This window comes from Streptomyces griseorubiginosus, from assembly GCF_001514195.1.
In the GTDB taxonomy this organism is placed as follows: Bacteria; Actinomycetota; Actinomycetes; order Streptomycetales; family Streptomycetaceae; genus Streptomyces; species Streptomyces griseorubiginosus.
Window position 1 is genome coordinate 1,153,968 of record NZ_KQ948736.1, and the last position, 55,887, is coordinate 1,209,854.

Sequence of the window (55,887 nt, forward strand, 5' to 3'; positions counted from 1 at the left end):
CAGGTGGACTTGTTGGAGCGCAGAGGGCGGCCGCGGAGGGCTTCCTCGAAGATCTTGGCGCAGGTCTCCGTGGACTCCTGGGGCGTGGCTTCGTCGAAGCCGGCGGCCCTCCAGACCTCCTCGCGCATCTCGATGATCACGGTGGAGGCGTCGGACGCGTAGGGGTAGCCGTGCAGTTGCATCACGCCGTGCCCGGTCTCGGCGATCTCGAAGCGGAAGGCGTCGAAGGGGAAGTCGGCGGCGAGCCAGATGTAGCGGCAGTGGTGCGGGGTCACATGGGGGCGGAACACATGGGTGTGGGCCCCACGTGTGGTGCTGTTGACTCCGTCGGCGGCGATGACGAGGTCGTGCGTGCCTTCCAGGCCGGCGGGGGCCGTCGTCCGGAAGCGAAGATCCACGCCCAGGTCGCGGCAGCGGTTGTGCAGTACTTCGAGGAGTCGTCTGCGGCCGAGTGCGGCGAAACCGTGGCCACCGGAGGTGTGGCGGGTCCCTTTGTGGACGATGTCGATGTCGTCCCATCGGGTGAAGTGGTGCTGGAGGGCCTCGTAGACCTGTCGGTCCGCGTGTTCGATGCCGCCGAGGGTTTCGTCGGAGAGGACGACGCCGAAGCCGAAGGTGTCGTCGGGGGCGTTGCGTTCCCAGACGGTTATTTCGCGGCGCGGGTCGAGCCGCTTCAGCAGGGCCGCGGCGTAGAGGCCGCCTGGGCCGCCGCCGATGATCGCTACTCGTAGGGGGTGGCCTCGCTTGTTCGGCGGCTGCGGGTGTCTTGTGGCTGGTCGCGCAGTTCCCCGCGCCCCTTGGGGGGTTGAGCTCACCGTCCGCTCCATTTGGGAGGGCGCTTCTCCTTGAAAGCCGTGTGGAACTCTGTGTAGTCCTCGCCGTTCATCAGGAGGGCCTGGGTCGCAGCGTCCAGTTCCACCGAGGCCGACAGGGGCATGTCCAGCTCGGCCGTGAGCAGGGCCTTCGTCTGGGCGTACGCCAGTGCGGGGCCCTCTGCCAACCTGCGGGCCAGTTGCGCGGCCACCTGGTCTGCGCCGCCCTCCTCCGTCAGTTCGCTGATCAGGCCGATGCGCTCGGCCTCCGGTGCCCGGACGGGCTCACCCAGCATCAGGAGCCGGGTCGCGTGTCCCAGTCCGACCACCCTGGGCAGCAGATAGGCCGCGCCCATGTCTCCGCCGGACAGGCCGACCCTGGTGAACAGGAACGCGAACCGGGCGGTCGGGTCGGCCACCCGGAAGTCGGCGGCCAGCGCCAGGACGGCCCCCGCGCCCGCCGCCACGCCGTGCACCGCCGCGATCACCGGGAACGGGCACTCCCGTACGGCTCGCACCACCTGGCCGGTCATCCGGTTGAAGTCGAGGAGCTGGGCGGCGTCCATGGCGAGGGTGGCGCCGATGATCTCGTCGACATCGCCGCCGGAGCAGAAGCCGCGGCCCTCGCCGGCCAGGACCAGCGCCCTCACGGAACGCTCGCGGGACAGTTCGGCGAGGAGATCGCGCAGGTCGGCGTAGGCGCCGAAGGTGAGCGCGTTGAGTTTCTCGGGGCGGGCGAGGGTGACCGTGGCGACCCCGTCCGCCAGGTCGACGCGCAGGTGCCGCCAGTCGGGGGTGCGGGCGGCGGAGCCGGTGAAGGGACTCATGACGTGCGGCCTCCTCGGACGGTGGCGCGGACACGTGTCGAAGTTATCACTCATTCGTGACTGTCGTCACGAGGGCAATATAGAGATGTCACCGCTCGTGCATAGAGCGGTAACAGTGGGATCGCTCGCGCGAGGCAAGCCGTTGCTACGGGTAAGCCGCCTGCCGACGGGGCCGAAAGGTCCCGTACGGTGCCCGCCGGACGACCCTGCTCGCGGCGCCGTACCATTCATACGGTTGAAAGCAGGACAGCCTGCTCATGAACGGACCCGCCTTGCAAGATCGCCCCTCCGCCTCCGCCTCCTGGCGCATCGCGCTGCCGCATTCCGCCGCGGCCGTGCCCGTGGCGCGCGCCCTGGTCCGCACCGCGCTGACCGAGCTGGAGCACGGGGCGGACTGCGACACCGCGGAGCTGCTGACGGCCGAGCTGGTGGCGAACGCCGTGGAGCACACGGCCGGGGACACGCCCATAGAGCTCGTGGTCGAGCTGCTCCCCACGGGCTGCCAGGTGGAGGTGCACGACCCGGACCCGGCACCGCCGGGCCATCTGACCCAGCCGGACGTCAAGGACCCGGATCCCTGGCAGGAACACGGTCGCGGCCTGCTCCTGATCAGGGCGCTCAGCTCGTCCTGCGGCCACCGCCCGACCGAGACCGGCAAGGCGGTGTGGTTCCGGCTGGCGGTGGTCCCGCATCAGTGGAACCCGTTGTGACGGACCCCGCCCAGGGGTGACCGTGCGACCGGCTGCCGACCGCCGGCCGGCCTAGGCCAGGGTCGCGACCAGTACCGCCTTGATCGTGTGCAGCCTGTTCTCCGCCTCGTCGAAGACCACCGAGTGCGCCGACTCGAAGACCTCGTCCGTGACCTCCAGCGACTCCAGGCCGTGGGTCTCGAAGATCTCCTGGCCCACCTTGGTGCCGAGGTCGTGGAAGGCCGGGAGGCAGTGCAGGAACTTCACGTCCGCGTTCCCCGTGGCCCGCAGCACCTCCATGGTCACCGCGTAGGGCGCGAGCGCGGAGATCCGCTCGTCCCAGACCTCCTTGGGCTCCCCCATGGACACCCAGACGTCGGTGGCCACGAAGTCCGCCCCGCGGACGCCCTCCTCCAGCGACTCGGTGAGGGTGATCCGCGCCCCGCTGTCCACGGCGAGCGCGCGGGCCCGGTCGACGACGTCCTGCGCGGGCCAGTAGGTCTTGGGAGCGACGATCCGCACGTCCATGCCGAGCAGCGCGCCGGTGACCAGGTAGGAGTTCCCCATGTTGAACCGCGCGTCACCGAGGTAGGCGAAGGCGATCTCCCGCACCGGCTTGGCGGTGTGCTCGGTCATGGTCAGCACGTCGGCCAGCATCTGGGTGGGGTGCCAGTCGTCGGTGAGCCCGTTGTACACCGGCACCCCGGCGTACGCGGCGAGCTCCTCGACCTTGAGCTGGCTGTCCCCGCGGTACTCGATACCGTCGTACATACGACCGAGCACGCGCGCGGTGTCCCGCACGGACTCCTTGTGCCCGATCTGCGAGCCGGACGGGTCCAGGTACGTCGTGGACGCGCCCTGGTCCGCCGCGGCGACCTCGAACGCGCACCGCGTCCGCGTGGAGGTCTTCTCGAAGATCAGGGCGATGTTCTTCCCGCTCAGGCGGCGCGTCTCGGTCCCGGCCTTCTTGGCGGCCTTCAGCTCGGCGGCCAGCTCGACCAGGCCGAGGAGCTCCTCGGCCGTGAAGTCGAGCTCCTTGAGGAAGTGGCGCCCGGCGAGGGCGGTGGGGACGGTCGCCATGGGGACGCTCCGGAGGGACGAGAACAGGACTCTGGAAGTCTATACGATATTCAGCATTTCTATACAGTGAGCCTTTCCTTGCAGCCTCCTTGCAGTGAGCCCCCTACACGGCCGCCCTCTCCACGGGGCAGCTCATGCAGCGCGGCCCGCCCCTGCCCCGGCCCAGCTCGCTGCCCGGGATCTCGATCACCTCGATGCCCTGTTTGCGCAGGTGGGTGTTGGTGGTGGCGTTGCGCTCATAGGCGATGACGACGCCCGGCTCGACGGCGAGGACGTTGCAGCCGTCGTCCCACTGCTCGCGCTCGGCGGCATGCACGTCCTGGGTGGCGGTCAGGACCCGGATCGCGTCCAGGCCGAGCGCGGCGGCGATCGCGCGGTGCATGTGCTCCGGCGGGTGGTCGGTGACCTTGAGCTCCTTGTCGCCGGCGCCCGGCTCGATGGTGTATGAGCGCAGCATGCCGAGGCCCGCGTACTGGGTGAAGGTGTCGCCGTCGACCATCGTCATCACGGTGTCGAGGTGCATGAAGGCCCGCCGCTTCGGCATGTCGAGGGCCACGATGCTCTGCGCGGAGCCCTCCGCGAAGAGCTTGTGCGCGAGCATCTCGACGGCCTGGGGCGTGGTCCGCTCACTCATCCCGATGAGGACGGCGCCGTTGCCGATGACGAGGACGTCCCCGCCCTCGATGGTGGACGGGTAGTCGGCCTGCCCCTCGGACCAGAGGTGGAAGGTCTCGTCGCGGAAGAGCGGGTGGTGGCGGTAGATCGCCTCGAAGTGGACCGTCTCGCGCTGGCGGGCGGGCCACTTCATGGCGTTCACGGAGACGCCGTCGTAGATCCAGGCCGAGGTGTCCCGGGTGAACAGGTGGTTGGGGAGCGGGGCGAGGAGGAAGTCGTCGAGGTCCATGACGTGGAAGCGCACGGAGGTCGGCTCCGCGTGGGTCTCCAGGAACTCGCGCTTGGTCATGCCGCCGACCAGCGCCTCCGCCAGTTCCACGGCGGGCAGGGTCTCGAAGGCGGCACGGAGGTGGTCGGTGGCCAGCGGACCGTACTCCTTCTCGTCGAAGACGCGGTCGAGAACGAGGGAGCGGGCCGCCGGGACCTCCAGGGCCTCGGTGAGCAGGTCGCCGAAGAGGTGCACGGCGACCCCGCGGTCGCGCAGCACGTCGGCGAACCCGTCGTGCTCGGCGCGCGCCCGGCGCACCCACAGCACGTCGTCGAAGAGCAGCTGGTCCTTGTTGCTGGGGGTGAGCCTTTTGAGCTCGAGATCCGGCCGGTGCAGGATGACGCGGCTGAGCCGCCCGGCCTCGGAGTCGACATGGAATCCCATGCCTCCATCCTGACCAACGGGAAGCCGGTTGACCCCTCCGTTCGCACGGATTTCCTCTTGTCGTCCTCTTGACGATAAACGGCCGCTGCACTTATCGTCGTACAGACGAAAAGAGGGAGAGACCTGATGGCCGACATCACCCGGCGCTTCGGCTGGCGCCACCTGCGCGGCGCACCCACGGCGCACATCCGGCACCACCGCGGCGGCACACTGCTGCACGACGGTCCCGGACTCAGCTTCTGGTTCCGCGCACTGACCGCCGCGCTCTCCGAAGTGCCGGTGGACGACCGCGAGTTGGCCATGACCTTCCACGCCCGTACGTCCGACTTCCAGGACGTGGCCGTGCAGGCGACCGTGACCTACCGGATCGGCGACCCGGCCCTCGCCGCAGCCCGCCTGGACTTCTCGATCGACCCCGACACGGGGGTGTGGCGGGGCGCGCCCCTGGAGCAGCTGGGCACCCTGCTCACGGAGACGGCCCAGCAGCACGCGCTGGACGTCCTGACGAGGACCTCCCTGTCCGCCGCGCTCGTGGACGGTGTGTCCGCGGTGCGCGAGCGGATCCGGGCGGGCCTGGACGCCGAACCCCGGCTGCCGGCCACCGGCATCGAGGTGGTCGCCGTCCGCGTGATGGCGGTGCGCCCCGAGCCGGAGGTGGAGCGGGCGCTGCGCACCCCGGCCCGTGAGCAGATCCAGCAGGAGGCGGACCGGGCGACCTACGAACGGCGTGCCGTGGCCGTCGAGCGGGAGCGCGCCATCGCCGAGAACGAACTCGCCAGCCAGATCGAACTGGCGCGCAGGGAAGAGCAGTTGGTGGAGCAGCGGGGCACCAACGCACGCCGGGAGGCGGAGGAGCACGCGGCGGCCGACGCGGTACGGGCGGAGGCGGAGGCGGCCCGTTCGGTACGGCTCGCCCGCGCGGAGGCCGAGGGGGTGCGCACGGTCGGTGACGCCAAGGCGCAGGCACAGGCCGCCTGGTTGCAGGTGCACGGAGACGTCGACGTCGCCACCCTGCACGCCCTCACCGGGACCCGGCTCGCGGAGAACCTGCCGCACATCGACAGCGTGACGATCTCGCCGGACGTGCTGACGGGGCTGCTCGCGAGGCTGGGCGCGCGGGAGCCGGAGTGAGTCTCGCCCCGCGGGCCGTGCTGGTCCATCGCACCACGGAGTACGAGGAGTTGGTGGCCCACCACGGCACGCACGGGCAGGCGGCCTTCTTCCTGTCCTCCCGGGGCCGGGACATCCGCGAGGTCGCCGAGCGCCACGAGCGGGTCCGGCAGGCGCTCGCCGACGTGACGTCCGCGATTCCGCTGACGTGGCGTCAGGCCCGGGTCGAGCGCGCCGACCTGGACCGCTTCCTGTTCGCCCCCGAGGACGTCGTCGTCGTGGTCGGGCAGGACGGTCTGGTGGCCAATGTGGCCAAGTACCTCGCGGGGCAACCGGTGCTCGGCATCGACACCGAGCCCGGCCGCAATCCCGGGGTCCTGGTACGGCACCGGCCGCGGGACACGGCCGGACTGCTGGCGGTGGCCGGCCGGAGCGTCGACGAGCTGACGATGGTCGAGGCCGTCGCCGACGACACCCAGCGGCTCGTCGCGCTGAACGAGATCTACCTGGGCGCCGGAGGTCATCAGACCGCCCGATACCGCCTGGGCCTGGAGGGCGACGGGGGTGTCGTCGAGGCCCAGGCTTCCTCCGGGGTGCTGGTGGGGACGGGGACGGGGGCCACGGGCTGGCTCCGGTCGGTGTGGCAGGAGCGGGGCGCCCGCCTGCGGCTGCCGGGGCCGACGGAGGACCGCCTGGTGTGGTTCGTGCGCGAGGCCTGGCCGTCCCCGGCCACCGGCACCTCGCTGACCGCCGGCGAACTCGCCGCCCGCGCCCGTCTCCGCCTCACCGTCGAGTCCGAACGGCTGATCGCCTTCGGGGACGGGATGGAGGGGGACGCGCTGGAGCTGACCTGGGGGCAGACGGTGGAGGTGGGGGTCTGCGCGGAGCGGCTGCGGTTGGTGGGGTGAGGGGGTGCGGGCCGACCCTCAGGTCACCCCGCGCCCCCGGCCCGTCCGGTCCGCGGCTCACAGCCGTGGGTCGACCGGCTCCGACTCCAGGGCCAGCACTCCGAACACCGCCTCGTGCACCCGCCACAGCGGCTCGCCCTCCGCCAGCCGGTCCAGGGCCTCCAGGCCGAGGGCGTACTCGCGGATCGCGAGGGAGCGCTTGTGGTTCAGGAACCTCTTGCGCAGCCGCTCCAGGTTCTCCGGGCGGGTGTACTCGGGGCCGTAGATGATCCGCAGGTACTCCCGGCCCCGGCACTTGATGCCGGGCTGGACCAGGCGGCCCTCGGCGCTGCGGACCACCGCGCCGAGCGGCTTGACGACCATGCCCTCGCCGCCCCGGCCGGTCATCTCCAGCCACCAGTCGACACCCGCCCGCACCGACTCCGGGTCACCGGTGTCGACGTACAGGCGGCGGGTGGTCCGGAGCAGCCCGGTCGGGTCGTGCTCCACCAGCCGGTCCAGCAGGGCCAGTTGCTCGTCGTGCGGGAGTCCGGCGAGGCTGCGGCCCTGGACCGCGAGGACCTGGAACGGTGCCAGGCGGACGCCGTCCAGGCCGTCGGTGGTCCAGCAGTAGCGGCGGTAGGCGTCGGTGAACGCCCCTGCCGCGTCCGCGCGTTCACGCTGACGGGCGAGCAGGTCGGACACCTCCACGCCCCGGTCCGCCGCCCCCTTCAGCGCGGCCAGCACGCCCGGGAACACCGCACCGGACGCGGCACCGACGGCCGCGTACTGCGAGCGCAGCAGCCCCGCGGCCTTCAACGACCACGGCATCAGCTCGGCGTCCAACAGCAGCCAGTCCGTGTCGAGTTCGGACCACAGGCCGGCCTCGCCGATCGCCGTCCGCAGCCGGTCCAGGATCTCCTCCGTCACCGACCCGTCGTCGAAGAACGGCCGTCCGGTCCGGGTGTAGAGCGAGCCGGTCGGGCCGTCCACGCCGAAGCGCCTGCGGGCCGCGTCCGCGTCCCGGCAGACCAGGGCCACCGCCCGCGAGCCCATGTGCTTCTCCTCGCACACGACCCGCGCGACCCCGTCCTCGGCGTACTGCGCGAACGCCTCCACCGGGTGCTCGAGGTAGCCCTCCTCACGACTGGTGGCCGTCGGGGCCATGGTCGGGGGGAGGTACGGCAGCAGCCGCGGGTCCACCGCGAAGCGGCTCATGACCTCCAGGGCGGCCGCCGCGTTCTCCTCCCGGACGGCGACCCGGCCCTGGTGCCGGGTCTCGACGGCCCTGCGGCCGTGCACGTCGGCGAGGTCGAGCGGCCGGCCGTCCTGACCGCCCGGAGCCTCCGACTTCAGCGGCTTGACCGGCTCGTACCAGACCTGCTGCGCCGGTACGTCGACCAGCTCGCGCTCCGGCCAGCGCAGCGCGGTGAGCTTGCCGCCGAAGACGGCACCGGTGTCCAGGCAGATCGTGTTGTTGAGCCAGGTCGCCTCCGGGACCGGGGTGTGGCCGTAGACCACGGCCGCCCGGCCGCGGTAGTCCTCCGCCCACGGGTAGCGCACCGGCAGGCCGAACTCGTCGGTCTCGCCGGTGGTCTCGCCGTACAGCGCGTGCGAGCGGACCCGGCCGGAGGTGCGGCCGTGGTACTTCTCCGGCAGACCGGCGTGGCAGACCACCAGTCGGCCGCCGTCGAGGACGTAGTGGCTGACGAGCCCGTCGATGAACTCCCGTACCTCGGCCCGGAACTCGTCGGAGACGGTCTCCATCTGCTCGATGGTCTCCGCGAGGCCGTGGGTGTGCTGGACCTTGCGGCCCTTGAGGTAGCGGCCGTACTTGTTCTCGTGGTTGCCCGGCACGCACAGCGCGTTGCCCGACTTGACCATCGACATCACGCGGCGCAGCACACCGGGGCTGTCCGGGCCGCGGTCGACGAGGTCGCCGACGAAGACCGCGGTACGGCCCTCGGGGTGGATGCCGTCGGTGTAGCCCAACTTGCCCAGCAGGGTCTCCAGTTCGGTGGCGCAGCCGTGGATGTCGCCGACGATGTCGAAGGGGCCGGTGAGGTGGGTCAGGTCGTTGAAGCGCTTCTCGGTGACGACGGTGGCGTTCTCGATGTCCGCCACCCCGCGCAGGACGTGCACCTTGCGGAAGCCCTCGCGCTCCAAGTGGCGGACGGAGCGCCGCAGTTCGCGGATGTGCCGCTTGATGACCCGGACCGGCATGTCGGCCCGGTCGGTGCGGCCCGCGTTGCGCTCGGCGCACACCTCCTCGGGGACGTCCAGGACGATGGCGATGGGCAGCACGTCGTACTGCTTGGCCAGGTCGATCAGCTGGCGTCGGGAGTCCGACTGCACGCTGGTCGCGTCGACGACCGTGCGGCGGCCGGCGGCCAGGCGCTTGCCGGCGATGTAGTGGAGGACGTCGAAGGCGTCCTTGGTGGCGCCCTGGTCGTTCTCGTCGTCGGAGACCAGGCCCCGGCAGAAGTCGGAGGAGATCACCTCGGTCGGCTTGAAGTGCCGCCGGGCGAAGGTGGACTTGCCGGAGCCGGAGGCGCCGACGAGGACGACGAGGGAGAGGTCGGTGACGGGGAGGGTGCGCCCCGTGCGCTGGTTCTCGGTCATGCCGCCTTCGCCTCCTTCTCGTTCCTGTTCTCGTTCCTGACAGTGGTGCTCGGCGTAGCTGTGCTCAGTTCGAAGACGGCCATCTGCGTGGGCGGTCCGACCTCCGGGTCGTCCGGGCCCACGGGCCGGAACTCCACCTCGTAGCCGTGCCGTTCGGCCACCGAGTTCGCCCAGGCGCGGAACTCCTCGCGGGTCCACTCGAAGCGGTGGTCGCCGTGCCGGACATGGCCGGCCGGGAGCGACTCCCAGCGGACGTTGTACTCGACGTTCGGGGTCGTCACCAGGACGGTCCGGGGACGGGCCGCGCCGAAGACCGCGTACTCCAGAGCGGGCAGCCTCGGCAGGTCGAGGTGTTCGACGACCTCGCTGAGCACGGCGGCGTCGTACCCCACGAGCCGCTTGTCGGTGTAGGCGAGCGAGCCCTGGAGGAGCTGGACGCGGGAGGCCATCCGCTCGCCCATGCGGTCCAGCTTGAGCCGCCGGGAGGCGATGGTCAGGGCCCGCACGGACACGTCGACGCCGACGATCTCGGTGAACCTCGGGTCCTTGAGCAGCGCCTGCACCAACTGGCCCTGTCCGCAGCCGAGATCGAGCACCCGGGCCGCACCCGCGGCGCGCAGCGCGTCGAGGATGGCCTCACGGCGCTGCACGGCGAGCGGGGTCGGCTTCTCCTCGGTCTCGGTGTCCGCCTCGACGGCGTTGTCGATGTCCTCGACCTCGCTGTCGTCGGTCTCGGCGAGCCGGACCAGCTCCAGGCGCTCCATCGCCTCGCGCGTCAGCGACCAGCGGCGGGACAGGTAACGGCTGGTGATCAGCTTCTGCTCGGGGTGTGCGGGCAGCCAGCCCTCACCGGCGCGGAGCAGCTTGTCGACCTCGTCGGGGGCCACCCAGTAGTGCTTGGCGTCGTCGAGGACCGGGAGCAGGACGTACAGGTGGCGCAGCGCCTCGGCGAGGGTGAGCTCTGCGGACTCCAGTTCGAGCCGGACGTAGCGCGAGTCGCCCCACTCGGGGAACTCGGCGTCCAGTGCGACCGGTTCGACGGTCACGGTCCAGCCGAGCGGCTCGAACAGCCGCCGGACGAGTGCCGGGCCGCCGCGCGCCGGGAGTGCGGGGACCTCGATGCGCAACGGCCTTGCCTGCGCGGGCAGTTCGGGCCGGGCGGCGCACACCCCGCGCATCGCGCTGGAGAACACCGCGCTCAGGGCCACCGCGAGCAGCGAGGAGGCGGCGTACGGGCGGTCGTTGACGTACTGGGCGAGGGCCGCGTCGGGGGCGCCGCCGCGTCCCTTGCCCTTGCCGCGCCTGACCAGTGCCACCGTGTCGACCTCCAGGAGCAGCGCGGCCGTGCAGCGCTGATCGTCCGCCTCGGGGTAGAGGACGTGCGCCCTGCCGTAGGAGGTGGAGAACGCCTGCGCCTTCTCGGGATGCTTGTGCAGCAGGTAGCCGAGGTCGGTGGCGGGGCGCTCGGGAGTGCCGGTGGTGGTGATGGTCAGGAACATGGTGAGGGCCTTTCCGGCCGGTGGACGGTACAGGGTGCCGTGCGCGCGAGAGCCCCCAGGAAGGGTGATCCTGGGGGCTCGGCAGGACGACGTCCTCAGCTTCGCACAGGGGCTGTGACCAGCGCCTTCGATTTACGACAGCTGCGACTGAACCTGTCTGGACCTGTTACGGCAGCTGCGACTGGACCTGGGCGGAGATCAGCTCCAGGTGGTCCAGGTCGTCGAGGTCGAGGACCTGGAGGTAGACGCGGCGGGAGCCGACGGCGGCGTAGCGGCCGATCTTGTCGACGACCTCGGCCGGGGTGCCGGCCAGGCCGTTCTCCTTGAGCTCGTCGACCTCGCGGCCGATCGCCGCGGCACGGCGGGCGACCTCCTGGTCGTCCTTGCCGACGCAGACGACGAGGGCGTTGGAGAAGGTGATCGCGTCGGCCGCGCGGCCCGCCTCCTCGGCGGCGGCGCGGACCCGGCCGAACTGCTTCTCGCTGTCCTCGACCGAGCCGAACGGCAGGTTGAACTCGTCGGCGTAGCGGGCGGCGAGCCGCGGGGTCCGCTTGGCGCCGTGGCCGCCGATCAGCACGGGGATCCTGTCCTGGGCGGGCTTGGGCAGCGCGGGCGACTTCGTGAGGTCGTAGTGCTCGCCGTGGAAGTCGAAGGTGTCGCCGGGCCCGGTGCCCCACAGGCCGGTGACGATCTCCAGCTGCTCCTCCAGGCGCGCGAACTTCTCCTTCGGGAACGGGATGCCGTACGCCTGGTGCTCCTCCTCGAACCAGCCCGCGCCCAGGCCGAGTTCGACACGGCCGCCGGACATCTGGTCGACCTGGGCGACCTGGATGGCGAGGACGCCGGGCAGCCGGAAGGTGGCGGCGGTCATCAGGGTGCCGAGGCGGATGCGCCTGGTCTCGCGGGCGAGGCCGGCGAGGGTGATCCAGGCGTCGGTGGGGCCGGGGAGGCCGTCCCCGTCGCCCATCTTGAGGTAGTGGTCAGAGCGGAAGAAGGCGTCGAAGCCCAGATCCTCGGTGGCCTTCGCGACGGTGAGGAGGGTGTCGTAGCTCGCACCCTGCTGGGGCTCGGTGAAGATGCGCAGATCCATGTCTCCATCCTGCACGCAGGGGTGCGCTGTGGCCTCACCGGTCCCTTTGACCTCCGTCGTGCCGCCGTGCCGCCGTCCCCGGGCGGGTGAAAATCCGTCCACGGGGTGCGTGGGGGGTGACCGTGCCAGTGACCGGGCCCTTTGGTGATCGTTGGCTGGGGCGGAACCGGCTTGTCGTCGCCGGTGCGCCGTCCGTTACCCGCGTGGGTTTTTGGGCCGAGGAGGCCGTCATGTCCGAAGGAACCGTGCCGCTGACTGCGGGGGCTGGGCAGCCGAAGGGGTTGTTGCAGCAGATGGAGGAGTTGATGGCGGCACTGAACGCGGATCTGTCGGCGTTGGATGCGGATCTTCAGGGGGCCGGGGGTTCTGGGCGGGGGGTCGGGGAGGAGGAGGCGGGCTGAGGTCTGTCCTCGGGTGCGGGTGGGTGGGGGCTGGTCGCGCAGTTCCCCGCGCCCCTGAGTGGGTGCAGTCGAACCCTGCCCAGCTGTACCCACACCGCGGCCGAAGAGCTCACCCCGCCTCCCGTTCGGTCAGCCCCTCCCCCCGGTCCGCCAGTCTTCGCAGCATCTGGAGGACTCGGTCCCGGGACTCGTCCGCCGCGTCGATCGCCTCCATGCACTGCCAGTACGTCGTCTCGTCGTCCGCCGCGCACGCTAGGCCGACCAGGGCGATGCCGACCTCGCCGAGGAGGCCGCCGAGGTACTGGAGGGCCTGGCGGGCGTCGCCGAGGTCGGTGAGCTGCGCGGCCCGGAGCTCCGCGAGGGCGACGTCGGGGCGGTCGAGGACCCCGCAGCCACGCCCCGCGAGCTCGGTCAACCCGATTGCCTCGCCCCGGAGTTCGGGCGGTCCGGCGACCGCGAGGCGACTCCCTATGGCCTGGGCCAGGGCCTGCGCCTGCCACACCTCGGCCATGACCTGAGGCGGCTCACCGCCACCGGCCAGGGCACGCCTGCTCGTCACGATGAGCCGCACCGCGTCCATCGGCTGCCCCCGTCTGTCGCGACGTACCCCCGGCACGTCCGCCCGAACTCCCTTGTTCACTACCCAGAGTGAGGTCGCTCGGAACGAAAAGCCAGAGGTGGGCGGAAATCTGTGGACAACAAATCGATTTCGGAACAGCTTTTCATCACGGAGAGTGAAAGAGGAGCGGGCCGCTCCTCGGGGGCGGGCGGATTCCCCAGGGCCGCGCTCCTCAGGGCCGCGCTCCTCAGGGCGCGGGAAACCGCCGTTCGTTCCGGTCGATCTTCGCGGAGAGCGCGGTCAACGGGTCGACGCCGAGCACCTCGCACAGCTGGAGCAGATACGCGAGCACGTCGGCGATCTCGTCCGTGACGCGGTGTGCGGTGTCGGGGTCGTCCATGACCCGGGCGGACTCCTCCGGCGTCAACCACTGGAAGATCTCGACCAGTTCGGAGGCCTCCACGCTGAGCGCGGCCACGAGGTTCTTGGGCGTGTGGTACGGCTGCCAGTCGCGGGCGGCCGCGAACTCGGCCAGTCTGCGCTGGAGCTTCGCCACGTCGAGAGGTTCGGTCACGGCTCCAGGTGTACCACTGTGACGCCGTCCGTCCCGCCGGCCCACGAGGCGTCGCTCACCGCGCCGACCAGCCGGATGTGCCCGCGCTCGCACATCCGCAGGGCCAGTCGCAGCAGTTCGGCCCGCTGCCGTGGATCCAGTCCGCGGTCGAGGTTGTCGGCGAGCACGGTGAGGGTCTGCATGGCCGCCGGCACCTCGCCGGCCGGGTCGACCTCCAGCACGCCGGGTCCGGTGAGCAGGACGAGCGCAAGGGCGAGGTACCTCAACTCGCCGTCACCCAGCCGCCCGAGCTCCGTACGGCCGCCGTCCCCGCGGTCGATCAGCGCCCGCACCGCCCCGGTGAGCAGGGGCTCGGCGAGGACGTCGGCGACGGGTCCCGCGCATCCGGCGCCCGCCGCGGCGACGAGTTGGGCGTGCCGCCGGGAGCATTCCGAACGCGTGCGCCACAGGACGTCGGCGAGGTTGTCGCAGCCGCCGAGCAGCCGTCCGGAGCCGGTCGGCACGGGCAGGCGCATGCGTCCGGGGCGTGGGTCGCAGCCGAAGACGGAGCGCAGGGCGACGACCATCTGCTCGGCGGCCGCGAGGACGTGCCGCTGCCCGTCCGTCTTGCCGGCCACCCGCAGCGGCAGCAGGGCGGTGCCGAGCCGGTCGTCCGGGAGCGGGGCGCGGGTGACCGGGGCGGTCCCGGCGGTGTGCCAGGCGGCCTGGACGGCACGGCGGGTGGGGTCGCGCAGGGCGGTCTCCAGGAGGACGAGGCCGCCGGAGGTCAACCGTTCGCCCACGATGCGCAGTTGGGGCTCGGCCTGGACGGCGACGTCGAGGCGGACCGGTCCCTCGGGGCCGTCCGCGGTGCAGCCGATCCGGAAGCCGCGGCGGTGCTGGGCGTCGGGCCGGGCCCGGTCGGGGACACAGGCGCCGGGGTCGGGGAAGACCTCGACGAGGCTCGCGCCGCCACCGAGCCGCGCGAGTGCCTCGTAGGCCCGGAGCGCACCGGTCTTGCCGCTTCCGCTGGGGCCGGCGAACAGGGTCAACGGCCCGATCGGCAGGACGGCGCGGCGGTGCACGGCGTACGCGGAGAGCCGGAGTTCGGTGAGACACGGCCGGTCGGGACGGTGCTCACCGCTGCACGACGGCTCCGCGAGCGGGGAGGGCGACTCACCGCCGTGCGACGACTCCGCGAGCGGGGAGGCCGACTGGGCCGGGACGACGGAGGAGGTGGGGGACACACGCATATCCGGACCGTAGGACTCCGCCCCTGGGCGAACCGTTACTCCCTGACGCCCTTCCTACGATCGAGCGAACGTCCCCGCCCCCTTCACACCCCGGGCACCCCCAACCCCCCAGGGGCGCGGGGCTGTATCGATGTGCGGCTCCGCCGCGTGGGCGCGACCAGCCACAACGCACCCGCAGCCGCACTCCCAGCCGCACCCGCCAGGGAACCGGCCCCGGCCTAAACCCCCGGCACCCCCGCCTGCTCCATCAACCCCGTCACCTCGGTCCCCGCCGGCGTCAGCAGGAACACGTTGCGGTCCACCCGGTGCATCCCGCTGGCCAGGCCGAAGACGACCCCGGTGCTGAAGTCGAGGACCCGTTTGGCGACCTCCGTCTCCGCGCCGGTGAGGTCGAGGAGGACGGGGATGCCCGCCATGAGCGTCTCGGCGACCTCGCGGGCGTCCGCGAAGACGTTGATCCGCAGGACGACGAACCGGCGCCGGGCCTCGGTAGGGGCCTCCGGCACCGTCCGGTGGTCGATCGCGGACGGCCACGCGTCCCGCCCTCGCAACGGAACGACCTGGGCGAGCCCCTCCCACTGTTCATCGGTGACGTCGTACCTGTTCACCGGCTGCCCCCGCTCCGACTCGCCTTCATTGCCTGCACCAGCCAATTCTTACGCCAAGTCACCCGTTCGGCCCAACAACGACACGGTCCGCGACCGCCTCGGCGGCCCCACGCGCCCCCCGCTCATCGTGACGAAAGGGTCTTACCCGCCTCACACCGGACTCTTGGCCTCCTGCCCCACCCCCCTCACCGCCCCCGATTAGCGTCCGATGCCGTGTTCCTGGCAGATACTCAGATGTCGGCACCCGACCGCGCCACCCGGCCCGCGGTGTCCGCCGAGCCTGAACCCCCCACGCAGTGGCATCGCGTCCTGACCCTGCTCGCGGACGTCAGCCTCCTCATCGGCACCCGCGAGGTGTGGACCCAGGCGGCCACCCACCGGATCGCCCTGGCCGCCGTCATCTCGCTCTGCTACGCCTCGATCCTCGTGTGCGGCGCGCTGGCCCTGGTGGTGCGCGGCCGGCGGTCCCTGGCCCGCGTGGACCTGTGCGTCCTGGTGACCGGCCTGACGCTGGCCCTGTGCACGTTCGCGCTGTTCCACCGCGGCTCGGACGAGTCCGTCCTCACCACCCAGGCCGCGCACGACCTGGCGGCCGGGCACGGGATCTACGGCCGCCCCTGGCCCTGGCTCTTCGGCGGCAAGGGCATCGCGCTCACCCCGACGGTCACGGGCGGCTACGACTACACGTACGGCTATCCCCCGCTCGCCCCGCTGCTCACCGCGCCGCTGCTCTGGCTCGGGCACGGCAGTCTGCCGGCCATCGCGATGAGCACGGGCGCGCTGCTCGTCGGCACGGTCGTGCTGTGGTGGCTGCTGCCGACGCCCTGGCGCTCGGCGGCGACGATGGCGTGCCTCGGGTTCTCGATGATCGAGATGTACGGCAGGCTCGGCTATCCCGCGATCCTGGCGCTGGCCCTGATGATCCCGGTGGTGGTGCGCTGGCCCCGGATCGGGCGGGGCGGGGGGCTGGGCCCGGCCGGGGTGGCGCAGGCGGCCTGTCTGGGAGCGGCGTGCGCGGCGCAGCAGCTGCCGTGGTTCCTCGCGCCGTTCCTGCTGGCCGGGATCTACGCCGTGCGGCGCGGGGAGCTCGGGGCGCGGGCGGCGGGCCTGGTGGTGCTGCGGCTCGCCGGGGTCGCCGCCGCCGTATGGCTGGCGCTGAACGCGTACTTCGTGGTGACCCAGCCGGTCGCGTGGCTGAAGGGGATCGCGCTGCCGCTGATCCAGGGAGCGGTGCTGCACGGCCAGGGACTGGTGGGCGTCTCGCTGTATCTCACGAACGGCAGCGACCGGCTGGACTGGTACGGGTACGCCAGTGTGCTGCTGCTCGCCGGTCTGCTGGCGCTGTCGGTGCTGTTCGTGCGCCGGCTCGGTCCGGCGGCGACCGTGCTGCCGTGGCTGGCGTTCTGGCTGGCGACGCGTTCGCAGGACGGCTACTACCTGATGATGACGCCGTTGTGGCTGGCGGCGGCGGTGACCGCGCCCGCGACGGAGTTCGCTGGGGCCTGGCAGCCGTTCGCACGGCGGCTCGGCGGGGCGAACCGGCGTCCCGCCCGGATCGCCGCGACCGTGCTGCTGCTGAGTCCGGCGCTGGCGAGCGCGGCGCTGGCGGCCACCGGCTCCCCGCCCCTGCGCCTGGAGCTCGCCGGGGTCCGGCACGACGCCCGGGCGCTCTCCCGGCTGACCGTGCGAGTGACCAACGCGGACGACGAGGCGCTCACGCCCCACTTCACCCTCACCCGGGGCCAGGGCATGTACCCGTACTTCACGGTGCTGCGGGGGCCGGCCACGCTGGCCGCCCACGCCACGGCCGTCTACGAACTGCGGCCGCCGGACGGGACGTACGCGCTGCCGCACAAGCACCAGCAGGTCCGGCTGCGCGTGTTCACCTCGTCGCCGCAGACGCTGTCGAGCGCCTACCTCACGCTGCCGACCGCTTGAAGCGGAGCGTGGCGTTGACCGTGGTCAGGCCGCGGATCATGCCCAGCTGGTTCCAGCCGAGACCGAACTGGTCGCGGTCGACGGTGAACTCGGCGTCGACCGTGACCGCGTCCGCGCTCGCCTCGCTGATCCGGCCGGTGAAGGACTGCGGGCGGCTGATGCCCCGCACGGTCAGCTGGCCCACCACGTGCACCTGGTCGCCGTCGCGCAGTTCGGCGCTGCGCACCGCGAAGGTGATCTCGGGGTGGTTCGCGGCGTCGAAGAAGTCGGCGCCGCGCAGGTGCTCGTCGCGCTTGGCGTTCTTGGTGTCGAGGGAGGCCGCGTCGAGGGTCACGGTGCCGACGGCGGATCCGTCGGCCCGCACCTCGCCCTGACCGTCCACGGTGGCGAAGGCGCCTTTGACCGTGACCAGGCCCCACATCGTCTTGTGCTTCAGGGCGACGGTGGTGGCGGTCCGGTCGAGCTGCCAGGTTCCGGTTTCGACGGCGACGGACATGGTTCCTCACTCAGGTAGTCCAAATTTGGATGACGACAGCACGCTAGCCGATTCTTCAAATTTGGACAACGGGTAGAATCGAAGCCATGGCCGACCACTCCGACTGTCCCTCCGCCGCGGGTGACGGACTCCTGCCCGCCGAGCTGCACGCCTGGATGCTGATGCTGGCCGCGACCGGCGCCGTGGAGCAGGAGCTGCGGGGCGTGGTCAAGGAACGGCTGGACGTCTCGCACGACGAGTTCCTGGTCCTGTGCCTGCTCGCCACGGGCCCCCGGGAGGGCCTGCGCATGACCCGGATCGCCGAGTTGCTGGGCCGCCCCAAGACCCGGCTCACCTACCAGATCGCCTGTCTCCAGCACGCCGGACTCGTCGCCCGCAAGTCGGTCTGCGGCGACAAGCGGGGCGTCGAGGTGGCGCTCACCGAGAAGGCGCGGAACCTCCTCGAGGAGGCGTCCGGCACCCTCGCCGAGACGGTCAAGGCGGCCCTGGCCCGGTTCATGGGCCCCGACCAGCGCGGGGCGCTGTGCGCCCTGATGCCGGAACTCGCCGAGGAGTCCAAGGCGGAGTAGTCAGCGGTGCGGTTGCGGGTACCCGGCCGGTGCCCGCGCCCGACCGAAGGAGGGGTTCATGGCGACCTCCGACCTGCCCGTTCCTGTCGTACGACGGCCCGACGCGCCCCCTCCGGACACCACGGATCTGGAGCGCGCGCTGCGCGAGCGGGTCGACGGCGAGGTCCGCTTCGACGCCGGGAGCCGGGCCGCGTACTCGACCGACGCCTCGAACTTCCGCCAGACCCCGATCGGCGTGGTCGTGCCGCGTACCCCGGAGGCGGCGGCGGAGGCGCTGGCCGTGGCCCGCGAGCACGACGCGCCGGTGCTGTCCCGGGGCGGCGGGACCAGCCTGGCCGGGCAGTGCACCAACACCGCCGTGGTGATCGACTGGTCGAAGTACTGCGACCGCGTGGAGTCCGTGGACGAGGACACCCGCACCTGTGTCGTCCAGCCGGGCATCGTCCTCGACCAACTCAACCGGCAACTCGCCCCGACCGGGCTGCGGTTCGGCCCCGAGCCGGCCACCCACGCCAACTGCACCATCGGCGGCATGATCGGCAACAACTCCTGCGGGGCCACCGCGCAGGCGTACGGCAAGGTCGTCGACAACATCGCCCGCCTGGAAGTGCAGTTGTACGACGGCACCCGGTTCTGGTGCGGACGGACCAGCGACGAGGAGTACGCCGAGATCGAACGGCAGGGAGATCTACGGGCCACCGTGTACCGGCGGTTGCGGGCCCTGCGCGACACCTACGGCGACGAGATCCGCGCCCGCTTCCCGGACATCCCGCGCCGGGTCTCCGGCTACAACCTCGACTCCCTGCTCCCGGAACACGGCTTCGACGTCGCCGGGTTGCTGGTGGGCAGCGAGTCCACCCTCGTCACGGTGCTGCGCGCGGAGCTGGAACTGGTGCCGGTCGTCAGGGAACGCACCCTGGTGGTCCTCGGGTTCCCCGACATCGAGACGGCCGCCGACGCCGTCCCCGCCATCCTGCCGTACGAGCCGATCGCACTGGAGGGCCTGGACGCGCGGCTGATCGAGGACGAGCGGATCAAGCGCCTCAACCCCAAGGCCCGCGCCGAACTCCCCGACGGCAATGCCTTCTTGATGGCGCAGTTCGGCGGACGGACCCACCAGGAAGCCGACGAGAACGCCCACCGCATGCTCGACGGCCTTCACGAGTCCGAGCACGATCCCGACGTCGCCTTCCTCGACGACCCGGCCCACGAACAGGAGTTGTGGCAGGTCCGCGAGGCCGGACTCGGCGCCACCGCGCACATCCCGGGCCGGCCCGACACCTTCGAGGGCTGGGAGGACTCCGCGGTCCCGCCCGCACGGCTCGGCGACTATCTGCGCCGACTGCGGTCCCTGTACGACGAGTTCGGCTACCTCAGCGACACCGGACCCAGTCTCTACGGCCACTTCGGCCACGGCTGTGTGCACACCCGGATCCCCTTCGACCTGTACACCGCCGAGGGAGTCGCCACCTACCGGCGGTTCATGGAGCGGGCCGCCGACCTGGTCGTCGAGTTCGGCGGCTCCCTGTCCGGTGAGCACGGCGACGGACAGAGCCGGGGCGAGCTGCTGCCCCGCATGTTCGGGGACCGGCTCGTCACCGCCTTCGGCGAGTTGAAGGCCGTCTTCGACCCGCTGGACCGGATGAACCCCGGCAAGGTGGTGGCGCCGTACCAGCTGGACGAGAACCTGCGGCTCGGCGGCGACTGGGCCCCCTACGACCCCCGCGAGCTGCACTTCCGCTTCCCGCACGACGGCGGGTCCTTCGCCGAGGCCGCCAACCGCTGTGTGGGGGTGGGGAAATGCCGTCAGCACACCACCGACGGCGGCGCGGTGATGTGCCCGTCCTACCAGGTCACCCACGAGGAGGAGCACTCCACGCGCGGACGGGCCCGGCTGCTGTTCGAGATGCTCGACGGACACGGCGACAGCCCGATCCGGGACGGCTGGCGCTCCGAGGCCGTCCGGGACGCCCTCGACCTGTGTCTCGCCTGCAAGGGCTGCAAGAAGGACTGCCCGGCCGACGTCGACATGGCCACCTACAAGGCGGAGTTCCTCTCCCACCACTACGAGGGCCGCTGGTGGCGCAGGCCCCGCGCGCACCTGTCGATGGGCTGGCTGCCCGCCGTCGCACAGCTGGTCGGACGCGCCCGGCTCGGGCCGCTCGTCAACGCGTTGACCCACACCCCGCCGCTGTCGAGGGCGGCCGTGGCGCTCGCCGGTGTGGAGAACCGCGAGGTGCCGCTGTTCGCCGGGGAGACCCTCCAGCAGTGGTTCGCCCGGCACGAGCCCTACGGGGACGGGGCGCGCGGCAGCGTCCTGCTGTGGCCGGACACCTTCACCAACCACTTCCACCCGCACATCGGCCGGGCGGCCGTGACCCTCATGGAGCACGCGGGCTGGCGGGTGGTCCTCCCCGAGGAGCCGCTGTGCTGCGGCCTGACCTGGATCTCGACCGGCCAACTGGCGACCGCGGAGAAGGTGTTGAGCCGGACCGTGCGCACGCTCGCCGAACATGTGCGGGCGGGCGGCCTGGTGGTCGGCCTGGAGCCCAGCTGCACGGCGGTGTTCCGCTCGGACGCCCCCGAGATGTTCCCCGGCGACCACGACGTACGGCGGCTGCGCGACCGGACGGTGACGCTCGCCGAACTGCTCACCGAGCACTCCCCCGGCTACGAGCCCCCGCACGTCCCCGACCGCTCCGCGAAGGCCCTCGCCCAGGTCCACTGCCACCAGCACGCGGTCCTGGACTGGCAGGCCGACCGGGAGCTCCTGCGCCGCGCCGGCGTCGACGCCGAGCAGCTGGACTCCGGCTGCTGCGGCCTCGCCGGCAACTTCGGCTTCGAACCGGGCCACCTGGAGGTCAGCGAGGCCTGCGCGGAGCGGGTCCTCCTCCCCCGCCTGCGGGAGGAGCCCCCGGAGACGGTGGTCCTGGCGGACGGCTTCAGCTGCCGCACCCAGATCCACGAGTTCGACAGCGGCGGCCACGAGGCGGTCCACCTCGCGGAACTCCTGGCAAGCGCGATCCCGGGAGCCCCGGGCAGCGCGTACGGCGTGACCCCGGGGGCGAGGCCGACGCCACCGAGCCGTAGAGCGAGGGCGCTGACTCTGACTGGAGCGGCTCTGGCGACCCTGGCCGTGGCTGGAACGACGGTACGGTTCCTTCGAAACAGGCGGTGACTGCATCTTCCTAAGGGGCGCGGGGAACTGCGCGACCAGCCACGGCGTACCCGCAGCCGCCCTCAGACCTCAGACCTCAGACCACCAGTTCCATCAGCGCCGTCCTGGCCCGCGCCACGCGAGACCGCACCGTCCCCACCGGACACCCACTCACCACCGCGGCCTCCGCGTACGACAACCCCAGCATCTGCGTGAGCACGAACGCCTCCCGCCGCTCGTCGGACAACGCCCCCAACAGATCGACCAGCTCTATCCCGTCCTCGAAGCCCGGCACACCGCGAGGCTGCGCCCGCTCCACCGCGGCCTGCCAGTCGGCACCGTCGTACCGGCGGGGCCGCACCGCCGCGTGCCGGAAGCCGTCGACCACCGCGCGGCGGGCGATGGACAGCACCCAGGCCCGCGCCGAGGACCGCCCCTCGAACCGGTGCAGACTGCCGAGCGCCCGCAGGAACGTGTCCTGGGCCAGGTCGTCCACGGCCTGGGGGTCGCCGCACAGGTGGGAGACATAGCGCAGCACGTCCCGGTGCAGGGCGCGCACGAAGTGGTCGACGGCGTCGGCGTCACCCGCGCGGGCTGCGAGCGCCCAGGCGGTCGCGGAGGCGTCGGCGGACTCACGCCGGGCGCGGAGGTCGTCGGGGGCGGGGTCAGGGGTAGGCGCAGGCGCAGGCAGGGTGGAAGTGATCACCAGGTGTCCTTCTCGGGTCAGCCGTGATCCGGAGCGCTCGGGCGCACAGGGGTGCGCGGCCCTCCGGTGAGGAAGCGGTCGTACGACGCCGCAGGGGCGGACGACCGAGGCCCGGGGCGCACAGGGGCGGCCCCGGGTCACCAGCTGTCGTCAGGCGACAGTCGTCCCCGGAGGCGGACCGCGATGGGTGATCGCGTGGACGAGAAGGACGAGCCGCGGCGCCCGCTCCGACCGGGCCCGGCGCGTCCGCACGCGCGGCCGGTGCGGGGTCGCGGGCAGGGCGAGCAGCAGCCGCAGCGGGGCGACCAGCCGTCCGGCCACGGCCCGCAGAATGCGGAACACGGCGCGTTCGCCGTACGCCAGCCAGAGGCCCGTGACCAGCGCGGCGATCAGGTGGGCCGCGTACATGCCGAAAGGCAGCCAGTACGCGAGGGCGTCGACGCCGGACGAGGCCCCCAGCTGGGCCGAGTCCATGGAGTCCATGCCGCTCGTGTGCATGGACTCCATGTGCATCGCGCCCATGTCCGGCGCTGCCGAAGTGGGCTGTGCGAGGGAGAAGGCCGTGTGGAGGGCCGTCTGGGCCGAGACGGCGACGGCGACGATCAGGGGCAGTCCGCGCTCACGGCCGGCCAGACACCAGCCCGCGCACCCGGTCACGACCAGGCCCGCGGCCAGCGTCCAGCCCGGCACGTGGGCGCCGGACATGAGGACGTGGCCCAGGGCGGCGAGCAGCACGCAGACGGCCGCGAACACCGCGGCCCGTAGCGTGCGGGAACACCACCCTGCTGTCATGGCGCCTCATCCTCCCATTCGGGCACCGAGAACCACCTGTGGGTACGGAAATCCACAGGTGACTGCTCACTTGGCGGCGCGGCTCCGTACGACGGCGAAGGCCCCGGCCGCGAGGCCGAGCACGCCCACGACCAGTCCGGCGGCACCGAGACCGCGGGCCGTGGAGTCGCTCGCCGAGGCCTTCGTGGTGGCTGGGGTGGCGGCCGAACCCTTCGTCGCCGTGCCGGAGGCGGTGGCCGACGTGAGCTTGAGGACGGGCGCCGGGTTCTCCGGTTCCTCGTCGCCCTTGGCGGCCTCCTCGATCCAGCGGACGACCTTGCCGTCGGAGTACGTCTGGAGGGTCTTGAAGGTCAACTCGGCGGTGTCGTCGGGGAGCTGGCCGAAGGCGACGTCGAAGTCCTCGTAGTGGCCCGGCGCGACCTTCCCGCCGGTCCAGGTGATCTCGGAGACCGCGTCGGTGATCGTGCCGTCGTCCGTCTTGACCGGCGTCTTGAGCTTGGTGTCGGTGACCGTGGCGGTCCAGCCGTCGTGCGGGGAGACCAGCACGCCGAGCAGCGGGTGGTCGGTGGGCAGGAACAGCTGGACCTTCGTGGTGCTCGCGGTGTCGCTCTCGTCGGGGACGCGGAAGCTGAGGACGCCGTCGGTGGCGCCCTTGGCGTAGCTGTCGGGGTGGACGGTGACGTGCGCGGAGGCGACTCCGGCGGCGGTCAGGAGCGCGGCGGCGGCGAGGGCGGTGCCGAGGCCGGCGCGGCGCAGGGCGGTGTGTGCTCGGGACATGGGTGAGGGATCTCCGTACCAGAGGAAGAGAGGTGTCAGATCGCGTACGGGATCGTCTTGGGCGGTCCGCGCCGGTGGACCGTGTGGCGGAGCAGGAGGGGGCGGGGCGTGCGGGTGCCGTGGTCGGGCGCCGGGGACGCGGGGTCCGGGGCGGCCGGCTCGCCGTAGCCCTGCCACCAGGCGGCGAGACCGGGCACCAGCGCGACGGAACGGCGCAGGAGCGACCACAGGGCGGCCTCGCCGCGCCGCAGCCACCAGGTCAGCAGGAGGGCGGCGGAGAGGTGGGCGGCGGTGGCGTGCGGGGTGACGGCGTGCGGCGGCGGGGGGGTGGTGTGGATCATCCGCATGCCGTGCATGGCCATGTGGACCTTGACCGTGTGCGGCATGGCCATGTGGGGCATCGCCATGCCCTGCCGGGTCGCCCTGGAGTGCGAGCCGGCCGCGCCGAAGGCCAGGTGCAGTCCGGCCTGGGAGGTGAGGGTCGCCGCGCCGATGGCTCCGAGCGAGCGTTCCCGGCCGCCGAGCAGCCAGCCGGCCACGAACACCGGCAGGAACCCGACCGCCTGGGCCCACACCGGCGGTGTCATGCCGGTGGCCAGGGTGTGTCCCCCGGCGGCCAGCAGCACGCACAACGCGGCGAACACCGCCGCGCGCAGGCTGCGGACCGCAGGGGATGCCCTCATGGCGACCGATACTCCCATGGGTGGTTCACCGCCCGTCCGGCGGTCCGGTCAGTAGATGTCCCGCACATAGCGCTTGTCGGTGGCGAGTTGCTTCACATAGGCCGCCGCGCCCGCCTCGTCCAGGCCGCCGTGCAGTGCCGCGATGTCCCTCAGCGCCCGGTCGACGTCCTTCGCCATGCGGGAGGCGTCGCCGCACACGTAGAAGTGGGCGCCGTCCTGGAGCCAGGACCACAGCAGCGGGCCGTGCTCACGCATCCGGTCCTGGACGTAGACCTTGGCGCGCTGGTCGCGGGAGAAGGCCGTGTCCAGGCGGGTGAGGGTGCCGTCGGCGAGGAAGGCGGCCAGCTCGTCCTCGTAGTAGAAGTCGGTCGCCCGGTGCTGTTCGCCGAAGAACAGCCAGGCGGGGCCCCGTCCGCCGAGGGCGCGGCGTTGTTCCAGGAAGCCGATGAAAGGGGCGACGCCGGTGCCGGGGCCGACCATGACCATCGGTGTGGCGGGATCGGCGGGCGGGCGGAAGTGCGGGGAGCGCTGGACATGCACCGGCACCGGGGTGCCCGCGGCGGCGTCGGCCAGGAAGGGTGAGCAGACGCCCTGGCGGGGCTTGCCGCGCAGGTTCTCGTAGCGCACGACGGAGACGGTGAGCGAAACGAGGTGCGGGTCGGTGAGGGGGCTGGACGAGATGGAGTACAGCCGCGGCTGGAGGCGTCCGAGGGTGCGCGCCCAGTCCTGCGGGGCGGCCTTGACGCCGTACTCGGTGATCACGTCCACGGCCTGCCGCCCCCAGCCCCACTTGGCCAGTTCGTCCTTGTTGTCGGGGCGCAGGAGCTTCTTCAACTCCCGTGGATCACGGGTGCGTTCGGCGACGAAGCGGAGCAGGGCGGGGGTGATCCTGGTGATGTCCAGGTGCCGTAGGAATGCCTCGCCGAGCGGGACCTCGCCCACGCCGTTCACGTCCACGGCGGCCGTCGCGTCGAGGCCGGTCACCGTCAGCCACTCCTCGACCAGCTCCGCCGAGTTGAGCGGCCGGATGCCGAGGGCGTCGCCGGCGTCGTACAGGAACGGGGTCTCGCCGGCCCCGGTGTCGAAGGTGAACCGCCGGACCTCCTTGCCGGCGCCGGGCAGGCTCAGGAGGCGGTTGCCGGTGAGGCGGGCGAGGACGGGGGCGGGCTTGCGCGGACGCGGGGCGACGGGGGCCGGAGCGGTCACGGCGGAGGGCACCGGGGGAAGGCCGCTGCGTATGAGGCCGGCCGGGACAGCCGACAGACCGGCCCCGGCACCCGGCATACGGACCTCGCCACCTGGCAGACCGGCCCCGGCACCTGGCAGACCGAGCTCAGCACCCGGCATACGTACCCCACCACCCGGAGGACTGGCCCCGGCACCCGGCACACGGACTCCGGCACTCGGGAGACCGACCCCGCCACCCGGCAGACCGGTCCCACCACCCGGCAGACCGACCCCACCCCCCGGCAGGCCGACATCGGCGCCCAGCAGACCGACCCCGCCCCCCGTGAGCCCGGTGGTGTCGGGCCCGGCCTCCGGAGCCGCACTCCCCTCCTCCCCCGCGAGTGCCGTCAGGACCTCGTCCAGCCAGCCGTGGGCCGCGTCCTCGAAGTCCGGTTCGCAGTCCGTGCGGGGCGCGAGCCGCAGTGCGCCCAGTTCACCGAGGCGTTGGTCGAGCCGGCGGCCGTGCCCGCAGAAGTCGTCGTACGACGAGTCGCCGAAGGCCAGGACGGCGTACCGCCGGCCCTCCAGGCGGGGGGTGCCGGGGTCGGCCAGGGTCTCCCAGAAGCCGCTGCCGTTGTCGGGGGCGTCGCCGTCGCCGAAGGTGCTGGTGATCAGCAACAGATCGGCGGAGGGCGGCAGTTGACCCAGGTCGGCCTGGTCCATGCCGACCAGGGAGGCGCTGTGCCCGACGGTGCTGAGGCGTTCGGCGGTGGCGGCCGCGAACTCCTCGGCCGTCCCCGTCTGCGAGGCCCACAGGATGACGACCTCACGGCGCGGGACCGTGCCCGACGAGAGGGTGGCCGAGGTCCGTGTGTCCGGCGCCTGTGTGGCGGCCGCCCGCGAGTACATCCCGGCGAGTGTGCCGTTGACCCACAAGGCGTGCTCGGGACGGAAGGGCGCGTCGGGAGGCAGGACCGGCACCCCGGGCGATCCCGCCGGGATCCCGGCGAGGAATCCGACCAGGTACTGGCGCTCCTGCGCGCTGAGAACGGGCGGCGGCGCGGGGTCGAGACCGAAGACCGACGCGGCCGCGGCCTCGACGGAAGCAGGCCCAGCCACCCCGACCGAGGCACCCCCAGCCACCCCAGCCACCCCGACCGAGGCACCCCCAGCCACGCCAGCCACCCCGACCGAGGCACCCCCAGCCACCGCAGCCACTTCGACGGAGGCACCCCCAGCCACCCCAGCCACCTCGGCAGAGACACCCTCAGCCGCCTCGACCGGAGCACCCCCGACCCCCGGAGGCCGCAGAGCAACCGGCACCGCCACCTTCGTCAGCGACACCGCGCACACCTTGAACTCCGGCTGGAACGACAGCGGATCGACCGCGTCGCTGGTCACCGCGTTGACGCTGAGGTACTCCCCGAAGAGGTCGTTCCAGTGGAAGGGCGCGAAGCAGCACCCCGGCCGTACCCGGTCCGTCACGACGGCGGGCAGCACGGCCCGCCCGCGCCGGGAGGCCACCTCGACGGAGTCGCCGTCGGCCACGCCCAGCGCCGCGGCGTCCTCGGGATGCAGCTCCACGAAGGGCCCGGGGTTCAGCTTGTTCAGCTTCGCCACCCTGGCCGTCTTGGTCAGCGTGTGCCACTGGTGCTGGAGCCGCCCGGTGTTCAGCACGAAGGGGTAGTCGTCGTCCGGCATCTCGGCCGGCGGGAGGTGCGGCCGGGCGAAGAAGACGCCCCGCCCGCTCGCCGTGGGGAAGCGGAGGGCGCCGTCCTCGTCCACGTAGCGGATGGGGTTCCGGTCGGGCCCGTCCTCGCTCGCCGCCGGCCACTGCACCGGCGTCGCGCGGAGCCGGTCGTAGGAGATGCCGCGCAGGTCCCAGCCGGTCTTCGGGTTCCAGGCCCGCTTGATCTCCTCGAAGACCTGCTCGGCGCTGTCGTAGGAGAAGCCCTTCTCGTAGCCCATCTCGCGGGCGACGGCGGCGATGATCCGCCAGTCCGCCATGGCCTCGCCGGGCGGGTCCACGACGGCCGGGGTCAGGGTGAGGTTGCGCTCGCTGTTGACGAAGACGCCGTCGCCCTCGGTCCACATCGCGCCGGGCAGCACGACGTCGGCGTACGCGTTGGTCTCGGTGTCGGCGAAGACGTCCTGCGTGACGACGAACTCGGCGGCCTCCAGGCCCTCGATGACGGTGCGGCGGCCCGCGACGGAGGCGACCGGGTTGGTGCAGATGATCCAGCAGGCCTTGATCTCGCCGTCGGCCATCTTCCGGAACATCTCGACGGTGCCCTTGCCGACGCCGTCGGCGCGCAGGGTGTCCGGGGGCAGCTCCCAGAGGTCCTCGACGAAGGCCCGCTCCTCGTCGACGAGGACGGACCGCTGGCCGGGCAGGCCCGGTCCCATGTAGCCCATCTCGCGGCCGCCCATGGCGTTGGGCTGACCGGTGAGGGAGAAGGGGCCGCTGCCGGGGCGGCAGATCGCGCCGGTCGCCAGGTGGAGGTTGACCAGGGCGTTGGTGTTCCAGGTGCCGTGCGTGGACTGGTTGAGGCCCATGGTCCACAGGCTCATCCACTCACCGGCCGCGCCGATGAGCCGCGCGGCCTCCCGGATGTCCTCCTCGGCGAGGCCGGTCGTCTCGGCCACCGCGGCGGGCGGGTAGTCGGCGAGGAACTCCGGCATCGCCTCCCAGCCCTCGGTGTGGGCGGCGATGAAGTCGGGGTCGGTGTCGCCGTTCGCGTGCAGGAGGTGCAGCAGCCCGTTGAGGAGGGCGAGGTCGGTGCCCGGCCTGATCTGGAGGAACAGGTCGGCCTTGGCCGCGGTGGCGGTGCGTCGCGGGTCGACGACGATCACCTTGGCGCCCGAGGCCTTGACCCGCTCCATCATGCGCAGGAAGAGGATGGGGTGGCAGTCGGCCGTGTTGGAGCCGATGACGAGGAAGAGGTCGGCCCTGTCGAAGTCCTGGTACGAGCCGGGTGGGCCGTCCGCGCCGAGGGAGAGCTTGTAGCCGGTGCCGGCGCTGGCCATGCACAGCCGGGAGTTCGACTCGATCTGGTTGGTGCGCAGGAAGCCCTTGGCGAGCTTGTTGGCCAGGTACTGCGCCTCCAGGCTCAGCTGCCCGGACACGTAGAGGGCGACCGCGTCGGGGCCGTGCTCGTCGACGATCTCCCGCAGCCGCCGGGCCGTCTCGGTGATCGCCGTGCCGACGGACTCGGCCACCGGCTCCTCGCCGCGCTCGGGCCGTACCAGGGCCGTGGTCAGGCGGCCGGGCGCGGCGAGCATGTCGGCGGTGGTCGCGCCCTTGGTGCAGAGCTTGCCGAAGTTGGCGGGGTGCTCCTTGTCGCCGGAGGCCTTCAGGACCGTACGGCGGCCGTCCGGGCCCCGCCCGATGTCGAGCACCAGGCCGCAGCCGACGCCGCAGTACGAGCAGACCGTCCGCACCACGGGCACGCCTCCTGAGCTCGACGACTCGATCTCCGTCGACCGTACGAAACGGCCATTACGCAGATGTCTCCCGAGCCGTTCACCAGGAGTTACACCGCCCGCACACCCGACAGGGGACCCTTGTGAGCGCCTTGGGGGCCGCAGTGCGACGCGACACAGAATTGGAACAGTTCCATTTCTTGAACCATTCAGGTTTATGAGGGTAGGTTGGTCCCCATGACCGCCCCCCAGCCTCCGAACACCGCCGACGAGCTGCGCGGTGCCGGCCTGCGGGTGACGGCCGCGCGCGTCGCACTGCTCGAGACCGTCCGGGCCGGTGACCACCTCCCCGTCGACGCGATCGCCACGAAAGTGCGCGACCGTCTCGGCCACATATCGCTCCAGGCCGTCTACGAGGCCCTGCACTCGCTCACCGCGGCGGGTCTCGTGCGCCGCATCGAGCCGCCGGGCAGCCCGGCCCGGTTCGAGGGGCGGGTCGGGGACAACCACCACCACCTGGTCTGCCGGTCGTGCGGGGCCGTCGTCGACGTCGACTGTGCCGTCGGTCACGCGCCCTGCCTGACAGCCTCCGACGACCGCGGCTTCTCGATCGACGAGGCCGAGGTCATCTACTGGGGCCTGTGCCCCGCCTGTTCCCCCCGAGCCGTTACTTCAGCTTCAGCTCTGTGATCCACCCCGTTCGGAAGGACCTCCATGTCTGAGAACCACGACGCAATCGTCACCGACTCCAAGCCCGAGGGCACCGGTGGCTGCCCGGTCGCGCACGGGCGCGCCGCGCACCCCACCCAGGGCGGCGGCAACCGCCAGTGGTGGCCGGAGCGACTGAACCTGAAGATCCTCGCCAAGGACCCGGTCGTCGCGAACCCGCTCGGCGCGGACTTCGACTACGCCCAGGCCTTCCAGGCCCTCGACCTGGACGCCGTGAAGCGGGACATCGCCGAGGTGCTCACCACCTCGCAGGACTGGTGGCCCGCCGACTTCGGCAACTACGGCCCGCTGATGATCCGCATGGCCTGGCACAGCGCCGGCACCTACCGCATCAGCGACGGCCGCGGCGGTGGCGGTCGTGGCCAGCAGCGCTTCGCGCCGCTGAACAGCTGGCCGGACAACGGCAACCTGGACAAGGCCCGCCGTCTGCTGTGGCCGGTGAAGAAGAAGTACGGCCAGTCCATCTCCTGGGCCGACCTCATGATCCTCACCGGCAACGTCGCCCTGGAGACCATGGGCTTCGAGACCTTCGGCTTCGGCGGCGGCCGCGCCGACGTCTGGGAGGCCGACGAGGACGTCTACTGGGGCCCCGAGACCACCTGGCTGGACGACCAGCGCTACACAGGCGACCGTGAGCTGGAGAACCCGCTCGGCGCCGTCCAGATGGGCCTCATCTACGTCAACCCCGAGGGCCCCAACGGCAACCCGGACCCGCTGGCCGCGGCCCGCGACATCCGTGAGACCTTCCGCCGCATGGCGATGAACGACGAGGAGACCGTCGCCCTCATCGCCGGTGGCCACACCTTCGGCAAGACCCACGGCGCCGGCCCCGCCGACCACGTCGGCAACGACCCCGAGGCCGCCTCCCTGGAGGAGCAGGGCCTGGGCTGGAAGTCCACCTACGGCACCGGCAAGGGCGGCGACGCCATCACCTCCGGTCTCGAGGTCACCTGGACCACCAAGCCGACCCAGTGGAGCAACGACTTCTTCGACATCCTCTTCGGCTACGAGTGGGAGCTCACCGAGTCCCCCGCCGGCGCCAAGCAGTGGGTGGCCAAGGACTCCGAGGAGATCATCCCGGACGCCCACGACGCCTCGAAGAAGCGCCGGCCCACGATGCTCACCACGGACCTCTCGCTGCGCTTCGACCCGATCTACGGCGAGATCTCCAAGCGCTTCCACGAGAACCCGGACCAGTTCGCGGACGCCTTCGCCCGCGCCTGGTACAAGCTGACCCACCGTGACCTGGGCCCGAAGTCCCTGTACCTCGGCCCGGAGGTCCCGTCGGAGACCCTGCTGTGGCAGGACCCGCTGCCGCAGGCCGAGGGCGAGGTCATCGACGCCGCCGACATCGCGGCCCTGAAGGCCAAGGTCCTGGAGACCGGCCTCACGGTCTCGCAGCTCGTGTCGACCGCGTGGGCCTCGGCGTCCACCTTCCGCGGCAGCGACAAGCGCGGCGGCGCCAACGGCGCCCGCATCCGCCTGGAGCCGCAGCGCGGCTGGGAGGTCAACGACCCCGAGCAGCTCGCCCAGGTCCTGCGGGTCCTGGAGGGCGTCCAGGCCGAGTTCAACACCGGTGCCAAGAAGGTCTCCCTGGCCGACCTGATCGTCCTCGCGGGTGCCGCGGCGGTCGAGAAGGCCGCCAAGGACGCCGGCGTCGCGGTGGAGGTCCCCTTCACCCCGGGCCGTGTGGACGCGACCGAGGAGCACACCGACGTCGAGTCCTTCGCCGCGCTGGAGCCGGTCGCGGACGGCTTCCGCAACTACCTCGGCAAGGGCAACCGCCTCCCCGCCGAGTACCTGCTGCTGGACCGCGCCAACCTGCTCACCCTGAGCGCCCCCGAGATGACCGTCCTCGTCGGCGGTCTGCGCGTCCTCGGCGCCAACCAGGGCGGCACCGCCCACGGCGTCTTCACCGACCGCCCGGGCGTCCTGAGCAACGACTTCTTCGTCAACCTGCTCGACCTGGGCACGACGTGGAAGTCCACCTCGGAGGACCAGACGGCGTTCGAGGGCCGGGACGCGGAGACCGGCAAGCTGAAGTGGACCGGCACCCGTGCCGACCTGGTCTTCGGCTCCAACTCCGAGCTGCGCGCCCTCGCCGAGGTCTACGCGAGCGACGACGCCAAGGAGAAGTTCGTGAAGGACTTCGTCGACGCGTGGGTCAAGGTCTCGAACCTGGACCGCTTCGACCTGGTCTGAGCGTCCGCGTGAAACAGGGGCCGGTCCTGGTGGACCGGCCCCTGTGCCATGTCTAAGTCAGCGTGGCCAGGAACTTCCCCAGCCGCGCGATGCCTTCGCTCAACTCCTCGGCCGAGGCCGCGTAGGACAGCCGTACATGCGTGTCCGCGGTGCCCACCCCGAAGTCCCGCCCCGGGGTGAGCGCGACCTGGGCCTCCTCCAGCGCCTGTCCGCAGAACTCCCACGAGGTGAGCCCGGTGCCGCTGACGTCGAAGTAGACGTAGAACGCCCCGTCGGGCGGCACCGGCACCGGCAGCCCGATCTGCGCGAGCCCGTCCAGCACCAGCGTCCGCCGCCGCCCGAACTCGGCCCGCCGCTCCTCGCACACGGCGAGCGACTCGGGCGTGAAGCACGCGAGCGCGGCGTACTGGGCGGGGGTGGAGGCGCAGATCATGTAGTTCTGGGCCAGCCGCTCCAGGGCCGGCACCAGCGCCTCGGGCACCACGCACCAGCCCAGCCGCCAGCCGGTCATGCCGAAGTACTTCGAGAAGCTGTTGATCACGACCGCTTCCTGGTCGTACGACAGCACACTGCGCGGCGGCCGCCCGTGCTCGTCGTGGTCGCCGAGGTCGAGGTAGATCTCGTCGACGATCCGCCACGCGTCCCGCTCCCGGGCGAGCGCGCAGATCGCGGCCAGCTCGTCGGCCGGTACGGAGGTGCCGGTCGGGTTGGAGGGGCTGGCGACCATGATCCCGCGGGTGCGGTCGGTCCAGTACGACCCGACGGTGGCCGCATCCAGCTGGTACCGCGACTCCGCGCTGGTGGGCACGAGACCGACCCGTGCGCCGAAGCTCTCGGCGATCTGCCGGTTGCAGGGGTAGGAGGGGTCGGCGATGAGCACCTCGTCCCCGGGATCGACGAGCGCGGCGGCACCCAGCACCAGCGCGGCCGACGCCCCGGCGGTGACGACGACCCGGGCCGGATCGACGTCGACGCCGTGCCGCTCACCGTAGAACCGCGCGATGGCCAGCCGCAGTTCGGGCAGCCCGAGCGCCCCGGTGTAGCTCATGGGCCGGCTGCCCACGACGTCCCGCATCGCCTCGACCACGGCCGGCGGCGCCCCGAAGTCCGGTTCCCCCAGGCTGAGTTTGACGACGTGCCGCCCCGCGGCCTCCAGCGCCGCGGCATGCTTGCCGAACTCCATGGCGTAGAACGGCGCGACGGACCGAGCCCGCTGCGAGATCCTCATACGGTCGGCCTCCCGGGGTCATCGAAGCACGTCGAACTATACGAGGCCGGGCAAAGGAGCAGGTCAGACATGTCCTGGCCGGACGGGCCCGGCGTGGGTCTCAAGCCCCCGCGTTCAGCAGGCCGGCCAGTACGTCGGGGCGCTCCAGGGCGATGAAGTGGCCGGCCCGGGGGATCTGGGTGAAGTCGGCGCCGGGAAGCAGCCGCCGGTCGGCGTCCCGGTCCGAGGGGCGGGACCAGTCCTTCTCGCCGTAGACGAGGTGGACGGGCGCCTGGACCTCGGGGTAGCGGGAGCGGGCCTCGATGAGGCTCGGCAGGGCCTGGTAGACGGCCCGGGCGACGGTCGGGTAGCCGGGGCGGGCGCCCACCTGGAGGAGTTCGTCCACGTAGTCCTCCCGCAGCGCGCTCCTGTCGCCGAGGCCGCCGCGAAGGATCGCGCGCAGGGCGGGCCTGGGTTCCACGGCGGCGATCACGGGGCCCACCCCGGGCGCGAGAACCCCGCTGACCACGACCCGGGCGAGGAGGCCGGAGCGGGCGATGCCGCCGCGGAAGTCGTAGGCGTTGACCGCGACCACGCGACGGACCCGCTCGGGGAGACCGGCCGCGGTGGTCAGGGCGAGCACCGCGCCCATGGACTCCCCGGCCAACGTCACGTCGTGGAGGTCGAGTTCGGTGAGAAGCCGTTCGACACCGGCACGCATCGCCGGCTCGTCGTACGACGCACCGGGCACGATCTCGGAGTAGCCCATCCCCGGCAGGTCGAGGGCGTACACGGTGTAGCGGTCGGAGATCAACGGGATGAGCGAGCGGAAGTGCTCGGCCTGAGTGCGCACGGTGTGCAGCAGGACCAAGGGGGCGCCGGTGCCCGCCTTGAGGTAGCGCAGCGTTCCCTCGTGGGCGCCGCGCGGGGGGACAGTGTGCTCGGTGGTCCCCGGAATGTGGATCGTGGGGCGTGGTTCCCGGCTGGGCATCTCGCCGTCTCCTTCTGCGTAGGGGGTCAGCAACACGCCCTCTTCGGAGCATGCGAAACCGATCGGTTTCCCGCATTGTAAACCGATCGGTTTCCTGCGGCGGGATTTCGCGTTAACCTCGCCTCATGACCACCGAGACGACGCCCGGCTCCCGAGAGCGCCTGCTGGAGGCAGCGGCCGCGCTGACCTACCGCGAGGGCGTCAGCGTGGGCGTCGACGCCCTGTGCAGGGCGGCGGGAGTGTCCAAGCGCTCCCTGTACAAACTGTTCGAGAGCAAGGGCGAATTGCTGGCGGCGAGCCTGGAGGAACACGCCTCCGCCCAGGTGACGGCACTCTTTCCCGAGGCAGACGACACCCGCCCGCCCCGCGAACGGATCCTGCGCGTCTTCGAACAGACGGAGGCGCAGGCGAGCGACCACGGCTTCCAGGGCTGCCGCTACCTCGCCGTGCAGATCGAGCTCAAGGACCCGAACCACCCCGCGAGCCGGGCGGCCCACCGGATCAAGGAGAACCTGACGGCCTTCTTCCGCACCGAGGCCGAACGGGGCGGAGCGAACGACCCGGACCTGCTGGCCCGCCAACTGATGCTGGTCTTCGACGGCGCCGGCGCCCGCGCGGGCATCGACGCCGACACACGCGGCGGACTGGTCATCCCCACGGTGACGACCCTGCTCGACGCGGCGAACATGCGCTGACGCGCGAGCCTGCGCCCTGGCTCGGAAGCCGAGCGGGAAACCGATCGGTCTTCACCCCGTCCGCTCCGGGTAACCTCGCCGTATGACCACCGAAGTGAAGAGCCCCAGGGAGCGGCTGCTGGAGGCGGCGGCCACACTCACCTACCGGAACGGCGTCAGCATCGGTGTCGAGGCGCTGTGCAAGGCGGCCGGCGTGTCGAAGCGCTCCATGTACCAGCTGTTCGGCAGCAAGGACGAACTCCTGGCAGTGAGCCTGAAGGAGCGGGCCTCCGCCTACGTGGCCACGTACCTGCCCCCGGCGGACGACGGCCGCTCACCGCGCGAGCGCATCCTGCACGTCTTCGCACAGGTGGAGACGCAGGCGGCGACGCCCGACTTCTACGGCTGTCCGTTCCTGGCCGTGCAGGTCGAACTCAAGGACCAGGACCACCCGGCGAGCCAGGTGGCCCACCAGGTCAAGGCGAACCTGACGTCCTTCTTCCGCACCGAGGCCGAACAGGGCGGCGCGAGCGACCCCGATCTGCTGGCCCGGCAGCTCAGCCTGGTCTTCGACGGCGCGAGCGCTCGCGCGGGCATCCAGGCGGACACCCTGCCGGGGCTCGTCGCCCCCACCGTGACCACGTTGCTCGACGCGGCGGGCGTGCGCTGAACCATCCAGCACACCCATCCATCCCGACATCCAGCCGTCCCGCCATCCCGACATCCAGCCATCCCCGCGGACCGTCGGGATGCGCCGCGCCCCTACTTGCCGAGCTGCTCGTACAGCCCCGCCAGGTCGCCCGCCAGCCCCGCCTTGACGTGACGTGAGATGTCGTCGGCGAGCACCTCGTACGCCCCGGTCTCGACACCGTCGAGGGCGAGCGCGGCCACGTCACGGGGGTCGGACTTGGGGGCGTCGACGCCGGACGCGAGGTCGGTGTCGACGTAACCGACGTGCAGACCGGTGACGTCGATGCCGCGCGGCTGGAGCTCCAGGCGCAGGGAGTTGGTCTGCGACCAGAGCGCGGCCTTGGAGGCGCTGTAGGAACCGCCGAGCGCGATCCAGGAGAGCACGGAGTGCACGTTGAGCAGGTGACCGCCGCCGTTGCGCTCGATGATCGGCACGAAGGCCCGGGTGAGCAGGAGCGGGCCGTAGAAGTTGGTCTCGAACTCCCGGCGTACGTCGTCGACCGGGGAGTCGAGGAAGGACGCGCCGACGACGGCACCGGCATTGTTGATGAGGACGGTGACATCGCCGGCCTGCGCGGCGGCCGCGGCCACCGAGGCCGGGTCGGTGACCTCCAGCGCCACCGGGACCGCGTCCGGGTGCGTGACGGTGCGCGGATCGCGGGCCGTGGCGTAGACCTTGCCGGCCCCGCGCGCGTACAACTCCTCCACCAGCGCCTTGCCGATACCGCGGCTGCCGCCGGTGACGAAGACGTTGGCGCCCTTGAGAGCGGTCATGACTGAACCTCCACAGACAGGAAACCGATCGGTTTCCAGTAGCGTAAACCGATCGGTTTCCCCAGGCAAGCCCGGCCGTGCATGGATCTCCCACCCCGACGACCACTCAGCCACCACAAACGAAAAGGACGCGCCCGTCGGTGACGGACGCGCCCTCGGCACGGATCTACGGCAGCTCAGGAACCCTTCCCCACCGGCTCCAGAACCGCCACGCACTCCACGTGATGCGTCATCGGAAACAGATCGAACACCCGAAGCGTCCGCACCCGGTACCCGCCGTCACGGAAGTACGCCAGGTCCCGCGCCAGCGCGGCCGGGTCGCACGCGACGTACGCGATGCGCCGCGCCCCCAGGGACGACAGGTGCTGCACCGTCTTGCGGCCCGCCCCCGCCCGCGGCGGGTCCAGGACGATCAGGTCGACCTCGGTGATACCCGTCCGCGGCAGGACGCTCTCGACCTTGCCCTGCTCGATGCGGACCCGGTCGAAGTCGGCGAGGTTGTGCCGGGCGTCCTCGACCGCGCGCTTGCCCGACTCGATGCCGAGCACCGCGCCCTGGTCGCCGAGCCGGTCGGCCAGCGCGCCCGCGAACAGGCCGACACCGCAGTACAGGTCGAGCGCCATCTCGCCCTTGCGCGGCAGCAGGCCCTGCATGACGGCCTTCACCAGGGTGTCGGCCGCCTGCGGGTGCACCTGCCAGAAGCCGCCGCTGCCCACCCGGTGGGTGCGCCCGTCGGCACGCTCGCGCACGAACGCACGGCCGTGGACGCGGTGGACGCCGCCGTCCTTCTCCTCGACCCGCATGACGGAGACCGGCTTGTCGAGTTCCACGAGGGGCAGCCGGGCGCCCGGCCGGGGCTCCAGGATGACCATGCGGTCCTGCGACCCTGTCGCCGCGATCGCCTCCACCGACGCCATCCCCGACCAGTCGCGCTCCTCGATGCCCAGCTCGCTCACGCCCGGCGCGGCGATCATGCAGTGCTCGATCGGCTCGACCTCGTGCGAACGGTGGCGGCGCAGGCCCGCGTTGCCGTCGGCGTCCACCGCGTACTGCACGCGTGTGCGCCACGCGGGTACCTCGCCCGCCGGCAGCTTGTCGCCCTCGGCCGGCATCACGGTGCCGTCCCAGCCGGCCTCCTCGGGGGTGAGGCCCGCGAGCCGCTTCAACTGCTCGGCGACCACCTCGCCCTTGAGGCGTCGCTGCGCTCCCGGCTTGGCGTGCTGCCAGTCGCAGCCGCCGCAGCGGCCGGGACCGGCGTAGGGACAGGGCGCCTCGATGCGGTCCTTGGACGCCTCAAGGACCGTCACGGCGTCGGCGCGCAGGAACCGCGCGCCCTCCTCACCCTCGGTCACCCGGGCCACCACCCGCTCACCGGGCAGGGTGTGCCGCACGAACAGCACCTGGCCGTCGGTCGTCCGGGCGATGCAGTGCCCGCCGTGGGCGACCGGGCCGACCTCGACCTCGAACTCCGTCCCCACCAGCGATTTCTTCGGTTCTGCCTGCATGGCGGGGTGACTCCAAAATGGTGAGGGACACGCGTCCGCGACAGTGGGCGACCCGCGTGGGGACAACAGCCGTCCAGTCTACTTCGGCTGCGACGGCTCCTTCGCCCGGTCCACGGCGGCGGGCCCGCGCCGCACCGCCCCCGGCGCGTTCCACTCCTGCCGCCGCTTCGCCCGGATCTTGGCCGCCTCCGAGGACTGCAACTGATAAGGCACCGAGGTCACCATGACCCCCGGCGTGAACAGCAGCCGGCCCTTCAGCCTGAGCGCGCTCTGGTTGTGCAGCAGATGCTCGTACCAGTGCCCGACCACGTACTCGGGGATGATCACGGACACCGCGTCCCGCGGCGACTCCTTCCGGAGCCCCTTGACGTAGTCGATGATCGGCCGGGTGATCTCGCGGTACGGCGAGTCCAGCACCTTGAGGGGTACGTCGATCCCGCGCCGTTCCCACTCGGCGCGCAGTGCCTTGGTCTCGGCCGGGTCCACGTTGACGCAGAGGGCCTCCAGCGAGTCCGAGCGCATCAGCTTGGCGTAGGCGAGGGCGCGCAGTGCCGGGCGGTGGATCTTGGAGATCAGGACGACGGAGTGGACGCGGGAGGGCCGCAGGCTGTCGTCGCTCGGGCCCTCGGGCGCGGCGATCTCCTCGGCGACCCGGTCGTAGTGCTTACGGATCGCCGTCATCGTGGCGTAGAAGATGCACATGCCGAGCAGGGCCACCCAGGCGCCGTGCGTGAACTTGGTGACCAGGACGACGACCAGGACGAGCCCGGTGAAGAAGGCGCCGAAGGCGTTGATCGCGCGGGAGCGGATCATGTGGGTGCGCTTGGCGGGGTCCTTCTCCACGGCCAGGTGCCGGTTCCAGTGCCGGACCATGCCGGTCTGGCTGAGCGTGAAGGACACGAACACGCCGACGATGTAGAGCTGGATGAGCCGGGTCGAGTCGGCGCCGTAGATCCACACCAGCAGCCCGGCCGCACCGGCCAGCAGCACGATGCCGTTGGAGAAGGCGAGGCGGTCGCCGCGGGTGTGCAGCTGACGCGGGAGGTAGCGGTCCTGGGCGAGGATCGAGCCGAGCAGCGGGAAGCCGTTGTAGGCCGTGTTGGCGGCCAGGAACAGCACCAGCGCGGTGGCCGCGGCCAGCACGACGAACAGGAAGCTGCCCTTGCCGAAGACGGCCTCGGCGACCTGGGAGATCACCGGGTTCTGGACGTAGTCGGAGCCGAGGGGGACGCCGTTGTGGATCAGGTCGACGGCCGGGTTCTCGGCCATGCGGACGTTGGTGGTCATGGCCAGCGCGATGATCCCGCAGAACATGGTGACGGCCAGCAGGCCCATCATCGCGAGGGTCGTCGCCGCGTTCTTCGACTTGGGCTTGCGGAAGGCCGGCACGCCGTTGGAGATCGCCTCGACGCCGGTGAGCGCGGCACAGCCGGAGGAGAAGGCGCGCAGCATCAGGAAGACCAGGGCGAAGCCGGCCAGGCCCTGGTGCTCGGCCTTGATGTGGTAGTCCGCCGTGGGTGCCCGCATGGTGTCGCCGAGGACCAGCCCGCGGAACGCGCCCCACGCGATCATGACGAAGACGCCCGCGACGAAGACGTAGGTCGGGATCGCGAAGAGCGAGCCGGACTCCTTGACCCCGCGCAGGTTCATCAGCGTCAGCAGCACGATCACCGCGATCGCGCAGAGCACCTTGTGCTCGACGACGAACGGCACCGCGGAGCCGAGGTTCTCGATGCCGGAGGCGATGGAGACGGCGACGGTGAGGACGTAGTCGACGAGCAGGGCACTGGCGACGGTGAGGCCGGCCTTGGGGCCGAGGTTGGTCGTGGCCACCTCGTAGTCGCCGCCGCCGCTCGGGTAGGCGTGCACGTTCTGCCGGTAGGAGGCGACCACGGTGAACATCAGCACGACGACCGCGACGGCGATCCACGGGCTGTAGTGGTACGCCGACACACCCGCGATGGACAGGACCAGCAGCACCTCGCCGGGCGCGTACGCCACGGAGGACAGCGGGTCGGAGGCGAACACGGGAAGGGCGATGCGCTTCGGCAGGAGCGTTTCCCCGAGCCGATCACTGCGCAGTGCGCGCCCGATCAGGATCCGTTTGGGCACGTCGGTCAGTTTGGACACAACAGAGAAGCGTAAGCGTTCGAACGTGCGCTCAACCACCCGGCACCCCGCATCTGCTCTCCGGGTGAAAACCGGACGCTCCCCGGCTACGGATTCCACGGCCGCACGGATCCGCATGCCTATATGACAAGACCCCCGTCCGACCCCGCTATGACAGGACCCCGTCCGACCCCGCCCCCGGAGGCCTCATGTACACGACCGCCGAGCTCATCGGTGCCGCCGCCGCCCTCGTCGGCCTCGGAATCCTGACCCTCGCGAGCGTCCGCAGCATCAGCCGCCGCTGACAGCACGAAGTTGGGGGCAACCGTGCACAGGGGTGCCCTCGTCCTACCGCGCGTGTGTAGCTTGGGCCTCTGTCTGAGACCCTGATGTGGCTGAGCAGTAGTTATTGACACCGGAAGGACGGTCGTGCACATCGTCATCATGGGCTGCGGGAGAGTGGGTTCCGCTCTCGCCCAGACCCTGGAGCAACAGGGGCACACGGTCGCCGTGATCGACCAGGACCCCACCGCCTTCCGACGACTGGGCTCCGGTTTCGGCGGCCGTCGTGTCACCGGAGTCGGCTTCGACCAGGACACCCTGCGCGAGGCGGGCATCGAGGAGGCCGGCGCCTTCGCCGCGGTCTCCAGCGGCGACAACTCCAACATCATCGCCGCGCGGGTCGCCCGCGAGATGTTCGGCATCGAGAACGTCGCGGCCCGTATCTACGACCCGCGGCGTGCCGAGGTCTACCAGCGCCTCGGCATCCCGACGGTGGCCACGGTCCGCTGGACGGCGGACCAGATGCTGCGCCGGCTGCTGCCGTCCGGCGCGGAGCCGCTGTGGCGCGACCCCACGGGTGGCGTCCAACTGGCCGAGGTGCACGCCTCGTCCGCCTGGGTCGGCCACAAGATCAGCAGGTTGCAGGAGGAGACGGGCGTCCGGGTGGCGTTCCTGACCCGCCTCGGGGAGGCGATCCTGCCCACCTCGCAGACCGTGCTCCAGGAGGGTGACCTGGTCCACGTGATGATGCGTACGGACGACATCGAGAAGGTCGAGGCGTCCTTCGCCGAGGGCCCCGAAGAGGAGGGCGGTCACTGATGAGGGTCGCCATTGCCGGTGCCGGCGCGGTCGGCCGCTCGATCGCGGGCGAGCTGCTGGAGAACGGCCACGAGGTCCTCCTCGTCGACAAGGCGCCGACCGCCATCTCGGTCGAGCGCGTCCCGCAGGCGGAGTGGCTGCTCGCCGACGCCTGCGAGATCACCTCCCTGGACGAGGCCGCGCTCCAGCGCTGCAACGTCGTGATCGCCGCGACCGGCGACGACAAGGTCAACCTGGTCGTCTCCCTGCTGGCGAAGACCGAGTACGGCGTCCCGCGGGTCGTCGCCCGGGTGAACAACCCCAAGAACGAGTGGCTGTTCAACGAGTCCTGGGGCGTGGACGTCGCCGTGTCCACCCCGCGCCTGATGTCGGCGCTGGTCGAGGAGGCGGTGAGCGTCGGCGACCTGGTCCGCCTGCTCCGCTTCAGCCACGGCGACGCGAACCTCGTCGAGCTGACCCTCCCGGAGGAGTCGGCCCTGGCCGGCACCACGGTCGGCGACGTGGAGTGGCCCGAGGACACCTCCCTGGTGACCATCATCCGCGGCACCCGCGTCCTCACCCCGTCCCAGGACGACTCCCTGGAGGCGGGCGACGAACTCCTGTTCGTGGCGGCCCAGGCCCGCGAGGAGCAGCTGGAGGACCTGCTGTCGGTCCGCAAGGAAGAAGCGTCCTAGCGGTTACGACGACGGAAGGGCGCCCTGGAAATCTCAGGGCGCCCTTTCTCACTTCAGCCCGTCCGGCGTTTGAGGACGAGGCTCTTTCGGGGCCGAAGCGGGGGCCTGGGGGCGGCAGCCCCCAGCACGGCCCGCACCCGGCACCGAGCGCTATGCCTCCCGCCGGTGCCGCCCGCCCGCGGTCTCCTCGCGCTCCGCGCGCTTCCGCTCCTCCTCGGCCTTCTCCTCCGCCTCCATCTCCGCGAACACGTCGATCGGAGCGGGCGCCTTCGCGAGGAAGACCCAGGTCAGCCATACGGCCAGCAGGAAGGGCGGGATCTTCAGGGCGACCAGGACCCAGCCGAGCTGCGCGGTGTCGGCCCACCAGTACAGCGGGAAGAGGATCGCGCACTTGGCGAGCAGGATGCCGCCCCAGGCGTAACTGGCCTTGGCGTAGGCCTTCTTGCGGCCGGGGTTGCGGGTCCGCCAGGAGAGGTTCTCCTTGAAGACCGGGCCGAGGATGAGCCCCATCAGCGGTACACCGGCGAGGGTGCTGATGACGTACGCCAGGCCCAGGCCCAGGGTGTACAGCATGCCGGGCAGGTAGAAGTTCTTGGCGTTGCCGGTCATCATCGCGAAGACGACACCGAAGGCGACGCCGAAGACCCCGCTGAAGGCGTGCTTGACGGTGTCGCGCATGACCAGGCGGACCACGACCAGCAGCAGGGACACCGCGAGCGCGGCGATCGCCGACAGGTGCAGGTCCTTGTTGATCGTGAAGATCGTGACGAAGAGCAGCCCTGGCAGGACCGTCTCGACCATGCCCCGGACGCCGCCGAACGCCTCGAACAGGGCTGCCTCGGTCACCGCCCGCGCGTCGTCGGTCTCAGTGTCTTCGGTCGGCTTGTCGAGAGACGTCACCGGCTACTCCCGTCCCACGGGTCGGAGTTCGTATTTCGGATTGAACAGCACCCGGCGGCCCCGGCTCATGGAGATCCGGCCCGACGCGATCAGCTTGCGCCCCGGCTCTATGCCCACGATGGAGCGCCTGCCGAGCCACACCACGTCCAGGGCGGCGGAGCCGTCGAACAGCTCGGCCTCCAGGGCGGGGACGCCCGCGCGCGGTCGCAGGGTGACCGTGCGCAAGGTACCAGTAACGGTCACGATCTGGCGGTCGTGGCAGTCGCCGATCCGGGTGCAGCCCGCGGTCTCGGTGTCCTCGCGCAGCTCCTCGGACTCCAGGTCCTCCTGCGAGGAGGAGAGCCGGTCGAGCATGCGCCGGAACCGGCCCACCGGCTTCTCGGAACGCGGAACAGCACTCATATCCAAAAGCGTACCGGGGCCCGCCGACAGCGTTGTACCCACGGCACTGGCGTTCGAACCGGCCCTGCGTCCCCGGGCCCTCACTTCTCGAACCGGTACCCCATTCCCGGCTCCGTGACGAAGTGCTTGGGGTGCGAGGGATCCGCCTCCAGCTTGCGGCGCAGCTGGGCCATGTAGACCCGCAGGTAGTTGCTCTCCGTGCCGTACGACGGCCCCCAGACCTCCTGGAGGAGCTGCTTCTGGCTGACCAGCCGCCCGGTGTTGCGGACCAGCACCTCCAGCAGGTGCCACTCGGTGGGCGTGAGCCGTACGTCCCTGCCGTGCCTCTGGACCTTCTTGGCGGCCAGGTCGACCGTGAACTCGTCGGTCTCCACCAGGACGTCGTCCTCGTCGCCCCCGGTGGGCTCGGCGCGGCGCACGGCGGCCCGGAGGCGGGCCAGCAGCTCGTCCATGCCGAACGGCTTGGTCACGTAGTCGTCGGCGCCCGCGTCCAGCGCCTCGACCTTCTCGTCGGAGGAGTGCCGGGCGGACAGCACGAGGATCGGCACCCGGGTCCAGCCGCGCAGCCCTCTGATCACCTCGACGCCGTCCATGTCGGGCAGGCCGAGGTCCAGGACGACCACGTCGGGGTGGCGGGCGGCGGCGAGCCGCAGCGCGGTGGCGCCGTCGTGCGCCGCGTCGACCTCGTACTTGCGCGCCTTGAGGTTGATCACGAGGGCGCGCACGATCTGCGGCTCGTCGTCGATGACCAACACCCTCGTCATGTGGCCTGCCTTTCGGGTTCCGCTTCCGTGCTTCCGGCTTCGGCTTCGGTGCTTCCGGGTTCCGCTTCCGTGCTTCCGGGTTCCGCTTCCGTGCTTTCGGCTTCCGCTTCCGCGCTTCCGGCTTCCGCTTCCGCTTCCGCGAAGGGTTCGTCGGGGAGTTCCCCGCGCATGTGCGCGGCCCGGAGCGTCAGCACCATGGTGAGGCCTCCCCCGGGCGTGTCCTCGGCGTCGAGGGTGCCGTGCATGGCCTCCGCGAAACCCCGGGCCACCGCGAGGCCGAGCCCCACCCCGGCACCGCGCGGGGCGTCGCCGTAGCGCTGGAAGGGCTCGAAGATGCGTTCCTTGGCCTCGTCGGGGACGCCGGGGCCGCGGTCGACGACCCGCACCTCGACCCGGTCGGCGATGGCGCTGGCGGAGACCCTGACGGGCCGCCCGGACGGGCTGTACTTGACGGCGTTCTCGACCAGGTTGGCCACCGAGCGCTCCAGGAGCCCCGGGTCCACGGCGACCATCGGCAGGGTCTCCGGGACGTCCAGCTCGACACTCCCGTCGGGCACCCCGCCGAGCGCCATCGGCACCACCTCGTCCACGTCGATCTCCCGGATGAGCGGGGTGACCGTGCCGGTCTGGAGGCGGGACATGTCGAGCAGGTTGCCCACGAGGTGGTCGAGCCGGTCGGCGCCCTCCTCGATGCCCTCCAGGAGCTCCGCCTGGTCCTCCTCGGACCAGGCCACGTCGTCGGACCTGAGCGAGGAGACGGCCGCCTTGATGCCGGCGAGCGGGGTCCGCAGATCGTGCGACACGGCCGCCAGGAGCGCCGTGCGGATCCGGTTGCCCTCGGCCAGGGCGCGGGCCCGGTCGGCCTCCTCCTGGAGGCGGCTGCGGTCCAGGACGACGGCGGCCTGGGCGGCGAACGCGGCGAGCACCCGGCGGTCCTCGGCGGGCAGCACCCGGCCGGTGAGCGCCAGTGCCATGTGGTCCCCCACCGGTACGTCGACGTCGGCGTCCTCCGGCCGGTCCACGGCCGGCCCGAGCCCGGAGCGGCCCGCGCAGGTCCAGGGCTCGGTGTCACCGGCCCGTTCCAGCAGGGCCGCCGACTCCATCCCGAAGGTCTCCCGGACCCGCTCCAGGAGTTCCTCCAGGCCGGTCTCGCCGCGCAGCACGTTCCCGGCGAGGAACGACAGGATCTCCGACTCGGCGCGCAGCCGGGCGGCCTGGTGGGTCCTGCGGGCCGCCAGGTCGACGACGGAGGCGACCGAGATGCCGACGCCCACGAAGATCACGATGGCGACGATGTTCTTCGGGTCGGCGATGGTCCAGCGGTGCAGGGGCGGTGTGTAGAAGTAGTTCAGGAGCAGCGAGCCGACGGCGGCCGAGGCGAGCGCCGGGAACAGGCCGCCGAGCAGGGCCGCCGCGACCACGACCGCGAGGAACAGCAGCATGTCGTTGGCGAGGCCGAGGTCGACGGCGCTGAGCAGGACGGTCAGCAGCACCGGCGCCGCGAGGCCGACGACCCATCCCCACAGGATGCGGGCCCGGCCGAGCCGGGCGCCCCGGGCGACGGGCAGTCCGCGCCCCTTGGCGACCTCGTCGTGGGTGACGATGTGCACGTCCAGGTCGGGCCCCGACTCCCTCGCGACGGTCGCGCCCACGCCCGGTCCGAAGACGTACTGCCAGGTCTTGCGGCGGGAGGAGCCGAGGACGATCTGGGTGGCGTTGACCCCGCGCGCGAAGTCGAGCAGCGCGGCCGGAATGTCGTCGCCGACGACATGGTGAAAGGTTCCGCCGAGGTCCTCCACCAGGGTCCTCTGCACGGCGAGTTCCTTGGGCGAGGCGGAGGTGAGTCCGTCGCTGCGCGCGATGTAGACGGCGATGACCTCGCCACCGGCGCCCTTCTCGGCAAGGCGGGCGGCCCGCCGGATCAGGGTCCGCCCCTCCGGCCCGCCGGTCAGCCCGACCACGATCCGCTCCCGCGAACCCCAGATCCGAGAGACGCGGTGCTCGTTGCGGTACTGCTTGAGGTACTCGTCGACGCGGTCGGCCACCCACAGCAGGGCGAGTTCGCGCAGGGCGGTGAGGTTGCCGGGCCGGAAGTAGTTGGACAGGGCCGCGTCGACCTTGTCGGGCTGGTAGATGTTGCCGTGCGCCATCCGCCGCCGCAGCGCCTCCGGCGACATGTCGACCAGCTCGATCTGGTCCGCCCGCCGCACGATCTCGTCCGGCACGGTCTCGCGCTGCCGTACCCCGGTGATCGACTCGACGACGTCACCGAGCGACTCCAGATGCTGGATGTTCACCGTCGAGACCACGTCGATCCCGGCCGCCAGCAGCTCCTCCACGTCCTGCCAGCGCTTGGCGTTGCGGGAGCCCGGGATGTTGGTGTGGGCGAGTTCGTCCACCAGGGCGACGGCGGGGCCCCGCCGCAGCACGGCGTCGACGTCCATCTCGGTGAAGACGGCGTCCCGGTACTCCAGCTCGCGGCGCGGGACCTCCTCGAGGCCGTGCAGCATCACCTCGGTGCGGGGCCGCCCGTGGTGCTCCACGAAGCCCACGACGCAGTCGGTCCCCCGCTCCACCCTGCGGTGCGCCTCGGAGAGCATCGCGTACGTCTTGCCGACGCCCGGTGCCGCACCGAGGTAGATCCGAAGCCTGCCGCGTCCCATGAGCTCATTGTCTTCCGGTCGAGACTGCCTGCGCAGCGCCGACCCTACGTCCGCCGATCCCGGCAAAGCGGCCATGCACCGGCCTCGGGGAGCCTCTTTGACGCAACTCTGACGCGGGGGGGCGCTGCGACGACCGTCCTGCCGACTCCGCGCATCACGGCGGGGCGTCACCGTGGTCCCGGACCACACCTCGTGGCGCCCCGGCCGAACCCGGAACCGCCCTCAGCCCGCCACGATCTCCCCGTCCCCCACCTCCAGCACCCGGTCCGCCAGATCCAGCAGCGTCGCGTCGTGCGTGGCCACCAGTGCCGTCACGTTCTCACTGCGTACGACCGCCCGCAGCAGCTCCATCACCGAGTGACCGGTCTCCGCGTCCAGCTGGCCGGTCGGCTCGTCGGCGACCAGGAGGGAGGGGTTGTTGGCGAGGGCTCGGGCGATGGCGACCCGCTGCTGCTGGCCGCCCGAGAGTTCACCGGGCCGCTGCCTGGCGTGGTCCGAGAGGCCGACCAGGGACAGCAGCAGTTCGACCCGCTCCTCACGCGCGCGTGCGTCCATCCGCCGCAGCCGCATCGGCACGCCGACGTTCTCCGCTGCCGTGAGGATCGGGATGAGCCCGAAGGACTGGAAGACGAAGCCGATGCGGTCCCGGCGCAGCGCCAGCAGCCCGTCCTCGTCCAGCCCGGCGAGATCGACCCCGTCGATCTCCACCCGCCCCCGGTCGGGCCGGTCGAGCCCGCCGACGATGTTGAGGAGCGTGGTCTTCCCGGAGCCCGAACGCCCCTTGAGGGCCACCAGCTCGCCGCGCGGCACCTCGAAGGACACCCCGCGCAGTGCGTGCACCGCGCCGGCCCCCTCACCGAACGACCTGTGGATGTCCTCGACCCGCACCATGGTCTCGGTGACCGTCTGCGTCATACGTTCCTCCCCCGTCGAACCGCGGACCGCGAGACCGCGAACCGCGCAGCCGGGCGCCAGTATCAACCGCCCGGCGCCCGGCCTACAACGCTTTCAGTTCGGGTTGTCCCCGTGGGTGAGCGTCTCCCACGCGACGAAGAGATTGTTGCTGCCCGCCGGCCGGTTCCGCTCGGTCAGCGCCTGCGTGTTGGTCATGCCTATGCCAAGCCGATGGTGCAGGGCGTTGTACCCGACCTCGGTGACCGGCCCGAGCCCCGTCTTCAGCGACCCGCCGCACAGCCAGCTCGGCACGGCCGCACCCAGCTCGTACTTCGACTGGAACCCCAGCGCCTGCCGCAGCCGCTCGCCCACATCGGTGCCGTACAGATCCTGCCCCTGGATGCGACTGGTCTCGGCGACGTGCGAGATCGCGGAGATGCCGTACCCGGTGTGCGTGAAATCCCGGCAGGTCTCCTGGGTGAGCCCGGTGACGAAGGTGGACTGCCCCTGCCAGTAGTTGACGACCTTGGCCCGGGTGTCGAGGTTCTGGCTCGGCACCGTCTTGGGCAGCGCGCCGTCGGACTCCAGGTAGACGTAGGCGGCGGTACGGGTGCGGAACTTCCCCATCGCCTTGTCGTACGACACCTTGTCCTCCAGGAAGACGGAGATGCCGACGGCCGCCTCCATCATCGACAGTTCCCAGTTCCCGTTGGAGTTCGAGCCGTTGATGATCTCGGGCAGGTAGACGTTGCGCAACATGGTCGCGAAGCGCCCGGAGTTCGCCCAGCTCCCGGTGTACGTGTACTTGATGATCTCGGCGGCCCTGGGCCACGTCGAACCGGCCCAGCCGGTCTGGAGCGGCGCGTTGCTGTTGGTGTGGTCCGTGATCACCGCCGACCAGGCGTCCATGAGCTGGATGGCCTTCCTGGCGTACCGGTCGTCCCGGGTGAGGTACCAGGCGAGTGCGTCGGTGTACGCGGCGATCGCGTCCTCGCGCTCGTCGGTGCAGCCGTAGTTGGGGTTCGAGTACGACCCGCACTCGACGACCGCGCGCGGCTTGGGCGTGCGGTTCAGGTCGGCGTACTTGCTCGCCAGCATCTGGTCGAGGGCACCCTTCCAGGGCTGGGCGCCGGCCTCGACCTTGCCGCGGACGAAGTCCAACTGGCCCCGGGAGACGGTGACTCCGGGATGGGCGAAGGTGGTGGGAGCGGCGTCGGCGGGCACCGCGAGGGCTCCGGCGGCGAGGGCCGCGACGGTGAGGAGGAGAGCGGTTCTGCGCATGCGTGGGGGGCCTTTCGTTCTTGTACGTGAACGGAAAGCGCCTTTATGAACAGAGGCGTTGAGCGGAGACCGTAGGTACAGACCAATCCGCCGTCAAGGGTCCGCGCATGCGAAAGGGCCGCACCCCTGACGGGGTACGGCCCTCAGGGCCTGGGCGCTGTACGCCTACCGGACCTCGGTGATCTCCGGTCCGCGCTGGAGCTGACCCATGCCACCGGAGAAGCGGGAGCCCTCGTCCTGCTGCTGGACACCCTCGGGGACCATCTGGGCGTCGTTCGGCAGCTTGAGGACGATCGGGTCGCGGGGCGCCATCGGGCCCTCGCCGCGGACCACGACCGTGTCCCGGAAGATCTGCTCCAGAAGCCCGGCCGCCTGCGGCTGCACCGCGCCCTGGCCCGAGATCACACCGCGCAGGAACCAGCGCGGGCCGTCCACACCCACGAACCGCACGACCTGGAAGCCGCCCGTGCCGTCCGGCAGCTGTACCGGCACCTGAGCGCGCAGCTCCCAGCCCAGCGGACCCTCGACCTCGTCGATGATGCCGCCCTGCTGGGTGATGCCCGAGCCGATCTCCTCGCGCACCTCGCCCCAGATGCCCTCACGCTTGGGAGCGGCGAAGGCCTGGAGCTGGATGGCGCTGTCGCGCAGCACGACGGTGGCCGCGACGATCGCGTCGCCCGCGACCTCGACCCGCAGCTCCATGCCGTCGACACCCGGGACGAACAGACCGCCCAGGTCGACCCGGCCCTCGGCGGGGTCGCGCACCTCGGTGCTGTCCCAGGGCCCGTCGGGCCGCGGCTCCGGCTCCAGCCGTACGCGCTCGCGCTCCACGTCGTCCGCCTCAGTGTCGACACTGTCGACGACCTGCTCGGCCTCGCCGGCCGCGCCCTCGGCGGCACCCTTCTTGTTGCGACGTCCGAACACGTCACTGTCCTTCCCGGTCGGATACGACCGATGCGTATCGATTCCCACCCGTTGTGCCGCCCAGGGCGGCCTCACCGCTTGTATCGCCCCCGTCGCCCACGGCGGCGTGACCGCCGGTGGACCCGAAGCCCCCCTCGGCCCGCGCCGACTCGGGAAGCTCCGCGACCTCCTGGAAGCGGACCCTCTCGACCTGCTGGACGACGAGTTGGGCGATCCGGTCGAAGCGCTCGAACCGCACCGACTCGTGCGGGTCGAGATTCACCACGATCACCTTGATCTCCCCACGGTACCCGGCATCAACCGTCCCCGGGGCATTCACGAGAGCGACACCGCAGCGGGCGGCGAGGCCGGACCGGGGGTGCACGAAGGCCGCGTACCCCTCCGGCAGCGCCACAGACACCCCCGTGGGCAGCACGGCCCGCTCCCCCGGCTTGAGTTCACGGGCCTCGGTGGTCCGCAGATCGGCCCCCGCGTCACCGGGGTGCGCGTACGCCGGAAGCGGTACGTCGGGATCGACGCGCCGGATCAGCACGGCGAGCTCTTGACGGGGTTCACGGCTCACGGGTTCACCTCGAAGGCACGGGCACGCCGGACCTGGTCCGGGTCGTTCATGGCGGCCCGGATCTCCTCCGGACGGCCGTTGTCGATGAAGTGGTCCACCTTGACCTCGACGAACATCGCGTCGGCACGGACCGCGACGGGCCCCTCGGGGCCGCCGATCCGGCCGGTCGCGGTCGAGAAGATCTTCCGCCCGGCCACCGCCGTCACCTCGGCCTCCAGGTACAGCACCGTGCCGACCGGCACCGGCCGCACGAAGTCCGTCTCCAGGCGTCCGGTCACGGCGATCGTGCGCAGCAGCCAGTTGAGCGAGCCCAGGGTCTCGTCGAGGGCGCTCGCGAGCACCCCGCCGTGCGCGAGTCCGGGGGCGCCCTGGTGGGCGGGGCGCACGGTGAACTCGGCGGTGACCGAGACGCCCTCGCCGGCCCGTGCCTCCAGGTGCAGCCCGTGGGGCTGCTCGCCGCCACAGCCGAAACACTGGCCGTAGTGCGCACCGAGGAGCTCACCGGGCGCGGGGGCGTCCGGGTGTCGCACGGGTCGCACCGCGTCGGCGGGAGGCTGAAGAGCCGGGGAAGTACCACTCACAGCCGCAGACCTTACCCGCGCGTCGGGCCTGTCAGGACACCGTGCCAAGCTTGGTTTCATGCAGCCCTCCGCCGTCCCGTACGACGAACGCCTCACCGCCCCCCGCTCCTGGTGGCTGATCTCCTTCCTGGTCGGGGTCGCCTTCGCGCTGATCCTGCTGCCGTTCGGCCCGCTTCCGCTGCTCGGCGGCCTGGTCGGCGGCACCGCCGTCGCCGCGGTGATGGCGAGTTCCTACGGCTCGCTGCGCATCCGGGTCGTGGGTGACTCGCTGATCGCCGGCGAGGCGAAGATCCCGGTGTCGGCGCTGGGCGAGGCGGAGGTCCTGGACCCGGAGGAGGCCCGGGCCTGGCGGACGTACAAGGCCGACACCCGCGCCTTCCTGCTGCTGCGGGCCTACATCCCGAGGGCGCTGAAGGTGGAGGTCACCGATCCGCAGGACCCGACGCCCTACCTGTACCTGTCGACGCGGGAGCCGGAGCGGCTGGCCGAGGCGCTGAAGGCAGCCCGCACAGCCGCCGCATAGAACGTTCGTGCAGGGCTTCACCCGGCGGGTGGGGCCCTGTCTTCTCACTGAAGTCTTACGAGTTGGTGCGTGATAGCGGGTGAGGCGTCGTTCCTGGCCGGTGGCATGATCCGGGTGTGGCGATCATGGTCAATCGGGCGGTGTTGGCGCATCCGCTGTTCACGGGGATCTCTCGACGGCATCTTGCGCTCCTCGTCCAGGAGTTGGCGGTGCCGTGGCAGGCCGGGGTCGAGGGTCGTCGCCATGCTGCACGAGGTGGGGCCAGGAAGCGGGCCGCAGGGGCTGGCGCCCGTCACCAGCTGGTCTTCGTCGACCGGCTGGTGGCCACGCTGATCCATCTGCGGCACGACCTGCCGCACTCGGTGCTGGGGCTGCTGTTCGGTGTCGACCGTTCCACCGTCACCCGTGCGATCGCCGAGATACGTACGCTCCTGGCCGAGCGGGGATGCGCGGTCCCCGACCGCCCCGGCCTGCGATTACGGACTCTGGCCGACGTGTTCGCCTACGCCCAGGCCGAAGGCGTCGAGCTGCGGCTGGACGCCACTGAAGTCCAGGTCCGCCGGCCACCTGCTGGCCGCGGCGGACGGCGCGCTTTCGTTTCCGGGAAGAAGAGACAGAACACCATGAAGGCCACCGTCATCGCCGACTGGCGCGGCCGCACCTTATGGACCGACAACCTGCGGCCTGGTCGTATGCACGATGCCACGGCCGCCCGCAACGAAGGCATCGACGTCTGCTTCCAACACTTCCCCGACGTTGAGGTCCTCCTGGACGACGGCTACCTCGGCCTGAGCCGCGACCACCGCGGGCAAGCGATCACACCGCCGAGAAAACCACGGCCCGGAGCACTGCCCAGCAGGGTCGAACAGTGGGAACGCGACCGCCACGGACACTCATCCGACCGCATCACCGTCGAACATGCCCTCGCCGACCACAAACGCTGGAAGCAACTGACGCGCTGGACCCACCGCCGCGACCGCCTTCCCGACACCTACCGCGCCATCGCCAGCCTCGTATCCGACCGCACCGCCACGACCTGAGAACGGCCGCGAGCAGGACAAACACGCCTCACCCGCTATCACGCACCAACTCGTTACTCCTCCAGCTCCAGCGGGTTCGCCGGGGCCTCCAGGGCCGGCAGCGCGGGGAGCTGATCCCAGGGGACCTGGACCTTGCGCAGGTCCTTGCGGATGCGTTCGGCGAGCTTCCTGGTGTCCCGGCGGTTCATGACCGCTCCCACGGCCGCGCCGACCAGGAACGGCATGAGGTTCGGCAGGTCGCGGATCATCCGCTTCATGATCTGCTGCCGCAGCTGATGCTTCATCTGGGTGTTGAGGGAGCCGCTCACGGTCGACGGCTTCTTCACGTCGATCCCGCGCTCTCCCGACCAGGAGTTCAGATACGCGGTGCTGCGCTCCCTGAGGTTGCCCGGGGGTCGTACCCCGTAGACCTCGTGCAGTTCCGCGATGAGCTTCAGCTCGATCGCGGCGACTCCGGTGATCTCGGCGGCCAGTTCGGTCGGCATCGCCGGCGGCACGGGAAGCATCGCCGCCGCACCGACGCCCGCGCCGACCGTCGCGGTGGCGCTCGCCGCGCCCGTGACGAGCTTGTCGGCGAGTTGCTCGGGGCCGAGGCCGGGGAACTGACGGCGGAGGGTCGCGAGGTCCCGTACGGGGATACGCGGGGCTATCTCGATGATCCGGTCGGTGAGGTACGCCAGGCCCGCCCTGGCCCGGCTGCCGCCCTTGCGGACCCCTTCCCGGGTCTTGTCCCGGATCGCCGCCACCCGCCGTTTGGCGACGGGCGCGGGCGTCCCGGTCCGATCGGTGGGTGCCGGGAGGTCGGCCCGGGCAACCACCGGTTCGAGCGAGGCTCCCGGATCGAAAGAGCCCCGCTCGTCGTCACGCGTGCGATGAGGACCGTCCGACGGCCCTTTGTCCGCCTTCCCCAGGGGAAGGCGGCGCTTCCGAGGAGAGGTCGAGCCAGTCATGCCCGACCCTCCCTCAGTCGCAGTCGCGGCAGATCGGCTGGCCGTTCTTCTCGCGGGCCAGCTGGCTGCGGTGATGCACCAGGAAGCAGCTCATGCAGGTGAACTCGTCCTGCTGCTTGGGCAGCACCCGGACGGCCAGCTCCTCGTTGGAGAGGTCTGCTCCGGGCAGCTCCAGGCCTTCCGCGGCCTCGAACTCGTCGACGTCGACAGCGGACGTCGACTTGTCGTTCCGCCGTGCCTTGAGCTCTTCAAGGCTGTCCGAGTCGACGTCGTCGTCGGTCTTGCGTGGGGTGTCGTAATCCGTTGCCATGTCGCTCTCCCCCTCTGGGTGTCTGCGGTGTCTCCAGCGCACGTAACGCGTGAGAGGCCGGACTTGTGCCCGACCTGAGGCGGAGATTTTGCCTCACATCAAGGTCTGTTACTCAATCGACACCCAACCGGACTCCTCTTGAGTGATCGGGTTGGATGGCGATCGGGACCGTACACGGTCCGAATCCCGCACTTCAAAGGCGTCTCACCGTGTACTTTCCGTGATCAGGACCTGTGAAAACCCGGATTTTCCCGGCTTTCCGACATGACGCATGATCACTGAGAGTAGATGGCCGGAAATTCTCCCTTGTGATCGATCACACACGGAACTGCCCGTCGGGTGCCCAGAAAATTCCGCGCAAAGCGAACATCCCTGTGTGTCGATCTCAGTGCGGGGGCCATGATCTCAGACCGGCAGGGTCACTCGCATCACGAGTCCACCCCCTTCGCGCGGCTGAGCCGAGATGTGGCCGCCGTGCGCCCGCGCCACGGACCGCACGATGGACAGTCCGAGCCCGACGCCCTTGTCGCTGCCGGTGCGGTCCGCGCCGCGCAGCCGCTTGAAGGGCTCGAAGAGATCGTCGACCTCGTAGGCGGGCACGACCGGGCCCGTGTTGGAGACCGTGAGCACCGCCTGACCGTGCTGCACCTCGGTGGTGACCTCGACCCAGCCGTCCTCGGGCACGTTGTAGCGCACGGCGTTCTGCACGAGGTTCAGGGCGATGCGCTCCAGCAGGACGCCGTTGCCCTGGACGACCGCCGACCGCTGCTCGCTGCGGATCGCCACGCCCTTGGCCTCGGCCTCGGCGCGCACCTGGTCGACCGCCTGCTCGGCGACCTCGGCGAGGTCCACGGGCTTGCGCTCGACGATCTGGTTGTCGCTGCGGGCGAGCAGCAGCAGTCCCTCCACGAGCTGCTCACTGCGCTCGTTGGTGGCCAGCAGCGTCTTGCCGAGCTGCTGGAGCTCCGGCGGCGCGCCCGGGTCGGACAGGTGCACCTCCAGGAGCGTGCGGTTGATCGCGAGCGGTGTCCGCAACTCGTGCGAGGCGTTGCCGACGAAGCGCTGCTGGGCCGTGAAGGCGCGCTCCAGGCGCTCCAGCATGTCGTCGAAGGTGTCGGCCAGTTCCTTGATCTCGTCGTCCGGGCCGTCCAGCTCGATGCGGCGGGACAGGTCCGAGCCCGCCACCGCGCGGGCGGTCCGCAGGATCCGGCCGAGCGGCGACAGGACGCGTCCCGCCATGGCGTAGCCGAAGGCGAAGGCGATGATCGCGAGGCCGAGCAGGGCCAGCAGGGAACGGCTGAGGAGGTCGTCCAGGGCGTGCTGGCGCTGGTCGTTGACACAGGCGTTGATGGCCCTGTTCATGACCTCGGAGGTGCCGCTCGAGGGCAGGTTGCGGCAGATGTCGCTCGTGACGCTGCCCGTGGTGATCTCGAAGGGCAGTTTGCTGCCGACGTTCAGCGCCTGCGCGGCCACCAGGTAGATGATCGACAGCAGCAGGATGCCCGCGATCAGGAACATGCCGCCGTACAGCAGCGTGAGCCTTATGCGGATGGTCGGGCGCAGCCAGGGCAGCTGCGGCGCCGGCCGCCTGGGGTCCCAGGTGGGCTTCGGAGGGGCCTGGGGAGGAGCGGGAGTCGAAGCCACGGGTATCAGATCCGGTAGCCCGAGCCGGGGACGGTGACGATCACCGGGGGTTCGCCCAGCTTGCGGCGCAGGGTCATGACGGTCACCCGCACGACATTGGTGAAGGGGTCGGTGTTCTCGTCCCAGGCCTTCTCCAGGAGCTGCTCCGCGGAGACGACGGCGCCCTCGGAGCGCATCAGGACCTCCAGGACGGCGAACTCCTTCGGCGCGAGCTGGACCTCCTTGCCGTCGCGGAAGACCTCGCGGCGGTTGGGGTCGAGCTTGATCCCGGCGCGCTCCAGGACGGGCGGGAGCGGCACGCTGGTGCGCCGGCCGAGGGCACGCACGCGTGCGGTCAGCTCGCTGAAGGCGAAGGGCTTGGGCAGGTAGTCGTCGGCGCCGATCTCCAGGCCCTCGACGCGGTCGCTGACGTCGCCGGACGCCGTGAGCATCAGCACCCGCGTGGGCATGCCGAGTTCGACGATCTTGCGGCAGACGTCGTCGCCGTGGACGAGCGGGAGGTCGCGGTCGAGGACGACCACGTCGTAGTCGTTGACGCCGATGCGCTCCAGGGCGGCCGCACCGTCGTACACGACGTCGACGGCCATGGCCTCCCGGCGCAGTCCGGTGGCCACCGCATCGGCGAGCAGCTGCTCGTCCTCGACGACGAGTACGCGCACGTCGCTTGTCCTTCCTGTGTCCACCCGCGTAGCGCGCTCAGGGCGCAGCACGGGCAGGAGTTCGGGTGAGTGTTGGTCTCCATCCTGCCCTTTTCGGCCATAAGTCGGC

At 71.3% G+C, this 55,887-nt stretch carries 50 protein-coding genes (1 of these 50 cut by a window edge); 15 read left to right on the plus strand and 35 right to left on the minus strand.

The features are described 5' to 3' along the window. Both AQJ54_RS17700 and AQJ54_RS17705 read right to left on the minus strand, forming a co-directional pair. Nucleotides 1-827, minus strand: the beginning of a protein-coding gene (locus AQJ54_RS17700; RefSeq protein ID WP_062238401.1) for a bifunctional salicylyl-CoA 5-hydroxylase/oxidoreductase. It extends 1,531 nt beyond the left edge of the window; only the first 827 of its 2,358 coding nucleotides appear in the window; it begins with the start codon at nucleotides 825-827; the stop codon falls past the left edge of the window. Beyond that, nucleotides 812-1,639: an enoyl-CoA hydratase family protein gene (locus AQJ54_RS17705; protein ID WP_062238403.1), complete on the minus strand. Its 828-nt coding sequence runs from the start codon at nucleotides 1,637-1,639 to the stop codon at nucleotides 812-814. Before AQJ54_RS17705 ends, AQJ54_RS17700 begins: the two co-directional genes overlap by 16 nt. Nucleotides 1,640-1,896: 257 nt before the next feature. Here AQJ54_RS17705 and AQJ54_RS17710 point away from each other — a divergent pair, with 257 nt between their 5' ends. After that, nucleotides 1,897-2,349 (plus strand): ATP-binding protein, encoded by a 453-nt coding sequence (locus AQJ54_RS17710; protein WP_062238405.1) that lies wholly within the window; start codon nucleotides 1,897-1,899, stop codon nucleotides 2,347-2,349. Nucleotides 2,350-2,400: 51 nt separating this feature from the next. Here AQJ54_RS17710 and argF read toward each other — a convergent pair whose 3' ends face one another. Continuing rightward, nucleotides 2,401-3,408: an ornithine carbamoyltransferase gene (gene argF, locus AQJ54_RS17715; protein WP_062238407.1), complete on the minus strand. Its 1,008-nt coding sequence runs from the start codon at nucleotides 3,406-3,408 to the stop codon at nucleotides 2,401-2,403. A 103-nt stretch (nucleotides 3,409-3,511) separates the two neighbouring features. After that, on the minus strand, nucleotides 3,512-4,735 hold the full coding sequence (locus tag AQJ54_RS17720) for an arginine deiminase (protein WP_062238409.1): 1,224 nt from the start codon (nucleotides 4,733-4,735) through the stop codon (nucleotides 3,512-3,514). A 126-nt stretch (nucleotides 4,736-4,861) separates the two neighbouring features. Between AQJ54_RS17720 and AQJ54_RS17725 the strand changes: the two genes are divergently transcribed. After that, the gene (locus tag AQJ54_RS17725) at nucleotides 4,862-5,866 is read left to right on the plus strand and encodes an SPFH domain-containing protein (RefSeq protein ID WP_062238411.1); all 1,005 of its coding nucleotides are present in this window, start codon (nucleotides 4,862-4,864) and stop codon (nucleotides 5,864-5,866) included. Then, nucleotides 5,863-6,753, plus strand: coding sequence for an NAD(+)/NADH kinase (locus AQJ54_RS17730; protein WP_062238413.1), 891 nt, complete (start codon nucleotides 5,863-5,865; stop codon nucleotides 6,751-6,753). The genes AQJ54_RS17725 and AQJ54_RS17730 overlap by 4 nt, the downstream gene beginning before the upstream one ends. Nucleotides 6,754-6,810: 57 nt before the next feature. Here AQJ54_RS17730 and AQJ54_RS17735 read toward each other — a convergent pair whose 3' ends face one another. The 3 genes from AQJ54_RS17735 to AQJ54_RS17745 all read right to left on the minus strand — a co-directional run bounded on the left by AQJ54_RS17735 (nucleotide 6,811) and on the right by AQJ54_RS17745 (nucleotide 11,943). Further along, on the minus strand, nucleotides 6,811-9,354 hold the full coding sequence (locus AQJ54_RS17735) for a polynucleotide kinase-phosphatase (RefSeq protein WP_062238415.1): 2,544 nt from the start codon (nucleotides 9,352-9,354) through the stop codon (nucleotides 6,811-6,813). Beyond that, nucleotides 9,351-10,853 (minus strand): 3' terminal RNA ribose 2'-O-methyltransferase Hen1, encoded by a 1,503-nt coding sequence (locus AQJ54_RS17740; RefSeq protein ID WP_062238417.1) that lies wholly within the window; start codon nucleotides 10,851-10,853, stop codon nucleotides 9,351-9,353. Before AQJ54_RS17740 ends, AQJ54_RS17735 begins: the two co-directional genes overlap by 4 nt. Before the next feature lie 166 nt (nucleotides 10,854-11,019). Continuing rightward, complete coding sequence (locus AQJ54_RS17745; RefSeq protein WP_062238419.1) at nucleotides 11,020-11,943, minus strand: LLM class F420-dependent oxidoreductase; 924 nt, start codon at nucleotides 11,941-11,943, stop codon at nucleotides 11,020-11,022. 230 nt (nucleotides 11,944-12,173) lie between these two features. On the opposite strand from AQJ54_RS17745, the gene AQJ54_RS46100 reads away from it, so the two are divergent. Further along, nucleotides 12,174-12,344 (plus strand): hypothetical protein, encoded by a 171-nt coding sequence (locus AQJ54_RS46100; protein WP_162951997.1) that lies wholly within the window; start codon nucleotides 12,174-12,176, stop codon nucleotides 12,342-12,344. Nucleotides 12,345-12,453: 109 nt separating this feature from the next. Here the strand turns inward: AQJ54_RS46100 and AQJ54_RS17750 are convergent, their stop codons facing one another. The 4 genes from AQJ54_RS17750 to AQJ54_RS17765 all read right to left on the minus strand — a co-directional run bounded on the left by AQJ54_RS17750 (nucleotide 12,454) and on the right by AQJ54_RS17765 (nucleotide 15,317). Beyond that, entirely contained in the window at nucleotides 12,454-12,924 is a 471-nt protein-coding gene (locus AQJ54_RS17750; protein ID WP_062022411.1) for a DUF6099 family protein, read from the minus strand. 226 nt (nucleotides 12,925-13,150) lie between these two features. Then, complete coding sequence (locus tag AQJ54_RS17755) at nucleotides 13,151-13,477, minus strand: nucleotide pyrophosphohydrolase (protein WP_062022415.1); 327 nt, start codon at nucleotides 13,475-13,477, stop codon at nucleotides 13,151-13,153. After that, complete coding sequence (locus AQJ54_RS17760; RefSeq protein ID WP_062238420.1) at nucleotides 13,474-14,709, minus strand: AAA family ATPase; 1,236 nt, start codon at nucleotides 14,707-14,709, stop codon at nucleotides 13,474-13,476. The genes AQJ54_RS17755 and AQJ54_RS17760 overlap by 4 nt, the downstream gene beginning before the upstream one ends. 218 nt (nucleotides 14,710-14,927) lie before the next feature. After that, nucleotides 14,928-15,317 carry a cell division protein SepF gene (locus AQJ54_RS17765; RefSeq protein ID WP_030314005.1) on the minus strand — a complete coding sequence of 130 codons (390 nt, stop codon included), beginning with the start codon at nucleotides 15,315-15,317 and terminating at the stop codon, nucleotides 14,928-14,930. A gap of 234 nt (nucleotides 15,318-15,551) precedes the next feature. Between AQJ54_RS17765 and AQJ54_RS17770 the strand changes: the two genes are divergently transcribed. Further along, nucleotides 15,552-17,255 (plus strand): hypothetical protein, encoded by a 1,704-nt coding sequence (locus AQJ54_RS17770; protein WP_062238423.1) that lies wholly within the window; start codon nucleotides 15,552-15,554, stop codon nucleotides 17,253-17,255. Here the strand turns inward: AQJ54_RS17770 and AQJ54_RS17775 are convergent. Then, nucleotides 17,236-17,751, minus strand: coding sequence for a YceI family protein (locus AQJ54_RS17775; RefSeq protein ID WP_062238424.1), 516 nt, complete (start codon nucleotides 17,749-17,751; stop codon nucleotides 17,236-17,238). The two genes, AQJ54_RS17770 and AQJ54_RS17775, sit on opposite strands and share 20 nt — an antisense overlap. Nucleotides 17,752-17,837: 86 nt before the next feature. Here AQJ54_RS17775 and AQJ54_RS17780 point away from each other — a divergent pair, with 86 nt between their 5' ends. Together AQJ54_RS17780 and AQJ54_RS17785 are read left to right on the plus strand one after the other, a co-directional pair. Beyond that, nucleotides 17,838-18,320: a MarR family winged helix-turn-helix transcriptional regulator gene (locus AQJ54_RS17780; protein WP_062238426.1), complete on the plus strand. Its 483-nt coding sequence runs from the start codon at nucleotides 17,838-17,840 to the stop codon at nucleotides 18,318-18,320. A 58-nt stretch (nucleotides 18,321-18,378) separates the two neighbouring features. Beyond that, entirely contained in the window at nucleotides 18,379-21,498 is a 3,120-nt protein-coding gene (locus AQJ54_RS17785; protein ID WP_062238428.1) for an FAD-binding and (Fe-S)-binding domain-containing protein, read from the plus strand. 76 nt (nucleotides 21,499-21,574) lie between these two features. On the opposite strand, the gene AQJ54_RS17790 is transcribed toward AQJ54_RS17785, so the two are convergent. The 5 genes from AQJ54_RS17790 to AQJ54_RS17810 form a co-directional block, all read right to left on the minus strand. Further along, on the minus strand, nucleotides 21,575-22,183 hold the full coding sequence (locus tag AQJ54_RS17790) for a sigma-70 family RNA polymerase sigma factor (protein WP_062238430.1): 609 nt from the start codon (nucleotides 22,181-22,183) through the stop codon (nucleotides 21,575-21,577). 150 nt (nucleotides 22,184-22,333) lie between these two features. Further along, complete coding sequence (locus AQJ54_RS17795; RefSeq protein ID WP_062238432.1) at nucleotides 22,334-22,975, minus strand: hypothetical protein; 642 nt, start codon at nucleotides 22,973-22,975, stop codon at nucleotides 22,334-22,336. A 66-nt stretch (nucleotides 22,976-23,041) separates the two neighbouring features. Continuing rightward, nucleotides 23,042-23,752: a YcnI family protein gene (locus AQJ54_RS17800; RefSeq protein ID WP_062238434.1), complete on the minus strand. Its 711-nt coding sequence runs from the start codon at nucleotides 23,750-23,752 to the stop codon at nucleotides 23,042-23,044. A gap of 35 nt (nucleotides 23,753-23,787) precedes the next feature. Then, complete coding sequence (locus AQJ54_RS17805; protein ID WP_062238435.1) at nucleotides 23,788-24,435, minus strand: hypothetical protein; 648 nt, start codon at nucleotides 24,433-24,435, stop codon at nucleotides 23,788-23,790. Nucleotides 24,436-24,483: 48 nt separating this feature from the next. Continuing rightward, complete coding sequence (locus tag AQJ54_RS17810) at nucleotides 24,484-29,046, minus strand: bifunctional nitrate reductase/sulfite reductase flavoprotein subunit alpha (RefSeq protein ID WP_079069888.1); 4,563 nt, start codon at nucleotides 29,044-29,046, stop codon at nucleotides 24,484-24,486. Nucleotides 29,047-29,262: 216 nt separating this feature from the next. On the opposite strand from AQJ54_RS17810, the gene AQJ54_RS17815 reads away from it, so the two are divergent. Both AQJ54_RS17815 and katG read left to right on the plus strand, forming a co-directional pair. Continuing rightward, entirely contained in the window at nucleotides 29,263-29,715 is a 453-nt protein-coding gene (locus AQJ54_RS17815; RefSeq protein WP_062238705.1) for a Fur family transcriptional regulator, read from the plus strand. Between the two features lie 24 nt (nucleotides 29,716-29,739). Next, complete coding sequence (gene katG, locus AQJ54_RS17820; protein ID WP_062022439.1) at nucleotides 29,740-31,956, plus strand: catalase/peroxidase HPI; 2,217 nt, start codon at nucleotides 29,740-29,742, stop codon at nucleotides 31,954-31,956. 52 nt (nucleotides 31,957-32,008) lie between these two features. Here the strand turns inward: katG and AQJ54_RS17825 are convergent, their stop codons facing one another. Then, the gene (locus tag AQJ54_RS17825) at nucleotides 32,009-33,184 is read right to left on the minus strand and encodes a pyridoxal phosphate-dependent aminotransferase (protein ID WP_062238437.1); all 1,176 of its coding nucleotides are present in this window, start codon (nucleotides 33,182-33,184) and stop codon (nucleotides 32,009-32,011) included. 100 nt (nucleotides 33,185-33,284) lie between these two features. After that, nucleotides 33,285-34,154, minus strand: a complete 870-nt coding sequence (locus AQJ54_RS17830) for an alpha/beta fold hydrolase (RefSeq protein ID WP_062238439.1) — start codon at nucleotides 34,152-34,154, stop codon at nucleotides 33,285-33,287. 125 nt (nucleotides 34,155-34,279) lie between these two features. Here AQJ54_RS17830 and AQJ54_RS17835 point away from each other — a divergent pair, with 125 nt between their 5' ends. Both AQJ54_RS17835 and AQJ54_RS17840 read left to right on the plus strand, forming a co-directional pair. After that, nucleotides 34,280-34,849, plus strand: coding sequence for a TetR/AcrR family transcriptional regulator (locus tag AQJ54_RS17835; protein WP_062238441.1), 570 nt, complete (start codon nucleotides 34,280-34,282; stop codon nucleotides 34,847-34,849). 82 nt (nucleotides 34,850-34,931) lie between these two features. Beyond that, entirely contained in the window at nucleotides 34,932-35,498 is a 567-nt protein-coding gene (locus tag AQJ54_RS17840; protein ID WP_062238443.1) for a TetR/AcrR family transcriptional regulator, read from the plus strand. Between the two features lie 92 nt (nucleotides 35,499-35,590). Here the strand turns inward: AQJ54_RS17840 and AQJ54_RS17845 are convergent, their stop codons facing one another. From AQJ54_RS17845 to AQJ54_RS17855, 3 genes are all read right to left on the minus strand, one after another. After that, nucleotides 35,591-36,292, minus strand: coding sequence for an SDR family oxidoreductase (locus AQJ54_RS17845; protein ID WP_062238446.1), 702 nt, complete (start codon nucleotides 36,290-36,292; stop codon nucleotides 35,591-35,593). A gap of 176 nt (nucleotides 36,293-36,468) precedes the next feature. Then, a complete protein-coding gene (locus AQJ54_RS17850; RefSeq protein WP_062022457.1) occupies nucleotides 36,469-37,797 on the minus strand; it encodes a class I SAM-dependent RNA methyltransferase in 1,329 nt (442 codons plus the stop codon). Nucleotides 37,798-37,875: 78 nt separating this feature from the next. Continuing rightward, nucleotides 37,876-39,927, minus strand: coding sequence for an APC family permease (locus tag AQJ54_RS17855; RefSeq protein WP_062022460.1), 2,052 nt, complete (start codon nucleotides 39,925-39,927; stop codon nucleotides 37,876-37,878). Between the two features lie 408 nt (nucleotides 39,928-40,335). Here AQJ54_RS17855 and AQJ54_RS17860 point away from each other — a divergent pair, with 408 nt between their 5' ends. Together AQJ54_RS17860 and AQJ54_RS17865 are read left to right on the plus strand one after the other, a co-directional pair. Further along, nucleotides 40,336-41,007 (plus strand): potassium channel family protein, encoded by a 672-nt coding sequence (locus AQJ54_RS17860; protein WP_020139215.1) that lies wholly within the window; start codon nucleotides 40,336-40,338, stop codon nucleotides 41,005-41,007. Further along, a complete protein-coding gene (locus tag AQJ54_RS17865; RefSeq protein ID WP_020139214.1) occupies nucleotides 41,007-41,681 on the plus strand; it encodes a potassium channel family protein in 675 nt (224 codons plus the stop codon). Before AQJ54_RS17860 ends, AQJ54_RS17865 begins: the two co-directional genes overlap by 1 nt. Nucleotides 41,682-41,831: 150 nt before the next feature. Here AQJ54_RS17865 and AQJ54_RS17870 read toward each other — a convergent pair whose 3' ends face one another. From AQJ54_RS17870 to AQJ54_RS17910, 9 genes are all read right to left on the minus strand, one after another. Further along, nucleotides 41,832-42,581, minus strand: a complete 750-nt coding sequence (locus AQJ54_RS17870; protein WP_062022462.1) for a DUF3159 domain-containing protein — start codon at nucleotides 42,579-42,581, stop codon at nucleotides 41,832-41,834. A gap of 3 nt (nucleotides 42,582-42,584) precedes the next feature. Then, a complete protein-coding gene (locus AQJ54_RS17875) occupies nucleotides 42,585-42,983 on the minus strand; it encodes an OB-fold nucleic acid binding domain-containing protein (protein ID WP_037710883.1) in 399 nt (132 codons plus the stop codon). A gap of 80 nt (nucleotides 42,984-43,063) precedes the next feature. After that, nucleotides 43,064-43,747 (minus strand): response regulator, encoded by a 684-nt coding sequence (locus tag AQJ54_RS17880; protein ID WP_062022465.1) that lies wholly within the window; start codon nucleotides 43,745-43,747, stop codon nucleotides 43,064-43,066. Continuing rightward, a complete protein-coding gene (locus AQJ54_RS17885) occupies nucleotides 43,744-46,410 on the minus strand; it encodes a sensor histidine kinase (RefSeq protein ID WP_062238447.1) in 2,667 nt (888 codons plus the stop codon). Before AQJ54_RS17885 ends, AQJ54_RS17880 begins: the two co-directional genes overlap by 4 nt. A gap of 222 nt (nucleotides 46,411-46,632) precedes the next feature. Next, nucleotides 46,633-47,325 (minus strand): ABC transporter ATP-binding protein, encoded by a 693-nt coding sequence (locus tag AQJ54_RS17890; RefSeq protein ID WP_062238449.1) that lies wholly within the window; start codon nucleotides 47,323-47,325, stop codon nucleotides 46,633-46,635. A 93-nt stretch (nucleotides 47,326-47,418) separates the two neighbouring features. Then, nucleotides 47,419-48,585, minus strand: coding sequence for an alginate lyase family protein (locus AQJ54_RS17895; protein WP_062238451.1), 1,167 nt, complete (start codon nucleotides 48,583-48,585; stop codon nucleotides 47,419-47,421). Nucleotides 48,586-48,750: 165 nt separating this feature from the next. Continuing rightward, the gene (locus AQJ54_RS17900; protein WP_020139207.1) at nucleotides 48,751-49,509 is read right to left on the minus strand and encodes a DUF3710 domain-containing protein; all 759 of its coding nucleotides are present in this window, start codon (nucleotides 49,507-49,509) and stop codon (nucleotides 48,751-48,753) included. A gap of 1 nt (nucleotide 49,510) precedes the next feature. After that, nucleotides 49,511-50,071: a dUTP diphosphatase gene (gene dut / locus AQJ54_RS17905; protein ID WP_062238452.1), complete on the minus strand. Its 561-nt coding sequence runs from the start codon at nucleotides 50,069-50,071 to the stop codon at nucleotides 49,511-49,513. Further along, nucleotides 50,068-50,652 carry a PaaI family thioesterase gene (locus tag AQJ54_RS17910; RefSeq protein ID WP_062022478.1) on the minus strand — a complete coding sequence of 195 codons (585 nt, stop codon included), beginning with the start codon at nucleotides 50,650-50,652 and terminating at the stop codon, nucleotides 50,068-50,070. The genes dut and AQJ54_RS17910 overlap by 4 nt, the downstream gene beginning before the upstream one ends. 58 nt (nucleotides 50,653-50,710) lie before the next feature. Between AQJ54_RS17910 and AQJ54_RS17915 the strand changes: the two genes are divergently transcribed. Next, nucleotides 50,711-51,175 (plus strand): DUF3093 domain-containing protein, encoded by a 465-nt coding sequence (locus tag AQJ54_RS17915; protein WP_062238454.1) that lies wholly within the window; start codon nucleotides 50,711-50,713, stop codon nucleotides 51,173-51,175. 125 nt (nucleotides 51,176-51,300) lie between these two features. Then, nucleotides 51,301-52,215, plus strand: a complete 915-nt coding sequence (locus AQJ54_RS17920) for a transposase family protein (protein ID WP_211278555.1) — start codon at nucleotides 51,301-51,303, stop codon at nucleotides 52,213-52,215. Between the two features lie 53 nt (nucleotides 52,216-52,268). Here the strand turns inward: AQJ54_RS17920 and AQJ54_RS17925 are convergent, their stop codons facing one another. From AQJ54_RS17925 to AQJ54_RS17940, 4 genes are all read right to left on the minus strand, one after another. After that, nucleotides 52,269-53,165 carry a hypothetical protein gene (locus AQJ54_RS17925; protein WP_079069889.1) on the minus strand — a complete coding sequence of 299 codons (897 nt, stop codon included), beginning with the start codon at nucleotides 53,163-53,165 and terminating at the stop codon, nucleotides 52,269-52,271. A gap of 13 nt (nucleotides 53,166-53,178) precedes the next feature. Then, nucleotides 53,179-53,475, minus strand: a complete 297-nt coding sequence (locus AQJ54_RS17930; RefSeq protein WP_005481602.1) for a DUF4193 domain-containing protein — start codon at nucleotides 53,473-53,475, stop codon at nucleotides 53,179-53,181. 405 nt (nucleotides 53,476-53,880) lie between these two features. Then, nucleotides 53,881-55,119 carry a sensor histidine kinase gene (locus AQJ54_RS17935; RefSeq protein ID WP_062022485.1) on the minus strand — a complete coding sequence of 413 codons (1,239 nt, stop codon included), beginning with the start codon at nucleotides 55,117-55,119 and terminating at the stop codon, nucleotides 53,881-53,883. Nucleotides 55,120-55,124: 5 nt separating this feature from the next. Continuing rightward, entirely contained in the window at nucleotides 55,125-55,778 is a 654-nt protein-coding gene (locus tag AQJ54_RS17940; RefSeq protein WP_007385219.1) for a response regulator transcription factor, read from the minus strand. Between the last annotated feature and the right edge of the window lie 109 nt (nucleotides 55,779-55,887).

What these genes read in the sequence shown, in the direction of transcription:
- AQJ54_RS17800 (WP_062238434.1), bottom strand. Translation starts at nt 23,752, where the DNA reads ATGTCCCGAGCACACACCGCCCTGCGCCGCGCCGGCCTCGGCACCGCC.
- katG (WP_062022439.1), top strand. Translation starts at nt 29,740, where the DNA reads ATGTCTGAGAACCACGACGCAATCGTCACCGACTCCAAGCCCGAGGGC.
- AQJ54_RS17825 (WP_062238437.1), bottom strand. Translation starts at nt 33,184, where the DNA reads ATGAGGATCTCGCAGCGGGCTCGGTCCGTCGCGCCGTTCTACGCCATG.
- AQJ54_RS17930 (WP_005481602.1), bottom strand. Translation starts at nt 53,475, where the DNA reads ATGGCAACGGATTACGACACCCCACGCAAGACCGACGACGACGTCGAC.
- AQJ54_RS17745 (WP_062238419.1), bottom strand. Translation starts at nt 11,943, where the DNA reads ATGGATCTGCGCATCTTCACCGAGCCCCAGCAGGGTGCGAGCTACGAC.
- AQJ54_RS17720 (WP_062238409.1), bottom strand. Translation starts at nt 4,735, where the DNA reads ATGGGATTCCATGTCGACTCCGAGGCCGGGCGGCTCAGCCGCGTCATC.
- AQJ54_RS17880 (WP_062022465.1), bottom strand. Translation starts at nt 43,747, where the DNA reads ATGACGAGGGTGTTGGTCATCGACGACGAGCCGCAGATCGTGCGCGCC.
- AQJ54_RS17835 (WP_062238441.1), top strand. Translation starts at nt 34,280, where the DNA reads ATGACCACCGAGACGACGCCCGGCTCCCGAGAGCGCCTGCTGGAGGCA.
- AQJ54_RS17895 (WP_062238451.1), bottom strand. Translation starts at nt 48,585, where the DNA reads ATGCGCAGAACCGCTCTCCTCCTCACCGTCGCGGCCCTCGCCGCCGGA.
- AQJ54_RS17760 (WP_062238420.1), bottom strand. Translation starts at nt 14,709, where the DNA reads ATGCGTGTGTCCCCCACCTCCTCCGTCGTCCCGGCCCAGTCGGCCTCC.
- AQJ54_RS17705 (WP_062238403.1), bottom strand. Translation starts at nt 1,639, where the DNA reads ATGAGTCCCTTCACCGGCTCCGCCGCCCGCACCCCCGACTGGCGGCAC.
- AQJ54_RS17740 (WP_062238417.1), bottom strand. Translation starts at nt 10,853, where the DNA reads ATGTTCCTGACCATCACCACCACCGGCACTCCCGAGCGCCCCGCCACC.
- AQJ54_RS17890 (WP_062238449.1), bottom strand. Translation starts at nt 47,325, where the DNA reads ATGACGCAGACGGTCACCGAGACCATGGTGCGGGTCGAGGACATCCAC.
- AQJ54_RS17780 (WP_062238426.1), top strand. Translation starts at nt 17,838, where the DNA reads ATGGCCGACCACTCCGACTGTCCCTCCGCCGCGGGTGACGGACTCCTG.
- AQJ54_RS17850 (WP_062022457.1), bottom strand. Translation starts at nt 37,797, where the DNA reads ATGCAGGCAGAACCGAAGAAATCGCTGGTGGGGACGGAGTTCGAGGTC.
- AQJ54_RS17805 (WP_062238435.1), bottom strand. Translation starts at nt 24,435, where the DNA reads ATGAGGGCATCCCCTGCGGTCCGCAGCCTGCGCGCGGCGGTGTTCGCC.
- AQJ54_RS17750 (WP_062022411.1), bottom strand. Translation starts at nt 12,924, where the DNA reads ATGGACGCGGTGCGGCTCATCGTGACGAGCAGGCGTGCCCTGGCCGGT.
- AQJ54_RS17815 (WP_062238705.1), top strand. Translation starts at nt 29,263, where the DNA reads ATGACCGCCCCCCAGCCTCCGAACACCGCCGACGAGCTGCGCGGTGCC.
- AQJ54_RS17885 (WP_062238447.1), bottom strand. Translation starts at nt 46,410, where the DNA reads ATGGGACGCGGCAGGCTTCGGATCTACCTCGGTGCGGCACCGGGCGTC.
- AQJ54_RS17830 (WP_062238439.1), bottom strand. Translation starts at nt 34,154, where the DNA reads ATGCCCAGCCGGGAACCACGCCCCACGATCCACATTCCGGGGACCACC.
- AQJ54_RS17785 (WP_062238428.1), top strand. Translation starts at nt 18,379, where the DNA reads ATGGCGACCTCCGACCTGCCCGTTCCTGTCGTACGACGGCCCGACGCG.
- AQJ54_RS17775 (WP_062238424.1), bottom strand. Translation starts at nt 17,751, where the DNA reads ATGTCCGTCGCCGTCGAAACCGGAACCTGGCAGCTCGACCGGACCGCC.
- AQJ54_RS17840 (WP_062238443.1), top strand. Translation starts at nt 34,932, where the DNA reads ATGACCACCGAAGTGAAGAGCCCCAGGGAGCGGCTGCTGGAGGCGGCG.
- AQJ54_RS17865 (WP_020139214.1), top strand. Translation starts at nt 41,007, where the DNA reads ATGAGGGTCGCCATTGCCGGTGCCGGCGCGGTCGGCCGCTCGATCGCG.
- AQJ54_RS17795 (WP_062238432.1), bottom strand. Translation starts at nt 22,975, where the DNA reads ATGACAGCAGGGTGGTGTTCCCGCACGCTACGGGCCGCGGTGTTCGCG.
- AQJ54_RS17875 (WP_037710883.1), bottom strand. Translation starts at nt 42,983, where the DNA reads ATGAGTGCTGTTCCGCGTTCCGAGAAGCCGGTGGGCCGGTTCCGGCGC.
- AQJ54_RS17735 (WP_062238415.1), bottom strand. Translation starts at nt 9,354, where the DNA reads ATGACCGAGAACCAGCGCACGGGGCGCACCCTCCCCGTCACCGACCTC.
- argF (WP_062238407.1), bottom strand. Translation starts at nt 3,408, where the DNA reads ATGGCGACCGTCCCCACCGCCCTCGCCGGGCGCCACTTCCTCAAGGAG.
- AQJ54_RS17725 (WP_062238411.1), top strand. Translation starts at nt 4,862, where the DNA reads ATGGCCGACATCACCCGGCGCTTCGGCTGGCGCCACCTGCGCGGCGCA.
- AQJ54_RS46100 (WP_162951997.1), top strand. Translation starts at nt 12,174, where the DNA reads ATGTCCGAAGGAACCGTGCCGCTGACTGCGGGGGCTGGGCAGCCGAAG.
- AQJ54_RS17710 (WP_062238405.1), top strand. Translation starts at nt 1,897, where the DNA reads ATGAACGGACCCGCCTTGCAAGATCGCCCCTCCGCCTCCGCCTCCTGG.
- AQJ54_RS17915 (WP_062238454.1), top strand. Translation starts at nt 50,711, where the DNA reads ATGCAGCCCTCCGCCGTCCCGTACGACGAACGCCTCACCGCCCCCCGC.
- AQJ54_RS17920 (WP_211278555.1), top strand. Translation starts at nt 51,301, where the DNA reads ATGGTCAATCGGGCGGTGTTGGCGCATCCGCTGTTCACGGGGATCTCT.
- AQJ54_RS17770 (WP_062238423.1), top strand. Translation starts at nt 15,552, where the DNA reads ATGTCGGCACCCGACCGCGCCACCCGGCCCGCGGTGTCCGCCGAGCCT.
- AQJ54_RS17845 (WP_062238446.1), bottom strand. Translation starts at nt 36,292, where the DNA reads ATGACCGCTCTCAAGGGCGCCAACGTCTTCGTCACCGGCGGCAGCCGC.
- AQJ54_RS17925 (WP_079069889.1), bottom strand. Translation starts at nt 53,165, where the DNA reads ATGACTGGCTCGACCTCTCCTCGGAAGCGCCGCCTTCCCCTGGGGAAG.